This window comes from Opitutus sp. sgz309028 (assembly GCF_059821195.1).
The window spans coordinates 1321998-1379668 of the sequence record NZ_JCAMRR010000002.1; the positions used below are offsets into that span (position 1 = coordinate 1321998).

Below are 57671 nucleotides of genomic sequence, written 5' to 3' on the forward strand. Positions count from 1 at the left end.
TCGAGCTTCGCGGCGTGACGAAGCGCTTCGGCGCGTTTGCCGCCGTCGAGGACGTGAGCCTCGCGGTGCGCGCCGGGGAATTCCTGACTTTGCTGGGACCTTCCGGCTGCGGGAAAACCACACTGCTGCGGCTGATCGCGGGCTTCGAAACACCGGATGCGGGTGGCGTGTTTCTCGGCGGTCATGATGTCACGGATACGCCGCCGTATCGCCGGAACGTGAACCAGGTTTTTCAGAGCTACGCGTTGTTCCCGCATCTCACGGTGCGCGAGAACGTGGCCTTCGGGCTGCGCATGCAGAAGACGCCAGCGGCCGAGCGCGAGCGGCGGGTGAGTGAGGCGATTGCGCTGGTGTCGCTCGACGGTTTCGAGGAGCGGAAACCGCACCAACTTTCCGGCGGCCAGCGGCAGCGCGTGGCGCTCGCCCGCGCGCTCGCGCCGCGGCCGGAGGTGCTGTTGCTCGACGAGCCGCTCTCGGCGCTGGACGCCAAGTTGCGGCAGTCGATGCAGCTCGAGTTGAAGCGCCTACAACGCCAGCTCGGCGTGACGTTCATTTTCGTCACGCACGATCAGGAGGAAGCGCTGACAATGAGCGACCGCATCGCGATCGTGAATCGCGGGCGGATCGAACAGCTCGGGACGGCGCAGGACATCTACCATGCGCCGGCGACCACGTTTGCCGCGGGCTTTGTGGGACAATCGAATCTCTTGCCGGCGGAGCTGCTGGCGCGCGACGAGGCAACCGTGCGCGTGCGCATGGAGGGCGGTCTCGAGTTGCAATTGCCCGCGAGTTGCTGGCCGGCGGCGGCTAAGCGCGTGGTGCTGTCGATCCGGCCCGAGAAGTTGCACGTCTCGAAAACGCCGGTCGTGGCCGAGATCTCGTTTCCCGCGCGCGTGGAGGAGGAAATCTTCAAGGGAGCGGTGGATCACCTGACGTTGATCACCGATTCCGGATCGAAGTTCGAGGCGGTGGTGGCGAACGAAAGCGCCCTGCTGGAAGCGATCCACCGCGGCGATCGCGTCCATTGCGGGCTGCACGCCGACGATCTGGTCGTGCTGCGGGCGGATTGAGCGTGTCAGTCTGCGGAAAGCTCGGCCGCGCGATCCTTGGCGGCGAGCAGCGTGTCGCGAAGGAGTCCGCGGAAATTTCCGGCTTCGAGTTTCTTCAAGCCCGCGAACGTAGTCCCGTTGGGCGAAGTAACCTGATTGCGTAGAATTTCGGGATCAACTCCGCGGTGCGCGAGCAGCTTGGCGGCGCCGAGTGTGGTCTCGAATGCGAGTCGCAGGGCGACATCCGGCGGCAGGCCGCCAGCGATGCCGCCGTCGCGGAGACCGGCGACGAATTCGAAGAAAAAGGCCGGGCCGCTGCCGCTCAGCGCCGTGACGGCGTTCATGTGTTCCTCGCCGATTTCAAGATGGGAACCGCAGGCGCCGAGCAGCGATTCGACCGCGGCGCGATCCGCGTTTTCCAGCGCGCGGAGGGCGCAGTAAGGTGTGATGCCGGCGCCGATCGCCGCGGGCGTGTTCGGCATGGTGCGCACGAGATTGCGGGCGCGGGGAAAAGTTTTCGCGAGGGTGGCGAGCCGTTTCCCCGCCAGGACGGAAATCACGAGCTTGCCCGCCGTAAGGTCCGCGAGTCGCGGGTCGGCGGCGGCGAGGTGCTGCGGTTTGAACGCGACGATCACGACGTCCGCGGCGCCGAGCAGATCCTCCAGCGACGAAGCCAGGCGGATGCCGGTGCGTTGCGCGAGCGTGGCCGCGGTTTGGCCCTGTCCGCCGAGGCACGCGATGCGGGTGCGCGCGGAGGAATCGCGGGCGATCAGGCCATCCACGATGGCGGCGGCCATGTTACCCGTGCCGAGAAAGGCGAGGCGGGAGGTCGTCGATGAAGGAGACATGCGGAAGATCGGGCGGCCTCTTGCCGGCGCGACGCGCGATCAGGCCTCGGTGGCGGGACGGCGCGGCTTGCGCGGCTCGAGTGGATGAACCAGGACGGCGCACGCACCGCCGCCGTCGCGGTCGATCACGCTCGCTTCGCCGCCGAGGTTGCGCAGGGCGTGACGCGCGATGGTGAGACCCATGCCGACGCCGACGGTGTGCTTGGAGCTGATGAACGGCTCGAAAACGTGATCGCGGATTTCGGGGTCGAGTCCGTGGCCGGAATCCTCGACGCGAATCTCGATGAGTTTGCCCTCGTCCGGCTTTTCGACGAGTCGCGTGCGAATCGTGATCGGGCGTGGATCGGTGGGCCGGTTGTCGTAGGCTTCCCAGGCGTTGATCAGCACCTTGGAGAGGACCTCCTCGAAGACTTCGTAGTTCGTGTCGAACACGAGCTCGCCGAGCGGATTGTCGATCGTGACCGGCGCCGTGAGCTTATACTCCGAGCGAAACCGCGCGATGCTGCTTTCGAGCAGCACCTGCAGATTGCCCTTCGAGAGCGGCGGCCGCGATTTCACCACCAGCGAGCTGAGCTGCTTGATGATCGAAACGATGCGGTGCACGGCTTCCTCGACGTGCAGCGCGTTCTTTTTCACCTGCTCGGGCTTGTCATAGTAGGCCTTGATCAGGTCGAGGTAACCGATCACGACGCCGAGGAGATTGTTCAGATTGTGGGCGATGCCCTGCGTAACGGCGCCGATGGTTGCGGCGCGGCGCGCTTCCACGAGGCGGCGCTGCAGGTCGACCATCTCGCGATTGATCGCGACGAAGCGCAGCTGCGTTTGCACCCGCGCGAGGGTTTCGTCGAGGTCGATGGGTTTCGTGATGTAGTCGACGGCGCCGACGCTGAGGCCCTCGATCTTTCCTTCCTTCGACGTGCGGGCGGTGATGAAGATGATCGGAATCGAGCGCGTCTGCTCGTCGGCCTGCAGCCGCTGGCAAACCTCGATGCCGTCCATGTCGGGCATCATCACGTCGAGCAGGATGAGATCGGGCTTCTCCTTCTTGACGTAGTCCAGCGCCTCGAGGCCGTTGTAAGCGGCGGCGACCTGGATGCCCTCGCGCTCCAGCTTTCGTTTCAACAGCTGGACGTTGATGGGCTGATCGTCGACGACCAGGATTGAAGGGGCAGCCATTCGCGCGAGCTAAAGGAATTGAGGATACAGGAGCAAGTGCGGGGAGGAGCCGCGCTCAAGCGCCAGAATTCTGCCGGAAGGCCTTCAACGTGTTCTTCATCAGCATCGCGACTGTCATCGGGCCGACCCCGCCCGGCACGGGCGTGATCTGGCTCGCCAGCGGCGATACGCTCGGGAAGTGAACGTCTCCAGTAAGTCGATACCCGGTCTTTTTGGTGGCGTCGGGCACGCGGTTGATGCCCACGTCGATCACGACGGCGCCGGGCTTGACCATGTCGGCGGTGACGAACTCCGCGCGTCCGATCGCGGCGATGAGCACGTCCGCCTGGCGCGTGATGGCGGGCAGGTCCTTCGTGGCGGAGTGGCAGATGGTGACGGTGCCGTTGGCACCGGTTTTCTTCTGCAGCGCGAGCAGCGCGACGGGTTTGCCGACGATGAGCGAACGACCGAGGACGACGACGTGTCTGCCCTTCAGATCGACGCCACTGCGCGCGAGCAGCTCCATGATTCCGGCGGGCGTGCAGGCGACGAAACCGGTCGGATCCTCCTGCGCGACCTTGCCGAGATTCAGCGTGTTGAAACCATCGACGTCCTTGGTGGCGGACACGCGGCGGAAGACCGCGACCTCGTCGATGTGCTTCGGCAGCGGCGACTGGACGAGGATGCCGTCGACGGTCGTATCGGCGTTGAGGTCGTCGATCAGCTTGAACAGCTCCTCCTGCGAAATGGAAACCGGCGGAAGGATGATGCGGCTCGTGATGCCGATCTCGGCGGCGGTCTTTTCCTTTTTCTTCACGTAGGAAACCGACGCGGGATCCTCGCCGACGCGGACGAGCGCGATGCAGGGTTTGCGGCCGGGGATCGCGGCGACTTCGGTTTTCAGCTCCGCGACGATCGCGGCGGCGATTTGGTTTCCGTCAATCAGGGTCATGGGAAAAGAGAAGGAGCGCGAAACCGACGAGCCGCACGAAGCGAAAATTTGCGCGCCTGTGCCAGCTCGCTCGCGCCGGAGAATCGCGTTTACTTCAGCTGCAAGCTCTCGACCGCGATGACGATGTCCTTGGAGTTCGGAATCGGCCGCGCAACGCCGTAGACCACCACGACGCGGTCGGCGTAGCTCTCGATCTGTTCGGTGAGGAGCAGCTTGCTGATATCGAGGAATGCGTAGCGCTTGCCGGCGTCGTCGTTGAGCGCCCAGTCATACGGACGACGCGGTTTGAACGGGCTGCGGGTGGAGACGAACTTGCCCTGGAACAGGCGCGGCAGCGAAGCGTTGCTGGTTTCGCTCAGATTGACGACGGGGGCCGGCTGGCCGGCGGCGGCGGTGCCATGAGCGGTCGGAGCGACGGGCGCCGGCGCGAGCGGGGCGGGGGATGCCGCGGGTTTGGCCGGATCGGAAACATGCGCGACTTCCGTGGCGCCGACATGGATGTAGCCGGTGAGTTTCTTCTCGAGCCGCACCTGCGTCCAGCGGCCGTGCAGACCGGTGATCTCCGTTTTGTCGCCGGGCTCCATCGTCGCGAGCACGGCCGAATCCGGGTCCGGCGCGGTGTGCAAGGTCGCGCCGGCGCGAACCTCGAGATCCTTGGTCATGTCCTTGTTGTGGACATACGCCTCGAACGGGCCGGGGAGTTCGACCGCGAGCCAGCCGGACGGCGTGGAGGCGAGCGAATCCTGAACGACGGCGGGTTCGGTGCCGGCTTTCAGGAAAGTGATCGCGGGCGAATCGGCGTTCGGCTTCGCGTGCACGGCGGTCGTCGCGGGGAGAGGCGCGGCGAGGAGGCCGGCGGCGGACGCGAGGAATACGAGGAGCGCGAGTTTAGTCTTCATGGAAATTTTCGGGATGGGCGGCGGTCGCCTGCAGTTCCGCGCGCGGAGTTTGCGGCGTGTGAAAAAGACAATCGATCTCGCCGGGTGTCATTTTTTTCATGGCGCGCAGCGGGATGCCTTTCAAGCGGAAGCCTCCGATCTGGTAACGCTTCAGTCGCTTCACCGGATAACCCAACGTGGTGAACAACAGCCGGATCTCGCGTTTCTTGCCGTGGTGCATGTGCACGTCGAGCGACGCGGACTCGTTGCCGGCGGAGGGATTCACGAGAGCGGCCCGTTCCACCTTCAGGCGTTCGCCCTCGAAAACCACACCCTTCACGAGCGCGGGAAGCCGGCGCGCGGGGAACGGCTTTTCGAGAATGACGTGGTAACGTTTCACGACGACGTTGGACGGGTGCATCAAGCGATGCGCGAGATCGCCGTCGGTCGTGAGGATCACCAGTCCCTCGCTGTCCTTGTCGAGGCGGCCGGCGCAGAAAAAGCGCAGCTTCGCGAACTCGCGCGGCAGCACGCTGAAAATGGTTTCGGGATTGTGCGGGTCGTCGTTGGAACAGACCAGGCCGCGCGGCTTGTGCACGGCGAGCGTCACGCGGGGCTGCGCCGTGGTGCGGACGGTCTTGCCGCCGGTGGTGACGCGGTCGACGCCCGGCGTGATTTTCTGACCGAGCGCGGCCGGCTCGCCGTTGACCCAAACCTGCCCCTGCGCAATCAGCGCCTCGGCCGCGCGGCGGGAGCAGATGCCGGCGTCGGCGAGGAATTTTTGCAGGCGGATGGGTTCAGCAGACGACATAAACGAACAGAGTGGGCGGAAATTCCGCGGGCGGCGCAAGCTTGGCGACACGAATGCGGCTTGCCAGTGCCGCTGCGGGGTTTCTTCAATAAAAATCCATGTCCGCGCCTTCTGCCGCTCACCCTTACTCGAAAGATCATCCGTTCCCTGCGAAGGTGACCGAAAACCGGCTGCTCACGAAGCCTGGCTCCGCGAAGGAAACGCGGCATTTCGTCGTGAACGTCGCCGGCAGCGGACTGCACTACAAGGCGGGCGATTCGCTGGGCGTGTTCCCGTCGAATCGCGATTCCGAGGTCGAAGAGATTCTGCAACGGCTCGATGCGACGGGCGACGAACTCGTTTCTCCGGCAATGCTGCGGCTGGCGTCGCCGATCAGCTTGCGCGAAGCGCTGAAGGAGCGTCTCTCCCTCGCGGCGCCGACCGCGAAAATCGTCGGCACGCTGGCGGCGAAAGCGACCGATCCAGGTGAGAAGGCCAAGCTGCTCGGTCTGCTCGCGCCGGAGTCGAAGGATGTGCTGACGGCGTTTCTGCAGGAGCGCGAATACGTGGATTTGTTGACGGAGTTTCCGAGTGCAAAGCTCACGCCGCAGGAATTGGTCGATCATCAACGCAAACTGATGCCGCGGCTCTATTCGATCGCGTCGTCGCCCAAGGTGCATCCGACTGAGATTCATCTCACGATCGCGGTGGTGCGTTACACGACAAACAGTCGCGAACGCGTGGGCGTGTGCTCGAGTTTCCTCGCGGACCGCGTGCAAGTCGGCACCACGGAGACGCCGGTGTTTGTGTCGCATTCGCATTTCGGGCCGCCGGAGGATCTCGCGAAGGACGTCATCATGGTCGGGCCGGGCACGGGCATCGCGCCGTTCCGCGCGTTCGTGCAGGATCGGGTGGCCGCTGGAGCGACGGGACGAAACTGGTTGTTCTTCGGCGACCAGCATCGCGCGACGGATTTCCTCTATGAGGAAGAGTGGGCAGCGCTGCTCGAACAGAGGAAACTCACGCGGTTCGACACGGCCTTCTCGCGCGATCAGGCGCACAAGATCTACGTCCAGGACCGCATGCGCGAGCACGCGAAGGAGCTGTGGGCGTGGATCGAGAAAGGCGCGTATTTTTACGTTTGCGGCGACGCCAAGCGCATGGCGAAGGACGTGGACGTGGCGCTGCACGATGTGATCGCGCAGGAAGGCCGCATGGAAGCGGCCGCCGCGGCGGACTACGTGAAGCAGATGAAGAAAGACAAACGTTACCAGCGCGACGTGTATTGATGACGGATTCGCGGGTAAAATCGGGCGCGCATCGAGTGCGTCCGACTCCGGTGCTCGTTGATTTGCGTCGTTTCGCTCGCGCTCGCCGCGCGTCCGTTTTTCTCCTCGCTACCCACTCCTCACTTCTCGCTACTCTTTCTTCATGCTCACGTTCAACTCTCGCACAGCTCTCGTGACCGGTGCCGGTCGCGGCATTGGAAAAGCGATCGCGGAAACGCTCGCGCGTCACGGCGTGACGGTCATCTGCGTGTCGAAATCCGCCGACTCGTGCGGCGCGACGGCGGCCGCGATCACGGCGGCGGGCGGGAAGGCGAAGGCCCTCGCGGTCGACGTGGCCGACGGCGCGGCGGTCGCGAAAGCCGCGGAAAGCCTGCTTGGGGAATTTCCCGCGATCGACATCCTCGTTAACAACGCGGGCATTACCCGGGACGGTCTGCTGTTTCGCATGAGCGAAGCGGATTGGAACGACGTCATCGCGACGAATCTTTCGAGCTGCTTCCATTGGACGAAAGCGCTCGCGCGGCCGATGACGCGCGCGCGGTGGGGACGCATCGTGAACATCACGTCGGTGAGCGGCATCCTCGGCAACGCCGGCCAGGCCAACTACGCGGCGGCGAAAGCGGGCATGATCGGCCTGACCAAGACCTTGGCGCGCGAATTCGCGAGCCGGAGCATCACGGTGAACGCCGTGGCCCCCGGGTTCATCAAGACCGACATGACCACGGAATTCGTGAACAATCCGGAGATGTCGGCGAAGATTTTGGAGGCCGTTCCGCTCAAACGTTTCGGCGAAGCGGCGGACATCGCGAACATGACGGCCTACCTCTGTTCAGAGGAGGCGAGCTACATCACCGGGCAAGTTTTTGCCGTTGACGGCGGCATGGCGATGTGAAGGCTGCCCCAACGCATTCTGCCGCACTATTTCAATCAACATGGCCGATCAAAAAACCATCGAACAACGCGTCAAAGAGATCATCGTCAACCAGCTCAATGTGAATGAAGAGCAGGTGACGCCGACCGCCTCTTTCCTCGACGATCTCGGCGCCGATTCGCTCGACACGGTCGAGCTCATCATGGCCTTCGAGGAGGAGTTCAAGGATGAGATCAAGGGCGAGATCCCCGAAGCCGACGCCGAGAAGCTCCAGACGGTGGGCCAGGTCATCGATTACATCAAGGGCAAGGCCGGTCAGTCCTGATCATTCCCTTCCGAATTTTTGGCGTTCTGCCTGTTTCCCGCGCGGAAATGTCTGGCAGGGCGCCTTTTTGTTTTTAGGACCTTACGCTCCCCATGGAAACTCCAGCTGTCTCGCGTCGCGTGGTGGTGACCGGCCTCGGTGTCGTGACGTCAATCGGACACGACGTCGAAAGCTTTTGGTCCAGCTTGCTGGCCGGAAAATGCGGCATCGATCGCGTGTCGGTTTTCGATCCCACGGATTTTCCCTGCCAGATCGGCGCGGAAGTAAAAGGTTGGGACGTGACCGCCTTCATGGACCCGAAGGAGGCGCGGCGCAACGATCGCTACACGCACTTCGGTTTCGCCGCGGCGAAGCAGGCGTTCAACGATTCAGGCTTGGATGCGACGAAGGAGGATCTCGACCGTTTCGGCGTCATGATCGGCTCCGGTATCGGCGGAATGTTTACCTACGAGTCGCAGCTCAAGGTTCTCGCCGAGCGCGGTCCGCGCAAGGTCTCGCCGTTTACGATTCCCGCGCTGATCGGCAACATCTGCTCCGGCCTCGTCGCAATCGAATTCGGCGCGCGCGGTCCCAACTACGGTGTCGTGTCCGCCTGCGCGACCGGCACGCACGCGATCGGCGAAGCGGCGCACACGATCCGTCGCGGCGATGCCGACGTGATGATCGCGGGCGGCAGCGAAGCGGCGATTACGCCGTTTGCGTTTGCGACCTTCTCGTCGATGAAGGCGATGAGCACACGCAACGATGCACCGCAGGCCGCGAGCCGGCCGTTCGACAAGGACCGCGACGGCTTCGTGATGGGCGAGGGTGCGGGTATCCTCGTGCTCGAATCGCTCGATCACGCGCAGGCGCGCGGAGCGCGGATTTATTGTGAACTCGCGGGGTATGCGGCGACGTGCGATGCGTATCACATCACGCAGCCGGATCCGGAAGGGAAGGGGCTTTCGATGGCGATGACGCGCGCGCTGGCCAGCGCCGCGGCCGCGCCGGAGAGTATCGACTACATCAACGCTCACGGCACCAGCACGCCTTACAACGACAAGTTCGAAACGCTCGCGATCAAGAAGGTCTTCGGCGAGCACGCGCACCGGGTGCCGGTCAGCTCGACGAAATCGATGACCGGCCACCTGCTCGGCGCGGCCGGAGGCATCGAATCGATCATCGCCGTGAAAACGATCCAGACCGGTCGGATCGCGCCCACGATCAATCTCGAGAATCCGGATCCGGAGTGCGATCTCGACTACGTGCCAAACCAGGCGCGCGAAGCGAAGGTCCGCACCGTGTTGAGCAATAATCTCGGTTTTGGCGGCCAGAATGCCGCGGTCGTTTTTCGGGCGTTGTAACCCAAATATCCATCGGGCACGTTCGGGGCCGTGCAATGGGTTTGGCGGATCGTGGCGTGCTTCCTGATCGGATGCTCGCGTCCGGAGCGTGTCACAGCTCCCGATCCCATCGCAGCGGCACCGACACGTGCGGACGTGTGGCGCGAGATTCAGCCGCGCGCTGCGCGCTACCGGCTTTCCGCCGGATTCGTCTATGCGCTGGTGGCGGCCGAATCCAACTTCGACGCGCGGGCGCAAAACGGCCAGGCGCGAGGTCTGATGCAGCTGACGCCCGCAGCCTGGCAGACCGTTTCCAGCAAACCCTACGAACCCACGGTCTGGGACTGGCGCGAGAACGTGTCCGTGGGGATCGATTATCTTGCGCACACGCGCGGGGTGCTGCACCGGCAGGGGCACTTCTCGCTGCCGCTCCTCGCGGCGGCGTATCATTATGGCTTGGACTACGTGAGCGCCCGGAAATTTGAGCTGCGCCGGATCCCGCCCCCCGATCACGTCGTCTACCGCCGGATCTGGGCGGGTGAGGTCGAGCCGATCGATGTGCCGGTCGCAGACTCCGCGGCGCCGGCGGCCGGAGGGCTCGAGCCGTGAAACCGGATCGAAGTGAAAATGCGGATACGCGGATCCTCAGTCTTGCAGCCATTTCGCCAGGCAGGCGTGCAATTCGTCCTGGCGCACCGGTTTCGTGAGAAAATCGTCCATTCCCGCGGCGGCGCAGGCCTGGCGATCCTCCGCCCGGTCGTTGGCGGTGAGCGCGATGATCGGCAGGCGCTGGCCATCGAGCCGGCCGCGAATGCGCCGCGTAGCCTCGTAACCGTCGACGCCCGGGAGCTGGCAATCCATGAGGATCGCGTTCCACCGGCCGCTTTCGGCGGCGGCGATTCCGGAAAGACCGTCGTCTTTGATCTCACTGCTCACGCCGAGGCGCGAAAGCATGAGCTTGATCACCTGCTGGTTCACGCGGTCGTCCTCCACCACCAACACGCGTCCCCGCAGTGAGCCGGCCTTCACGGTCGGCCGTGCGTGCCGGGAGCTCCGGCGGATTTCGTCGACGGCGACCGGCAAGGTGATCTCGAAAGAAAATTCCGAACCCTGGCCGGGCGCGCTCTCCACGGCGATCGAGCCGCCCATTTGCTGTACCAGGCGCTGGGAGATCGCGAGGCCGAGGCCCGAGCCGCCAAAGCGGCGGCTCATCGAGCTGTCGCCTTGGGAGAACGCCAGAAACAGTTTCTCGCGCGTCGTGGCGTCGATGCCGATCCCGGTGTCGCTCACCTGGAAGCGCAGCGTCACGCTCTGATCGACGCGGCGCACCACGGCGGCGCGGACGCAGACCTTTCCGTTTTCCGTGAACTTGATCGCATTGCCGGTGAGATTCAGCAGGACCTGTTTCAACCGGCCGGGATCTCCGACGAGACGGTCCGGCAGATTCTCGGGGACGTCGACGGCGATCGCGATGTGTTTTTCGTGCGCGCGACCGCGGAGCAGCGCCACGACCTCGTCGATGGCCGCGCGCGGCGAAAACGGGATCGCTTCGAAATCGAGTTTGCCGCTTTCGATTTTCGAGAAGTCCAGAATGTCGTTCAGGAGCCGCATGAGCATGTCGGCCGAGCTGGCGGCGATGGAGAGCTGCTTGCGCTGGTCGGACGTCAGGACGGAGCCGTGCAGCACCTGCAGCATGCCGAGGATGCCATTCATCGGGGTGCGGATCTCGTGACTCATCGTCGCGAGGAAATCGCTCTTCGCCTGGTTCGCGGCGTCGGCGCGTTCCTTGGCCGCGCTGAGCGTGGCAACCAGGTCTTCGTTTTCGAAAATCAGCTGCCAGGAGCGACGCAGGTCCGCATGATGCAGCCGCGTCGTGTGGAGGAGAAACAGGCCGAACGTGACGATCGCCAGCGTCACTACCCAACCGTCATCGATCAGGGCGAAACGAACGGCGATCGGGCTCAGCGTGGCGGCGACGAAGAGAAGAAAGCTCGTCGGCACGGCGGCGAGCGATCGCGCGGCGCCAGCGTTGAGGCCGACCAGAATCATGCAGAGCAGCAGCTGTGACATGAGACCGTCGGCGGCGAAATAGAACCAGCCGGCGAGACCCCAAAGCATCCCGGCGGCCGCGGCGCCGGCAATGAAGCGGCGACGCCACGCTGGCAGTTGGGCGACGGGCGGGGCTCGCCGCACAAAGGCCATGTTAAGCGCCAGTCGGGCCAACGAAAGAGGTAGGATCGCGCCTAGCCAGATCGCGTGCCACCAACCGGGAGCGCGTTCGCCGACACCGAGCACGAGCAGGGGCGCCAGCGCGAAATGCGAAAACAAACCGAACCCCGCCGACCGAAAAAGCTGCCGCGTCATTTCGGCGGAAATTTTTCCGACGAGCGACGGGGAAGCCCCATCAAAGTGGCGTGGGCGGTTCATGCGGCGAAGCAGCGTGGGGAAAACGAGTTCAGTCGCCAAAGCGAATTCCGCAAATCCCGTTTGGCCAAAAAAAAGCCCGCGGACGAAGTCCGCGGGCTAAAAGCTTAACCGGGAGACGAGGCTCAGGCCTTCTCGACGAGGCCGCCCTTGATGGCCTTGACCGAGACGAGCATGCGCTTGGTGCCGCCGTTGGGCAGCTTGACGCGAATGCGCTGCAGGTTAGGGCGGAATTTGCGCTTCGTGATGCTGGTCACGTGCGTGCCGATGCCGCCGCTCTTCTTCGACTGACCCTTGCGGTTGATGATCGAGCCCTTGACGGGGCGGCGACCGGTGATTGCACAGATTCTGGCCATGGTGATTGCGATTTGGTTAAAGGGTCGGGAGTAAAGGTCCGTCGTTCGGCGAAGCAAGGTGAATCTTCGCCACCCGGTGCCCCGTTGCGCTTACTCGCGTCGAGCATGCAGGACCTGAAACTTCTGCCCCAAATGAGTGGGATGAAGCAGCTGGAGCAAGGAGAGTTTGCGCGGGCTGAAGCCGCGGGCGTCTGCGGCGATCGCGGCGGAGATAAACGCTTCGGCGCGGCGAATGAAGAACGATTCCTGCGACTCCACGATGGGCGCGGAGAACCCCGCTCGGGCTAGGGCCGCACTCAGCCAGTCCCAGCAGATATGGCAGGTGAGATCCTGCTCGCCCGGCCGCGCCAGCAGGTCGTTCGATTGCACGTGATTCGCGTAAGCCCGGGCCGTGCCGTGCGGGCAATGTTCGATCAATTCTGACCAGATCTTGCCGTAATCGCAGGCGACGAAAAGCCCCGTCCACGGTTCGGCGGCGAGGCGATCCAGCAGGCTGACCGCCTCGGCGGGATAATCGATCGTGTAACCTTCAACATGCGAAACGGGCAAACTCGCGGGTGGATCCGCGAGATCAAGTTCGGCTTCAAGTAGCGCGTCGGCCTCGACGCGCACACCCAGCTCGCGCCAGGTGCCCGAGCGATACACGAACCGCCGAAAAGGTTGGGCATCGAACAACTCGTTCGAAAACACGACACACGGCCCGTCCAGTTGTAGCGAATCCCCCAGGTGAAGCGTTCGCACGTCGCGAAACGGATGCGCGACGCCTTGCAGGACGTGCCCGCCGGGCTCGGCCCCAATTTCCACGAAGGTGAAGTCTCCGACCGCTGCCGGCGCCAACAGCGATGTGCAGGCGGCCGCGACCAGTTCTCCGAAAACCGGTCCGCTGGTGCTCGCGGTGAAGAAATCGGTGCCCGGCGCATAGCCGACCCGGCCGCGATGCCGGCGATAGTAGCCGAGTTGCGGATGATAGAGCGCGAGATCCATGAAGCGGTCGAAAGGCATCACGCCGGACTCGCCCGCCGCCGCGCGAAAGGCGGCCAGGAATTCCGGTGAAGGACGGGTGGAGGCGTTCATGGAAACGGATGCGGCGACGAACCGATTTACAAACGAAAGCGGATGCGCACAGTCGGCGCGATGTTCAAACGGATTCTCCTCCTCGCCACCGGCGCGATGCTCGGATTCGGGCTCGCGCTCGGCGTCGCCAGGGTCTCGCTGGCGTGGGGATGGTTTCCGAAACGGGATCTGAATCGCGCCGCCGATTACGTGCGCGACGTGCTCGTGATGGTGAACGAGCACTATGTCGACGCCGACAGCGTCGCTTACGATGCGCTCGCCCGCTCGGCGTTGCACGGGATGGTGGAGTCGCTCGATCCGCATTCCGAGTTTCTTGAAAAAGGAGATTACGAGGAGCTCGAGGAGCAGCTCAGCGGGGATTTCAGCGGCATCGGCATCCAGGTGGAAATGAAGGACGGGCACGTCCTGGTCATCGCTCCCATCGCCAACTCGCCGGCGGAGCGGGCGGGCATCCAGCGCGGCGACGAGATCGTCGGCGTCGACAGCAAGGGTATCGAAAAATCGGTGACGATGGACGAGGTGATCGATCGTTTGCGCGGCAAACCCGGCACCCGGGTCGCGGTGGACTTGTATCGCGCGAAAACGAATGCGCGCTTCTCCGTGACCGTGGAGCGCCAGATGATCCAGCTGGAAAGCGTCACCGATGCGAAAATCCTGCCGGGTCATGTCGGCTATCTCCTGATCGCCGAGTTTTCGGAGCACACGGCGCAGGAGTTCGATGAGGCGCTGAACCGATTGCTGAGCGAAGGAATCGAGAGCCTCGTGATCGATTTGCGGGACAATCCCGGCGGGCTGCTGGATGCGGCGGTCGAGGTGGCGGAACCCTTTTTCAACCGCGGCGAGTTGATCGTCTCCACGCGTGGACGGCAGCGCGCAGACACGGAGGAGTTTCGCGCGGAAGGCGCGGGTGAGCCGCTGACGCTGCCGCTCGCGGTTTTGATCAACGCCGGCACCGCCAGCGCGGCGGAGGTGGTCACCGGCGCGCTCAAGGACACGCACCGCGCCGTGGTCGTCGGCGAGCGTTCGTTCGGCAAAGGCTCCGTGCAGTCGGTGTTCCAACTCGCCGCGGGCGAGGGTCTGCGCCTGACCACCGCGCGGTATTACACGCCGGCAGGGACGAGCATCCATGCGACGGGGATAACGCCGAATGTGGAGGTGGTGCTGACCGAGGACGAAGACAGCAAGCTGCGGGTGCAGCGAACGCGGGCGGACATCGCGGATCCCGCGGAGTTTCAGGAGCGTTTCGGTTTTGCGCCGATCGAAGACCGGCAGTTGCACGCGGCGCTGGAAGTGTTGAAAGGGATCCGGCTGCTCGACGAGCGGCGCGAGGTGCTGGCGTCGCGTTGACATGATTCTCGCACTCGAAAGTTCCTGCGACGAGACGGCCGTCGCGCTCTTCGATCCCGCCCGTGGTTTGTGCGGCGAGTGGGTGCACAGCCAGATCGCGCTGCACGAGAAACACGGCGGCGTGGTGCCGGACCTCGCCACGCGCGAGCATCTGCGGAATTTTGCGCCGCTGCTGGAGCTCGCGAAGACGGACGGAGATTTTGCGTCGGTGCGGACCCTCGCGGTGACCAACGGGCCCGGACTTGCCGCGTGTCTCGCGATCGGCGTGGCGGCGGCGAAGGCGCTCGCGCTGGCGTTGCGCGTGCCGCTGGTCGGAGTGAATCACCTGCGCGGACATGTGTGGTCGCCATTCGTGGCGCTGCACGCGGAGGCGCCAGCGGATTTCGACCGGCGGGCCGGTAACCTGCTGCCGCATCTCGGCCTGGTGGTTTCGGGCGGGAACACGCTGCTGCTGGTGTTGGACGAGGCGCGAAAGATCACGGTGCTGTCGACCACACGCGACGATGCGGCCGGCGAGGCCCTCGACAAGGGAGCGAAGCTGCTCGGCCTGAGTTATCCCGGTGGGCCGTTGATCGAGCGGCTGGCGCAGCAGGGAAATCCGGCGGCGTTCGATTTTCCGCGCGGCATCGGCCGTCGCGACGAACTGGATTTCAGTTTCTCCGGCGTGAAGACGAGCCTGCGTTATCTGATCGAAAAAATGAGCGCGGCCGAGGTGGAGGCGCGCCGCGCGGATTTGTGCGCGAGCTACCAGGCCGCGGTGCTCGATGCGCTCGTGCGCAAGACGCGGGCGGCGCTGCGGCAGGGCGCCGGACGTTTTCGCAGCATCGGCCTGTCTGGCGGTGTGGCGAACAACCGCACGTTGCGCGCGGCACTGGAAGCGGAGGCGCTGCGCGCGCGGGTGCCGCTGCTGGCGGCGCAGCCCAAACACACGGGCGACAACGCCGGCATGATCGCCTTCGCGGCCTGGGCGGACACGACGGGCGTCGACCGCGACTCGGGCGTGAACCTGCGGGTCGAGCCGAGCGCCGGCGTCGCGTAGCGCGGCCCCACCTACTTGTAGTCGCGGCGCAGGTTGCTCGGCAGAATCCCGAGTTCCTCGCGGTATTTGGCGACGGTGCGGCGGGCGAGCTTGAGGCCCTTTTCCTGCAGCTTCTTCACGAGCTCCTGGTCGCTGAGCGGCGAGGACTTGTCCTCGAGCGTGATCAGATCGGCCAGCATCTCCTTCACGCTCGTATTGGAAACGGCATTACCGCTGTCGGCCTGGTAGCCGGTCGTGAAGAAAAACTTGAATTCGAAGACGCCGTGCGGGGTCTTCATGTATTTGTTGGCGATGGCGCGGCTGACGGTCGTTTCGTGAACGCCGACGATGTCGGCGATCTGCGTCATCGTGAGCGGTCGCAGGTGGGCGACGCCCTGTTCGAAGAACGGCGTCTGCGCGTTGATGATCTCGCGGGTGATGCGTTCGATGGTGCGCTGGCGCTGCTCGATCGAATCGATGAGAAATTTGCCGGAGCGCATCCGCTCGCGCAGATAGTCGCGTTCCTCCTTCGAGAGCGTGCCCTTCGCGATCAGTTCGCGGTAGGTGCTCGAGATGCGCAGGCGCGGGATGTAGTCGCTGTTGAGGTGGATTTTCCACTCGTCACCCTCTTTCTCGACGACGACGTCGGGCACGACGACGCGGTTGCTGTCTTCGGCGAAGCGGCGGCCGGGCGCGGGATCGAGCTTGCCGATTTCCTCGATCGCAGCCTGGACGTCGTCCGGGGCGGCGCCGAGTTTGCGCGAGAGTTCGGGAATGCGACGGCGCGACAAAAGCTCGAAGTGGTCCTTGAGCATGCGGGCGGCGAGCGTGTCGCCCCGGCCCTTGGTCTGCAGCTGGGCGAGGAGACACTCGGCGAGATTCTGGCTGCCGATGCCGGGCGGATCGAAGGTGTGCAGGACCTCGAGCGCCTCGAGGACCGTCTCGTAAGGGAGGTTGGCCTGGAGGGCGATGTCGGAGGGCGATTGCGCGAGAAAGCCGCGGTCGTCGAGGTTTCCGATGAGCTGCTGCAACGCCTCGAGGACGGGCGGCGCGAGGTCGTTCAGGACGACCTGCTGCATCAGGTGTTCCTGCAGCGAAGTTTCGCTGACGAGCGAGTCGAAGAAGTGCTGGCGCTTTTCGGCGTCCTCGGCGGTGTAGGGCTGCGCGCCGCCGGCGTTGGCCAGGTGATCGCGCCAGTCCTCATCGAGTTTGCCGAGGATTTCGAACTGCTTCGTGAAATCCAGCTCCTCGCGGGTTGAGTGGTCGTCGCCGGACGAGGCGCCGTGCTCGTCACCGCCGTCGTTGCCATCGACGTCGACCGGCGCGGATTCCGCGTCCGGCTTCTCGCCGCTTTCGCCCTCGAGCGGAAGCTCCTCGAGGGTGGGGTTGGCTTGTAGTTCCTCCTGAATTACAGAACGCAGATCGAGCGCGGCCACCTGCAGAATCTTGAGAGACTGGCGAAGTTGCGGCGCGAGGACGAGTGACTGCGTCTGACGTTGGCGGAGGTCGTGGCTAAAGGAAGGCCCGCTCATGAAGGAGATAATCGGTGTGGGTCGTGTTTATCATCCCAGGGGCGGAGAGACGAGAGCTGGATGGGTGGGAGGAGAAAAAGAAGTGGGCTGGACGCGCCCGAAAAGATCCCGGAGATAAACGCCGAGTTTCTCATTCGTCGGGCCGTAACGGTCGCTGTAAAGATAAACCTCCAGATCGTGCAAAATCTCGAACGCGGTCTGGTAACGCTGGTCGCGATCGCGCTGCAGGGCCCGCTGGATGATCGCCTCGAGTTTGGCGTCGATCTCCGGCCGCAGATCGGCGAAGCGCGGAATCGGCATCGTGAGGATGTTGCGGCGCGACTGCACGCGATCGGGCGAACGGAAGAGGTTGCGGCCGAGCAGAAGCTCGGTGAGCACGATGCCGAGGGGAAACAAGTCGGCGCGCGCGTCGGTGACGGCGTAGCTGGCCTGCTCGGGAGAGAGGTATTCGTCTTTGCCTGCGATCACCTTGCCCTCCTCGTTGTACATGAGGTCGAGAGCCTTCGCGATGCCGAAGTCGGTCAGCTTCACGTCGCCCTCGAAAGCCATGAGGATGTTTTTCGGCCCGATGTCGCGATGGACGATGTTAAGATGACGGCCCTCGCGATCGCGTTTCTCGTGCGCGTAGGTGAGGCCGCGCGCGACGCGCGAGACGATGAAAGCCGCGAGATCGACGGGGATGGCGCGCCGGAGCTCGCGATGGCGATCGATGAACTGCTCCAGGTTCACCCCGCGCACGAACTCCATGACCATGAAATATTGCCCCCCGGTCTGGCCGAGATGATAGGTCTGGACGATGTTCGTGTGAATGAGATCGGCCACGAGCCGCGCCTCGCCGATGAAGTTTTTCTGGAATTCCTCGATGGCCGAATACTCTTCGCGAATGAGTTTCACGGCGACCACCTTGCGGAAGCGGCCGGCGCCAAGCTGCTCCGCCTCGTAAACGACGCCCATCCCGCCGTCCGCCACCTTGCGGATCATCTCGTAATGAATCTCGTTAAAGACGTGTTTGATCGCGGCCACCGTGCGGCGAGAAAACAGTCCGTCCTCGACAGTGGCAAGTGCACTTTCGATTTTCGGCCCGAAAACTGCTGCAGGCAGCTCGCCGCACGTTTGACAGCGGGTCCGACGATTCTAGTTTGCGCCGTATGATCACCCTTTCCCCGCGCGCTGCGAATCAAGTGCGGACCATGCACGCCGAGCTCCCGGATCCGAACAAACGCCTGCGCGTTTTCGTCGAGTCGGGCGGTTGCTCCGGATTCCAATACGGGATGTCGTTCGACGATCCGAAGCCCGACGACACGGAACTCGAGAGTGAAGGCGTGGCGATTCTGATCGATCCGGCGAGCCTCGCGTATCTCAACGGCACCAGCATCGATTTCGACGACGGGCTTCACGGCAAGGGATTCGAAATCAAGAATCCCAACGCAGCCAGCACCTGCGGCTGCGGCAAATCGTTCAACTAAAGCGCCGGCCGCCTCCCGCAGGCACCTTGGTTTACTTCGTGGCCTCGTGCAGGGCTACGATGCCGAGGCTCAGCCGCCGGGCGTGCACCGCGCTGAAGCCCGCGGCCCGAATCTCGGCCGCCAAATCGGCGGGACCCGGAAAGAGTTCGATTGTCTCGTTGAGATAGCGGTAAGCCGCGCGATCTCCGGTCAACCAGCCGGCGAGCGACGGCAGGACTCGCCGCAAATAGAACAAATAGAAAGGGCGAAAACCGCGCACCGGCTGGGAAAATTCCAGCACGAACAAGCGCCCGCCGGAGCGCAGGACGCGGTGCATTTCGGTGAGCGAGCGGTGACGATCGGCCATATTGCGCAGCCCGAACGAAATCGTCACGGCATCCACGCTCTCGGCGGCGAGCGGCAGCGCGAGTCCGTCGCCTTGGCGAAATTCGATCCGGCTTACGCCGGCCCGCGACTGCTGCTTCTTCACCGCTTCGTCCAGCATCGGCTGACAGAAGTCCATGCCGACGATGCGCGTCTCGACGGGCAGGTGACGCGCCAGCGCAAACGCGACATCGCCGCTGCCGGTCGCGAGGTCGAGGACGTCCCTCGGCTTGGCGCGATTCACCGCGCGCACCAAGTGTCGCCGCCAGCGGCGATCGATGCCTCCACTCAGGAGCCGATTTGCAAGGTCATAGCGCCCCGCGATCCGGGCGAACATGGAGTTGACGGAAACAGAGTCGGGCATCGGTGGTTCTTAAGTCGCGGTCGGGAATACCCCTAATTGCGGAAAAAGAAAGAGTAGGGGTTGACGCAATTGCAGGCGTGAAAATAGTTTAGGCGCAAACGATCGGCTCACTTAAAAAAGGAAAACATCTATGTCCTCGAATCTGACGAAACGCGAGATTGTCCTGGAAATCTATAAGAAGACGGGATTTCCGCAAAAACAGGTGGTCGAGTCGGTGCAGCTCACCCTCGACATCATTCAAAAGGCTCTAGCTGAAGGGCGTAATGTCGAGTTGCGTAATTTTGGCGTCCTTGAAGTTCAGGTTCGGAAGGCGCGCATCGGCCGCAATCCCAACAAGCCGGAAGCCGAAGTGGTGATTCCCCAGCGCGCCGTGGTGAAGTTTAAATCCGGCAAGATCCTCAAGCAGCAGCTCAAGAAGTTGGATCTGGGCAAGCTGTAAGGAGGGAGAGAGGCGGGCGCGCGTGGCGCTGACCCGCCCGAGAGTTCGCCGGAACGCGGCGCCATAAATTTTGCATCGCGCTGCCTCCGGCGGATTCACCATTTTGGGGAGATGGCTACGTTTCAGTCACTCCCTGGATTCCGCGAGTTCTATCCTGAAAGTCTCGCTCGCCGGAATCACATGTTCCGACTTTGGCGGCAAACCGCGACGGTTTTCGGATTTGCAGAATACGATGCGCCGGTGTTGGAGCCGCTCGATTTGTATCGGGCCAAGTCGGGAGACGAAATTGAAGCGCAGCTGTTCAGCTTCGTGGATAAGGGCGGACGCGAGGTAGCGCTGCGCCCCGAGATGACGCCGACCGTCTGCCGCATGGTGGGTGCCAAAGCCAACGCGTTGAAGCGACCGATCAAGTGGTTCAGCGTGGCCGAGTATTACCGCTACGAGCGGGCGCAAAAAGGACGCGAGCGGGCATTTTTTCAGTTCAACGCCGACCTTTTCGGCGAACCTGGCCCGGAGGCGGAGATCGAGCTGATCGCGCTGCTGGTGCAATGCCTGCGGGCCTTCGGACTTGGCGAAGAAGATTTTTTTGTGCGCCTGAGCGATCGGAATCTGTGGTTCTTCTATCTTGAGGCGCTCGGGCTGGATGACGTGCGGATCCGCGCGATGCTCTCGGCCATCGACAAGTTCGAGAAGCTCGGCGAGGACGCCTTCAAAAGCTACACCGAGCAGTTCGGACCGCTCGACGAAGGGATCAAGGCGAAGGTCCTGGCGTTTCTCGAAATCAAAACGCTGGCCGGCCTCGAGCAAACGCTCGGCTCGATCGCCGGAGAGAAACTGGCGGCGCGGCTCGCCGACTGGCGCAAGCTCCTCGGCGGACTCGAAGCGATGGGCTTGGGGCGCTTTGTCGAAGTTGATCTGGGCGTCGTGCGCGGCCTGGCGTATTACACGGGTTTCGTGTTCGAAGCTTTCGATCGCAAGGGCGAGCTGCGGGCGATCGCGGGTGGCGGACGTTACAACGATCTGGTCGCCAAGCTCGGCGGTCCGGACCTGCCGGCGGTCGGTTTTGCGATCGGCGATGTGACGCTGGGCCTGCTGCTCGAGGCGCGCGGCCTCATGCCGCAACTCGTGCAGGCGAGCGACATCTATTGCGTGGTGGGCGGCGAGGCGGAGCGGAAAGCGGCGTTTGCGGACATCAACGCGCTGCGCGCGGCGGGTTTCCGCACGGAGTATCCGTTGAAGGACGTGGCGTTCGGAAAACAGTTCAAGCTGGCGGCCGATTCCGGCGCGAAGCTGGCGCTGATCTACGGCGCGGACGAACTCGCGAAAAGCACCGTCAAGATTCGCGACCTGGCGAATCGCTCCGAAATGGAAGTGCCCCACGACCAGGTGCTCGCGACGGTGCGGGATTTCTTCGCCGGCGAATGAGCTTGGTCAGCGGCCCCCGAGATTTCGGGGGCCGAACGCGTGCGGCAGCAGCGACGAAAGCGGCGCCTCGATGCGATCGTCGCTTTCGCAGACGCTGATCACGAGAGCGTCGGGGCCGAATTCGTTGATCACCTGACGACAGGCGCCGCAGGGCGACGTCGCGGTGTCGGTCGGCGTGAAGACGGCGACGGCGCGCACCGATTTTTCGCCGGCGGCGATGGCGGAAAAGATCGCCGTGCGCTCGGCGCAATTGCACAGGCCGTAGGAGGCGTTCTCGACATTGCAACCGGCATAGACGCGGCCGGAGCTCGCGAGAATGGCCGCGCCGACGGGGAATTCCGAATACGGCGCATAAGCGGCCCGCGCCGCCCGGCGGGCCGCTTTTTCCAGCCGGCGGCGAACGATCTGCGGAAGCGGTTTCATGCCGGGAGTGTTGTTCGCCGGTGCGGCCAGGCGCAACCGGCAATGAACCGCTTCAGCGCGGCCGGACTCCCATCCGGCTTTAAACCAAATTGGTATATTTTCATGTAAATAAACCAAAATGGTTTACTGGTTGAAAAGTTAACCGGAGCGGTTTACATCCGTTTACATGCAAGTCATCGCAGTCATCGGCGATATCGTCACGTCGAAGCGGGTCCCCGACCGTGCCGTCTTTCAGCGGCGTCTGGCGCGGGTCCTCGAGCGTGCCAGCCGGCAGGCGACGGGGCTGGCCTCGCCGTATACGATCACGCTGGGGGATGAGTTCCAGTCGGTTTATCGTTCGGCCGACAGCCTGTTGGCCGACGTGGTGACGATCATGGGGGAAATCCATCCGGTGCGGGCCCGTTTTGCCTTTGGCGTGGGCGAACTTACCACGCGGATCAATCCCCGCCAGGCGCTCGGCATGGATGGACCGGCGTTTCATCAGGCGCGGGAGACGCTGCTGGCGTTGAAGGCGGACGGCCGGCTCTGGCGTATTGGCGCGGCGGATGCGGCGCCGTGGAAGCTGGCGAATCATGTGCTGAATCTGCTTTCGCACCAGATCGAGGGCTGGACGCGGAACCGCCTGCTGCTCCTGGCGGAGCTGTTGCAGGGCCGGTCGGTGAGGGAGGTGGAGAACGTCGCGATTTCCCGCGTGGCGCTTTACAAGAACATCCGTGCCGCGGCGCTCGACGAAGTGACGGGAATTTGCCATGAGCTCACGGCGGCGCTGAATCAGGCCCTGCGGACGTCATGACCACCGAGTTTATTTTTTTCGCCGATCTGGTGCTCTTGCTGCGGTTGCGGCTGCTGATGGCGGACAGCGTGGTGAGCTGGCGCGCGTGGTTGGGCAAGGGGCTGGTGGAGATCCTCGCGCTGCTGCTGTTCACGCCGCATGCGTTTCTTTTGGGCGCGGCGCTGACGTGCATCGCGCTGAATCTGGGCGCCGGATTTTGGGATCGCCACGCGAACGGGCGAAACGGCGGGCGGCTCATTTTCGGGCTTTTGCAGGTCGTGCTGCTGAGCCTCTGGTTTTCGCCGGCGGGCGGAGTTCATTTCCGGCCGGCGCTGGGGGAATGGGGCCAGTGGATCGAGGGCTGGAGCGCGCTCGGCGCGGAGGCGACGCGGGCCGGAGGTCGCACCGGCTTGCTGCTGCTGCTTGGCGCGTTGCTGGCGGCGAACGAAGCGAATCTCGTTGTGCGGTGGCTGCTGGTGCGGCTGCAGATCAAGCCGGGATCGACGGGCGTGATGACGGGGATCGATGCCGGCGAATTCAATCGCGGCCGGATCATCGGGCTGCTGGAACGCGTGCTGATTTACGCCTTCGTCCTCAGCGGCCAGTATGGCGCGATCGGCTTCACGCTCGCAGCAAAAGGCTTCACGCGTTTCAAGGAACTCGAGAAACGCAGCTTCGCCGAATACGTCCTCGTGGGCACGCTGCTGTCGTCGAGCCTCGCCATGGCGATCGGATGGTGGATCGGATCGCGCCTCTGAGACGCGGCGGTCGTCTCCAAGTTCTCACTACATCGGGTCGGGTCCCGACGGAGCCGCGGTTTATTCGGCGAACAGCTGCGCGCCTTCGAGGGCCAGCAGACGGAGCTTTGTCTGCACGCCGCCCGGTCCGGAAAACCCGGTCATCTTGCCGCTGGCGGAAACGATGCGATGGCAGGGAATGAGGAGCGGCCAGCGGTTCGCGCCGAGCGCGGCGCCGACCGCGCGGCTGGCGGCGGGGGGATGTCCGATCGCGGCCGCGATCTCGCCGTAACTGCGGGTCTGTCCGGGCTTGACCAGGAGCGTGGCGCGCAGCACGGCGGCGTTGAACGTCGGCAGCGTGTCGAAATCGTAGTTGAGATCGGAGAAGTCCTGGAGGTCGCCGCCGAGATGACGGCGGACGCGTGCGATCACCGCGAGGATCGCGGGGGGCGGCGACAGCTCGTCGTCCGCGCCGGGGGCCGCGTCGGGTAGATCGAAACCGGACACGCGCTCGTCCTGCCAGCGGACGGCGCAGCGCCCGAGGGCGGTCTCGAACGTCGTGCGGTGCATACGAGATTGCATCGTGCGACGGTTGGTTGTGCTGTCGAAGCGAATCAATGCCCAATCGTTTCTACAACGACTTCGACGTCGAAACCTACGAAGAGGCTCGGCGGGCCGATTACCGGAGTCCGTTTCAGATCGACCGCGATCGCATCATCCACGCGCATGCGTTCCGCAAGCTGCAGTCGAAGACGCAGGTGTTTCTCTCGGGCGAATACGATTTCTATCGGACGCGGCTGACGCATTCGATGGAGGTGGCGCAGATCGGACGGTCCATCTGTCATTTTCTGCAGACGCGAGGAGGCCCGCTGACGCCGGACTTCTACATCGACAGCGATCTGGTCGAGGCGGTTTGTCTGGCCCACGATCTGGGGCATCCGCCGTTTGGTCATTCGGGCGAGCGCACGTTGCAGGAGTTGATGCTGAAGTGGGGCGGCTTTGAGGGAAACGCGCAGACGCTGCACCTGCTGACCGAGACGATGGTGCAAAACGAAACCAGCGTGCGGGGCATTCAGCCGACGCGCGCGCTGCTCGACGGGGTGCTGAAATACAAGAAGCTCTTCTCCGAGTTTCCGCGTCCGCCGCAGAATCATTTTCTCTACGACGGGCAGAAGGAGGTGCGGACGTTTGTTTTCGGCGGCGTGAAAATTCCGCGCGAATTGCAGACGGGCGAAAAGCTGAACGCGTTCAAGAGCATCGAGTGTCAGATCATGGATTGGGCGGACGACGCGGCGTATTCGCTCAACGACATCGTCGATGGCGTGAAGGCCGGATTTCTCACTCGCGAGCGGATCGAAGTCTGGGCGGCGGACGAGCCGATCGATGCTCCGCGGCAGCAGTTGCTCGACGCCTTGTTCGACGCGATTCGCGGCGACCGGCTGGAGGGTGTCTTCTCGCAGAAGATCGGGGCGTTCATACGCGCCTGCCGCCTGCGCGAATGGAAAAATTTCATGGCGCCGCGGACGAATCGCTATCGTTTCGAGCTCGTCGTATCGGACGAAGTGCAGAACGAGGCGCAGTTCTTCAAGAAGATGGCCAACGACATCATCTTCGAGAGTCCGCAGCTGCAGCAGATCGAGCACAAGGCCCGTCGCGTGCTCTTCGACCTGTGGGATTCGGCGTGGAGCAACTACGTCGACAAGGGCGTGAGGGTGATCCACATCCTGCCGACGCGCGTCGAAAAACTCATCGACGCCGAAGCGACGCGTGCCGGCAAAGCCCGCCAGATCTGCGATTACCTCGCGGGTTTGACCGACGGCATGATCGTGCGGACCTACCGCCGGTTGTTCGATCCGGTGTTCGGTTCGCTGCGGGATCTGAGCTGAGTTCGCTGGCGGTGCGGGAGGCGAGGAACACTGCCGGACGAATCATCATTGACCCCATCCTGATTAGTAAATGCTTCCCATTGGCAATTGACGTGCCTGAAGTGAGGGACGATTTTGCAGATACGCTGCGAACCGCGTTGGTGACGATTCCAGTGGTTTCCCATGACCCGTCCATGCCTCGCAAAACGAACTCTTCTCCTCGCGCTGAACCTTGTGTTCCTCGCACTCGCACCGCTGGGAATGGTGGGCGCGACGTTCAGCATCATCCCCAATTCCGTGACGGTGGCGGCTGTGCCTGGTATGAATCATGTGCCGATCAACCTGCCGATCGCTTATAGTCCGATCAGTTACGATCTGGCTGCACTGAATTGCTCCTCCGACGCTGCCTGGGTTGTGCCTACGGTGGATGCTGCAGCCAAGGCGCTCAGACTGAGCTTTACTACAAGCACGCTTATCACGCGCAAGAACACAGCGACGATCACCGTAACGGATGGCGCGACCTCGGCAGTCGTTTACGTCACGGCTACTGTTTCGCCGCTAAACATTGTCGCGCTCAAAGCGGATCCGACACGTTCTCGCGTTTATGGCCTGCAGCAGGCTGACTCCGGCGTGGGGAGCGTTGTGCTATATGATCCTGTTTCGGCGGCGTGTATCGGGAATATCACCGTAGGCATAAAGCCGACTGACGTGGAGGTAAGGAGCGACGGAAGCGAACTGCTGGTGCTGTGCAACCTCGAGCGGAAGATCTATGCGATCGATCCTCAACAACTCACCGTTCGGGAGGCGATCGCGCTGCCGGGCTACACCGATTCCGGTTATGATGCCGCCCAAAACACAGGCCACGTCGCGTACGGCCCGGCCAATACGATCTATTACGTCGATGGGAGGTGGGCACCGGTGCTGCGCGTGTTCGATCGCAGCACGGGTACGGTTTTGCAGACTGTTGCTCAAGCCGGTAGCGACAGCTTTGGGTTTGGCGACATTGCTGTCACTCGCGATCAATCGCAGCTTTTCGGATGGGCTCAATATGGCTGGGGGGCTGGTTCGTTGGCGTCGTTCGCGGTTCGCTATGGGATTGCTGACGACGGAAAATTGACGCTGATCGAGGAGACCTCGCCTTCCTATCCCACGGGCATGCTGCGGGACCCCCTCGACACACCGGTCCTGATTAGCGGCGACGGAAAGGTGGCCGTCATCAAACAATATGTGTTTCCCGGTGACAGCATGGCCGGCCCCATGCACGTTGCGCCTTCGCCAATCTATTCGATCAGCGCTGGGGGCGAAATTTTGAATACGGCTGATGCCATTTACGAGCTTTCGACGGGAAACAAACTATTGGGCTTACCGGTGAGGAGCACGGTCCAGGCGGTCACGTTCGACTATTCCAGGTTGGTGTATTTCGATGCAGCTTCCCGTTCGATCGATTCGTTGAATCTGGCAGAGGTGATTAGTGGAACTGTGCTCGGGCGTGACCGGAGTCCCTCCGAAGCCGCCATTGTGGTTGCGCCTGCCAAGCTGCAGTGGTCCCCGACCCCCGGCGTAAACCGCTATAAAGTCTATTTGGGCACCTCGAAGTCGGCGGTGAGTAGTGCGACCGATGACTCTGTGTTCTATTTAGGAGAGACGACTTTGCCGTCCATCGCGCTGTCCACCCAGCTCGTTGCCGGCACAACCTACTACTGGAAGGTCGATGCGGTGACAGCCAATGGCGTGGCGGCCGGAACGGTCTTCAGCTTTTCGGTGTCCAGCATTGGCAGCGATGTGTCTGCCATCGAAGCGGCAACCGTCGAGGCTCATCGCAACTACGCCGTTCCCATCGCACTTTCATCGGGCACCGCGGGTGAACCCTGGACGGCCTCGTCACCCGATCCGTGGATATCTTTGTCGGCGGCGTCGGGCGTTACGCCCGCCTCTCTCAGTGTATCGCTCGACGCGACGAAGCTGGGTGTGGGTGTGAATACGGGCGCGATCCGGATCGGTACGCGCGACGGAAGTTTTTCGATTCCGGTAAAACTGCGGGTCGATCCGCTGAATTTGACGGTGATAAAGTCGCGGCCTGGCTCGACCAAAGCCTACGCCATCAGCGAAGACACTTCCGGTTCGACACAGTCGCGCGCTTATCTGCTGGAGATTGACGCATTGAAGAAGGCGGTAAGCCGTGTGGTTGCCGTGGGCAGTTCGGCCACTGATCTCGCCGTTCACACCGGCGACAAGCGCGTCTATGTCACCAATTGGCAAGGCGGTGCGGTGCTCGCGGTCGATCAGGCGACGATGACGCTCAAGCGCACCTACAGTTTTGTCCCGGGGCAGGATAATTATGGCAAAGGCGACGCCTACCGGATTTCACCCGGTGCCCCAGGACGACTTATTGTCGAGTCCGAGAATCAATCGGTCAACGTGTCGTTATACGATACCGCGATTGGAGAAATCGTCGCGACCACCAATCAGCGGGAGGGCGGAGGCGGCAGCGATCCTACCGGACGCTACTACTATCACGGAGACAATAACTCAAGCGGTGCAAGGCTGCATAAATTCGATTTGGTCGGCGATGTTTTCAATCACCGGTCAGATGTCGCAGTCAACGGGATTGGCTATTATGGATCCCGGACCGTTGTGGTATCGGAGGATGGCAGTCGGATTTACTGGAACGGTGCAGTTTTGGATAGCACCCTGAATGTCAGATGGCTCATCGGCGACGAGATTTTCAGCACATCGCAGGACGGCCGTTTCGCCTTCTCTAAAACCCGAGTTTACGACGTCGAAAACCGGGAGCTGCTTGGCGATATGCCGGTGAGCACGACAGTGAGCGCGTATAATTCGGCTACCGGCCGGATTATTGCCCAGAACGGACATACAGTCGGATTCTATAATCTCGTCGGGATGGGGCTATTTGGGCTGGAGATGTCGCCTTCCGACCGGGCTATTGTGCTCGCGCCCTCGCAACTTCGGTGGACGGCGTTGCCGGACGTTACAGCCTATGACGTCTACTTCGGAACCTCCCTCGACGCGGTGACAAACGCTGTACGCGCGTCGCCGGAATACAAGGGCCAGACCGCGTCGCCCCAGTGGTCTTCCGCAGCCACGCTGGCTTCAGGCACGACTTACTATTGGCGAGTCGATCCATTGACACCGGATGGTCCAGCGAAGGGGGATGTGGCCCGCTTCACGGTTGCGAGCATCGCGCCGAGCGTTCCGGCAATCGTTGCAGCGACCGTGCAAGCGGATCCGACGTGTCGAGTCTCGGTCGATCTGTCTTCAGCCGCCCCAGGTTTGGCCTGGACCGCGACTTCTTCGAAACCGTGGATCACCTTGAGCAAGAGCAGCGGAACGACGCCGGCGACGCTGACACTGTCGCTCGATGCCACGGCCTTGGAGGCGGGAGTGCATGAGGCGGCTCTCACGGTAAACGTGGCGGGAGGAGGATTCACGATGCCCGTGAATCTGCTCGTAGATCCGTTGAATCTCACGGTGATCCGATCCGATCCTCTGTCCTTCCGACTTTACGCTGTAAGCGAAGTAGCCGGCGATAACGGCGGCTTGGGTCGGGCATACTTGCTTCAAATCGACGCGAACGAGCAGAAGATTACCAAGGTGGCGAGCGCAGGGGCATCGGTGACGGATTTGGCAATACACAACCCGGACGCGCGTATTTATCTGACAAACTGGAAGCTGGGATCGCTGCTCGCGTTCGATCGCGACACGCTGTCGTTAGTCCGCACGTATCCGTTTCAGCCATTTTCACGTGTTGGCTATGCACAGGGGGATGCTTATCGGATCTCGCCTGCAGCAAAGGGACGCTTGGTGGTCGAGGAAGCGGACCAATGGATCAAGGTTTCGCTATTTGATACGATTGCCGGAAATTTTATAACGACGACTTCCCTGCACGCGGGTGGAGGAGGAACCGACCCGACGGGCCGCTACTACTATCACGGAGACGCAGGTATTTCGAATGCGTCGTTGCATAAGTTTGATATGACGGGAGATGTGTTTACTGCCGGTCCCGCAGCTCGGCCTGACGGTATAGTGAACTATTATGGGTCCCCCGCCGTCGTCGTCTCTGAGGATGGGAAGCGCGTTTTCTGGAGCGGCGTGGTTTTCAAGCCAGATTTGACCACGGAGTGGTCAAACGGCGATCTGATATATTCAGCGTCAGGCGACGGCCGGTTCGGTTTCGGTGCCGCGAAAATTTACGATGTAACCCAGAAGGCGGCGGTGTTGGGCATGCCGGCTAACACGTCGGTGAGTGCGTTTAATACCCAGGCTGGCAAACTCGTGGTCCAGAGAGGCAGCCGGATCGGGTTTTATAAAGTAGATCCGGCCATGTCTTTGCCGACGCCGGTCCTCACGGGAAAGGTCGAAGACTTTTCTCATGTCTCGCTGGCGTGGGCTATCGATTCGCTTCAGCTCGGATTTACCCTTCAGATGCGGCGCCAAGGCGACTCAGCCTGGGCGAATGTCGATGGACCGCTGGGCGGGGATGTTCGCGATCACATTGTCTCTGCGCTGCGTCCCGGAACCACGTATGAGTTCCGCATCAAAGCCGACGGCGCGATCACGAGTTCGCCTTGGAGTGCAACGGCGACGGTTGGCACGCTAGCGCTTCCCACTTTGACGGCCAATATCAGATCGGGCGATGGAGTCGGCGTTGGAAACACGGTGTCATTAACGGCAGGTGGAACTGGATCGGGAGGCGCGGTTGCCTGGTGGCGTAATGACACCAGCTTGTGGATGGTGTCGAGCGGGACGCTGTCCATTTCAGATTTCCAGCCGGTTGATGCGGGTCTCTACTACACTGCTGTTGCGCTCGGCCTTTCGGGGGCCGAGAGCGAACCTTTAATCGTGGGTGCGGCAACGACTTTGAAAGTGGCGGGGAATGGCAGCGAGGTCGGGGCCGATATCGTGCACCCGAACAAGAATATCTACGATCAGATACTCCTCGAAGGAGCCGGCGCTGCAATTACCGCAGATCCAGGCCAGGTGACGCGGATGTCCTACATCGACCTCAACGACGATATCGTCCAGGTTGAGTTTAGCGGACCTGGAACCTTGTCGTTGACTCTTAGTAGCGTCGGCGGGCCGGCAGCGCCGTTGAAGTATAATCAACCGGTCAATTACATGCGGGGGCATGCGAGCATCGTGATTACGGGGGCTGACGAGCACACCAACGTGTCTGTATTTACTGTCGGGCGAAAAACCGCAGTGAATATGGATCTCTTCAAAGACAATGTAACCTACGATGGCGTCGCGGACCTCGCCTTTATCGCTATCGCCAGCAAAAACGGGAAGTTTGGCGGCGTGCGGACCGCGAACGCGCGCTACTACGCAACGGCCGGCTTCACCGGCATCTATGCCCCTGGAGTCGAGTTCGTCGGACCGGTTTACCTCGGTGAATTGACCGCGTTTTACTCGGCAGTGGCTGGGGTGCGGCTTGGCGCCGCCACCGACGTGCAAATCACCGGTGGCTCGTTGGATCAAAGAGCCCCGGCGAGTGGGCGACCTGTGCAAGTGAGCGGAATCGACCAGCTGAAATTCAGCAACGGTGCTGATTCCAACGGCAATGCTATCCCTGCGCAGCAGAATCAGGCAGTGCTTGAGCAGGACGGCCGTGACGTCACTGCCGTCATCGTTGCGAACCCCATCCGGTAGGACGAGGCTGTCTGGCGGGGCGAAGGAGCCGCCGTCGAACTTGTCGGCTCCTAACGCTTCGCGAGATGCCCGGCGGCGACGACTTCGTTCAACATCTGCTCGGCGTAGGTCCAGAGCTCGGTGCAGCCGTCGGCGATGTGACGGTTGCGCGCGACGACGCGGTCGTGTGTGACGCCGTGGCGATTCCAAGCCGCGCCTTGCGTGAGGCAGTTGAGCAGCATCGGTTGGAAGCGGTCGACGGCGGTTGCGAACTTCGCCTCGGGCGTCTGCTTTTCCTCAAACTCGTCCCACAGCGCGCGAAATTCCTGCGCCTGATCCGCGGGTAACAGCCCGAAAATCCGGTCGGCGGCGCGCGCCTCGCGTTCGTGCTGGCCGGCCATCGCAGCCGTGTCGTAGGCGAAGGTGTCGCCGGCGTCGATCTCCACCAGGTCGTGCACGATGACCATTTTCAAGACGCGCAACACATCGAGCGGCGGCTGATTCGCGTGCTCGGCGAGCACGATCACGCAGAGGCAAAGGTGCCACGAATGCTCGGCGTCGTTTTCGGCGCGACGGCTCGTGGGGTTGAGCGTCTGCCGGAAAATCTCCTTCAGCCGGTCGCATTCGGCGATGAACGCGATCTGCTGCTTCAGCCGGGCGGCGGCGAGGGAAAGCGAACTCACGGCTGCAGCGCCGGCGCGACCAGCTTCGTCCACAATTCGTAGCCGGAGCGGTTCATGTGGAGCATGTCGCCGAGGAAAAGCTCGGGGCGCGGCTCTCCTTTTTCATTAAGCATGGGCGTGTAGATGTCGACGAAGCGCAAAAGCGGATCCTCGGCGCATTGCCGGGCGATGAGCTCGTTGGTGCGGACCATCGCATCGCGGATTTTCCAGCGCGACGGGCTGGGCTTCACGGCGATATAGACGATGCGGGTCTGCGGTCGCGCGGCGTGGATCTTTTCGCGAAAGGCCTTGAAGTCGGCCGCGACGGTTTCCGGCGACTTGCCGGCCCAGAGGTCGTTGTCGCCGGCGTAGAGGACGACGATGCGCGGCTGGTAGGGGAGCACGATGCGATCCGCGTAATAAACGCTGTCGGCCAGCTCGGAGCCGCCAAAGCCGCGGTTGATCACCTGCCGGCCGGGAAAATCCTCCGCGAGCGTTTTCCAGCCGACGATGGACGAGCTGCCGACAAACACCACGCCGTCGTGGGGCGGCGGATCCTGCCGATCCTTCGCAGTGAACGCGTCGATGGTTTTGGTCCATTGCTCGGGCGCCGCGTGGACGAGGCCGCCGAGCGTCAGCAAAAGGAAGAGTGCGATCCGGGGCAGGTGGTGGGGTCGAAGAATCATGGTTAAGAGAAAACAGTCGGGCGTCTGCAGCACAATGGCGTTGTTGCGCGATACGGCGACGCACTTCGGGGCCGCGCTTCGTCATAGCCAAAACGTTTTCCTTGCTACGCTTCCCGGCCAAGATTTCCTTCGGAAGCTTTTTCCCTCATGAAAGTCCTCGTCGCCGACAAGATATCACCCAAGGGAGTAGCCTATCTGCGCCAGCAGCCGGGCTTTGAAGTGGTTGAGGCCTACGGCTCCTCTCCGGAGAAGGTGCTCGAGCTGGTCAAGGACGTGCACGCGATCGCGGTGCGTTCGGAGACGAAGATCACCGCAGCCGTCCTCGCCGCCGCGCCGAATTTGAAGGTGGTGGGTCGCGCCGGCGTGGGCGTCGACAACGTCGACGTCGAGGCCGCCACGGAGCGCGGTGTGATCGTGATGAACACGCCCTCGGGCAACACGATCGCGACCGCGGAGCTGACGTTTACGCACCTGCTGTGCGGCGCGCGTCCGGTGCCGCAGGCCGCGGCTTCCATGAAAGCCGGCCAGTGGGACCGCAAGAGCTTCTCCGGCATCGAACTTTTCCGGAAAACCCTCGGCATCGTGGGCCTCGGCCGCATCGGTTCGGAGGTCGCGAAACGCGCGCAGGCGTTCGGCATGCGCACGCTCGCCTACGATCCGTATCTCGCCCCGAGCCGCGCGAAGGCGATGCAGATCGAATCGGTGTCGCTCGACGAATTGCTCAAGCAGTCGGACTACATCACGGTCCACATGCCGCTGACCGACGACACGCACTACATGATCGACGAAGCCGCGCTGGAGAAGTGCAAGAAGGGCGTCCGGCTCTTCAACTGCGCGCGCGGCGGCATCATCAAGGAAGCGGCGCTGATCGCGGCGCTGAAGTCCGGCAAGGTGGCGGCGGCGGGTCTGGACGTCTTCGAGGACGAGCCGCTGGCGAAGGACAGCGAGCTGCGTTCGCTGCCGAATGTCGTGCTCACGCCGCACCTCGGCGCGTCAACCGCCGAAGCGCAGGAATCGGTCGGCATCGAAATCGCCGAGCAGATCGCCGACGTGCTGAACGGCGGCGTGATCCGCAATGCCGTCAACGTGCCCTCGCTCGACGCGGCGACCGTCAAGGTGCTCGGGCCCTATCTCGATCTCGGCGCGAAACTCGGCACGCTCGTCCAGCAGATCGCTCCCGCGCAGATCGCGTCGCTCAAGATCACCTATTGGGGCAAGGTCACCGAACTCGACGGCAACGCCATCACCCGCAGCATTGAGCGCGGCTACCTCCGCCGGATCAGCGGCGAAGAAGTGAACTTTGTGAACGCGCCCGTCCTCCTCGAGCGCCTGGGCGTCAAGGCCGAGGCCGTGAAGTCGGCGGGCGATTCCGGCTACACCGAATTGATCCAGGTTGAAGCGACCGCTCCGGATGGCGCGGTGTTTTCCGCGGCCGGGACTTTGATCGGCAAGGGCAACCAGCCGCGCATCGTGGGCATCAACGGCCGCGAGGTTGAAGTTGCCGCCGAGGGCAAGCTGCTCGTGCTCGAGAATCTCGATCAACCGGGCATGGTCGGCGAAGTCGGCAGCATCCTGGGCAAGGACAAGGTCAACATTGCCGACATGTCGTTGAGCCGGCTGACGCCGGGCGGCACCGCTTACATGGTTGTGCGCGTCGACACCGAGCCGAGCGAAGCGGCGCGCAAAGTCATCAAGGGGCATTCCGCCATCAAGCAGGCGAAGTTCGTCCAGCTATGAGTTTCGCGGGAGTTTGCCTGCCGGCGATCCGACGCTGACTTCGCGCCGGCACGCTCCCGCTTCTTCCATGCTTCTCTCCGTTCTCCTCGCTCTCGTCCTCGGATACCTGCTCGGTTCGCTGCCGTTCGGGTATCTGGTCGCGCGGGCGAAGGGCGTGAACATCTTCGAGGTTGGGAGCAAAAATCCGGGCGCGACGAACGTCCGCCGCGTGCTCGGCAAGGGGCCGGGCAACCTCGTGTTTGCGTTGGACGCGCTCAAGGGCGCGGTGGCCACCGGCTGGCCGCTGCTGCACATCGACTGGAGCGGTGCGGACGGAGCTCTGAGCATCGCGTTCTCAAGCGGTCCGGAAGCGAGCAACGCCCTCTCGGTCGCCGGCCTGATCGGTGCGCTCGTGGGCCACAGCTACTCGTGCTTCACCGGATTTCGCGGCGGCAAAGGTGTGGCCACGTCGCTCGGCGGGCTGTTGATCGTGCTGCCGCTCGCCACGCTGATCGCGGGCGGGCTGTGGCTCGTGACCTTTTTTGCCAGCCGCTATGTCTCGCTTGCCTCGATTGTCGCGGCCGTGGCGCTCGTGTTGGCCACGGTTTTCCTCCAGTCGCCGGGCCTGCTCGTCAGCCTGGCCGGAATCGTGGCCGCGTTCGTAGTCCTCCGTCACCGCACCAACATCGTCCGGCTGCTGAACGGCACGGAAAACAAATTCGTGAAGAAGTCCGCCGCTCCCAAATCATGAACGCACCCACGGTCATTCGCATCGGCATCTGTGGCTTCGGCACCGTTGGTCAAGGGGTGTGGAAGCATTTCGAGCGCTCGCGCGCCGAGCTCGAGTCGCGCCTCGGCGTCCGTCTGGAACTCGCCCGCGCCGCGGCGCGCGACCTGAAGAAGAAGCGCGCCGTCAAGGTGCCGGCGAGCAAGCTCACCGACGATCCCATCTCGATTGCGTCGGACCCGACGATCGACATCGTGTGCGAACTGATTGGTGGCACGGATACGGCGCGCGACGTGACGCTCGCTGCGCTTGCGATGGGCAAGGTCGTCGTTTCCGCGAACAAGGCGCTGATCTGCAAGCATGGCGCGGAGATCTTTGAAATGGCGCGGCGCCACGGCGGGCATTTCCTGTTCGAAGCGAGCGTCGCCGGGGGCATTCCGATCATCAAGGCGCTCCGCGAGGGCCTCATCGCCAATCGTTTCCCGCTCATTTTCGGCATCCTTAACGGCACCTGTAACTACATCCTGACGCAGATGGCCGAGTTCGATACGCCTTATGCCGAGGTCCTCGCGGAGGCGAAGCGTCTGGGCTATGCGGAGGCTGACGAGGCCCTGGACGTGCAGGGCTGGGATGCCGCCCACAAGGCCGCGGTGCTCACCTATCTCGCGCATGGCGTCTGGGTCCCGACCGAGCAGATGATCGTCGAGGGCATCGACCGGCTCACGCCCGCCGATTTCCAGCACGCGAAGGCGCTCGGTTACGGCATCAAGCTGCTCGCGATCATCTCGCGCGATTTTGCCCACAACGAGCTTAGCGTGCGCGTGCATCCGACCTTGCTCCCGAAGAGCCATGTCGTGGCCAACGTCAACGGCGTCTTCAACGCCGTGTCCGTGGAAGGCGACGTCGTCGGCACCACGCTTTACCTCGGTCGCGGGGCGGGGCAGGACGCGACTTCGAGCGCCGTGATCAGCGATATCGCGGACGCCGTCGCCTTGCTGAGAAACGATCGGCGGGCATTCGTCACGGCGCGACGCGAGGCCGCGCCCGCGCGTCCGGGACAGGCGTGCCGCCTGGCTCCGCCGGAGCGCATTCACGGCCGGTATTACCTGCGGCTCACCGTCAAGGATCGTCCCGGCGTGCTCGCGCGCATCGCGTCGGTCACGGCCGACCAGCATGTGAGCATCGCGAGCGTGATCCAGGGACCGGCGGAGCGTCCGGATGCCGCCTCGCTCGTGCTCACCACCCACGACAGCAACGAACTCGCGATTCAGCGCACGCTCGCCCGGCTGAAGAAATTATCCGTGGTGCTCGAGGCGCCGCTGTTGCTCCGCATCGGCGATTTCGAACGCTAGCGCACTCGCGCCGAGCGTCGACGCCGGGGAGGGGAGAGAATTGCCCGCCCCGCCGAGACACTCGACTGCCGCTCCTTCACTCTTCATCTCTCATCTCAACTTCCAGATGGCACGCATCGTCCAAAAATACGGCGGCACCTCGGTCGGTGACGTCGATCGCATCAAAAATGTCGCGGCGCGGATCAAGGCCGTGCGCGACCAGGGCAACGAGCTCGTGGTGGTGGTATCCGCCCGCGCTGGCGTGACCAACGAGCTCATCGCGCGGGCCAAAGCCATCAGCGCGACGCCGAGCGAGCGCGAGATGGACCAGCTCCTCGCCGTCGGCGAACAGGAGACGATCGCGCTCACCGCGATGGCGCTCCACGGACTCGGCGTCCAGGCCGTCAGCTACACCGGCGCGCAGGCCGGCATCTTCACCGACGAGGTGCACACCAAGGCGAAGATCAAGAAAATCAACGCCAAGGCCCTCGAGAAGGACCTCTCCGCGGGCAAGGTTATCATCGTCGCCGGTTTTCAGGGGATGAACGAGGAAGGCCAGGTGACGACCCTCGGCCGCGGCGGCTCCGACCTCACCGCCATCGCGCTCGCCGCCGCCATCAAGGCCGACAAGTGCGAGATCTACACCGACGTCGACGGCGTTTACACGGCCGATCCCCGCATCGTGAAGGACGCCAGGAAGCTCACCGAAATCAGCTACGACGAGATGCTCGAGCTCGCGTCGCTCGGCAGCAAGGTCATGCAGTCGCGCTCGGTCGAGTTCGCCGCCAAATACAACGTCGTTTTCGAAGTCCGCTCCTCTTTTAACAACAACCCAGGAACAATCGTGAAACAGGAAGTCGCCTACATGGAAAAGGTCGTCGTGCGCGGCGTCGCCGTCGACAAGGACCAGGCCAAGGTTCTCGTGAGCAACATCGTCGACAAGCCCGGCTCGGCCGCGACCGTGTTCAAGGCGCTCGCCAACGCCCACATCAACGTCGACATGATCGTGCAGAACGTCGGCCGCCAGGGCATCGCGAATCTGACCTTCACCGTGCCGCAGACGGAAACCGCCAAGGCGCTGAAGGCACTCGAGCCCGTGCTCCGGGAGATCGGCGGCGACGTCCGCGTGGAGGAAAACATCGCGAAGCTGTCCGTGGTCGGCGTCGGCATGCGCACGCACAGCGGCGTCGCGGCGATGCTTTTCGAGACGCTGGCACAAGCCGGCATCAATCTCGAGCTGATCAGCACCTCGGAAATCAAGATCTCGGTCGTCATCGCGAAGGACAAGGCCGACGAAGCCGCCCGCCTCGCGCACACGGCGTTCGGGCTCGACCAGCTGTAAGGCGGCAGCCGGCGGCGAAGGCAAAACCCACGGCGCGCGGCGCGCGCCACCCTTGCACAACGTGATGCGATTCCTCTCGACCCGCGGCCAGACCCAGCCGGTGCGTTTTTCCGAGGCCGTGGCCACCGGTTTGGCGCCCGACGGCGGGCTGTTCCTGCCGGAAACGCTGCCGGACCTTTCGCGCGAGCTGCCGCGTTTCGAGGGCCTGGCGTATCCGGATCTTTGCTACGAGTTCCTGCGCATCTTCGCCACCGACATCGAGCCGGCGGTGCTGCGCGGGATCGTGACGAAATCCTACACGACTTTCTCGCATCCGGAAATCGCGCCGCTCCGGCAGCTCGGGCCGAAACTTCACGTGCTCGAGCTCTGGCACGGGCCGACGCTCGCGTTCAAGGACTTCGCGCTCCAGGTCCTCGGCAATCTTTACGAGCACCAGTGCGCCGTGCGGCGCGAATCGATCAATGTCCTCGGCGCCACGTCCGGCGACACGGGCGCGGCGGCGATCCACGGCCTGCTCGGCAAGCCGGGCACGGCCATCTTCATCCTTTATCCGGACGGCCGCGTCTCGCCGCTGCAGGAGCGGCAGATGGCGTGCACGGGCGCCGACAACGTCTTCGCGCTCGCGATCGACGGCACGTTCGACGACGCGCAGTCGGCGTTGAAGGAGATTTTCGGCGATCAGAAGTTCCGGCTGCAGCACCGTCTGTCGGCCGTGAATTCCATCAATCTGGCGCGCGTGCTCGCCCAGTGCGTGTATTATCTCCACGCGTGGCTGCGACTGCCGGCAACCGACCGTGACAACGTCGAGTTCGTCGTCCCGACGGGAAATTTTGGCAACGTGCTCGCCGGCTGGCTGCTCCAGCAGATGCGCGTGCCGATCCGCGGGTTCAAGGTCGCCACCAACCAGAACGACATCCTCTACCGGCTGTTCACGACCGGCGAATACCGCGTCAGCGACGTGCATCCCAGCCTGGCGCCGTCGATGGACATCCAAGTCGCGTCGAATTTCGAGCGCTTCCTCTATTACAGCCTCGGTGCGGACGCCACGCGCGTGCGCGAAGTGATGCAGACCTTCAAGGCCACCGGGGATTACCGTTTCGAGAATTTCGATCGCGGCACGTTTTCCGCATCGCGCTCCACCGATGCGGAGATCCCCGGCATCATCCAGCGCGTGTATCGCGAGTTTGGTTACGTGGTCGATCCGCACACGGCCTGCGCGTTCCAGGAGCACAATCCGGAGCGCGTCAACGTGGTGCTGTCGACGGCGAGTCCGGCGAAATTCCCGGAAACCATCTGCGGCGCGATCGGCTTCGAGCCTACGCATCCGAGTCTCGAGGTGCTGAAATCGCGCGAGGTCGTGAAGCACCGTTTGCCCGCCACCGCGGAGGCCATCCGCGCCTTCGTCGACCGCCACGCCGTCTAGCGCGGCGGCACGACGGCGTCAGCGCCGCGCGTCCGGATCCGGCTTGAAGCCGATCGCGTCCAGGGCGGGTTTGATCTCCGGGTTCGCCATGAAGTTCTTCCAGACGAGCCCGGTGCGGTGGTTTTCGATCATCACCGTGATCGGAGCCTGGTTCAGCGCCATGTAGACTTCCTCGAACCAGTTTTGCGTCCGGTTGAAGCCGTCGAAGAAGCCGTAGGTTCCGAACACCTTCGGTCCGAGTTCGCGATAGAAATGACGCAGCGCCGCCGTGGACTCCTTCGGCGTGTAGGGCATCGACGCGAGCGAGGCCATGATGCTGATCGTGCCGTTGTCGTCGCGCGGATACGGCTTGCCGCCACCGGCGTTGATGCCGACGGACAGGCCCCAGCAGTCCTTGCTGTAACCGACGAAGTTCCGCGGGTTCTCGACGCAGTAACGGTGGTTGATGAGCGTGATCGCGCGGTTGTTCTCGAAATAGTTCGTGTAACGGTCGCGCAATCCCCGCGGATCGAAGCCCATGTAGGAGAAGTGAACGAAGAACAGGTCCGAGCCCGTGCCTTCGCCGACATCGAGTTTGATTCCGTAATACGTGTTGCCGTTGACGTAGCGATCACCGTCCGTCGTGCGGCTCCAGCCGTGGCGATACTGCAGATGACGCTCCGACGTGCCCGCCCAGCCGGTGTGATAGAGCTCCGCTGGCACGGGATGCGTGGGCGAGGCGATCGCGAGGAGATAGATGATCATCGCCTCGTTCCAGCCGATCAGCGGGTGACTGATGTGAAAGCCGGCATCCGGCGACCAGTGCCAGTAAAGCACGTCGCTGTCGGGAGATTTTCGATACCAGTCCCATTCGATCTCCCGCCAGAACTTCGTGGCCTTCTCGCGGATCTCGCGCTCGGTGGGATTATCGCGGTCGAAATACTGCCGCGCGGCGAGCAGCCCCTGCATCATGAACGCCGTTTCCACGAGATCGCCGCCGTTGTCGTATTTGCCGAAGAAGGGGACCGCTTTGGCGGTTTCGCCGTTCAGGAAATGCGGCCATACGCCGTGGAAGCGGTCCGCGCGTTCGAGGAAACGGACGATCTTCAGCAGGCGTTCGGCGATTTGTTCGCGCGGTGCGAATTCCCGCTCGGCGCCGACGATCAGCGCCATCACGCCAAAGCCGCTGCCGCCGAGCGCGAGGAGGTTTGGATCGCCGGGCAGAACCTCGGGCGCGAGCCCCGCCTTCGGATGGCCCGCCTCCCAATAATAGCGGAAGCACGCCTCCTGGACCATGGTCATCAACTCGTCGTCGTTCAGCTCGCGCGTGGTCGCGGCAGCCGTGACGTTCGATGGCGCGGATTCGTTGCCGGCGAGGTCGAGCGCGGTGACGCGATACTGCGCCCGTTTTCCCGGTTCACCGGTGAAATGCATGTAGCGCGTGCGCGAGCCCTGCTGCGTGCCGACCGGCTCGAAGGTCTTCCCGTCCCACGATCGATAGATGCGATAAGCGAGCAGATCGTCGGCTTCGCTGGCCTGCCAGCTGATGTCGAAGTGCCGCTCGAACGCGCGCGCCGTGGCTTGCGTTGGCGGAGGCGGCGGCGTGCGGTCGCCGGGCGCGGCGTCGCGAATCTGGATGTCGTCGATGATCAGCGTGTGTTCCCGGTTGTCGTCCATCCCCTGCATGAACGAAAGACTGACAAAATCGGGTTTGCTGAATTTGGGGTCGTCGGTGCCGTTGTAGTTCGGCGAGTGGAAGGTGGCGAACGGGAGCGTGACGAGCGTCCACTGGCCTGCGGGGATTTTTTCGCCGTCGCGCACGAGCGTGATCGCAGGCGTCCCGTTCTTGTCCTTGTCCTGGAGGAAGACGCGCGGCGAATTGGCCTCGGTGATCTCCGAGTCGGCGTAGCACCAGAGAGTCAGCGAATCGCCTTCGAACCGGAAGGGGCGCGCGTAGCGCTGCGTAATCTCGATGGTCATGCGCCAGTCTCCGCCGGGGGCGGAGCGCCATTTGAGCCGGAGCGCGTTCGGCGGACTGACGAAACGCGTGGGATCCACCGGCATCTTGCCGTCGCTCGTCTCCAGTGTGCTGGGCGCAATGAGGTAGCTGGCGCTCGTGTCGTAGCCGCCGTCCGGCAGGCTGTTGTCAAAAATTACATGCCGGTCGTAAAGCTGGATGGTCTGGGCGCACGCGAGCGTGGTCACGCAGCAGAGGGCGAGGAGGCGGAGCGTTTTCATGGGGCGGAAAGGGCGATGGGTGGCGCTAGATTTCGATTTCGTCGCTGATGCGCGCGGACAACGAACGACCGCTGGCCTGCCAGCGATGACCGCGGAGCCGGAGCGGGCGATGGGTTTCGTCTACTGCGAAATGGAGCACCTTTTCCGGGCCGTAAGTGACGAACCGCACGCGCAGGCTTCCGAAACCGCGCGCCAGAAATCGCGCTCGCACTTCCAGCGAACCGTCGCCGCGTCGACGCGCGCTGAACGTCACGGACGTCCGTTCGCCGCGCTGGTAGCCGAAGCTGAGGCCGTCGTCGGCGTGATACGTGAATTCGTGCGCCGAACGATCCCGCTGCAACGCCGGCGGCGGAACAAAGAGATGCAATTCGATGCGTCGGAGGTCGGTCGCGTTATCCTCGGGCATTCCCGGTTGGAGGGGAATCATCGCGCCGGCGCGCGCGAACAGCGGCGTCGATGCCGCGTCGGTGCGGACGCGCAGCGTGCGACCGCCGCGGTGCCAGCGGCCGTCGGTCAACGAAAACCAGGCGGCGCCCGCCGGAAGCACGAGCGTGCGAGCCTGGCGGTGCTCCTCGACCACCGGTGCCTGCAGGAGCGATGGACCGACGAGGAACTGGTCGGAGATCTTTCCCAGCGGCTGCGCGCGTCGGTCGGAGAAATCGTGAAACAACGGACGCAGGATGGCCTCGCCGGTCTGCTCCTGCGCGACGAACAGCTGATAAAGATACGGGAGAAATTTATAACGCAGCCGGAGATAGCGCACCAGGATGGCTTCTGCGTGTTTTCCGAACGTCCACGGCTCCTGCCGGCGCACGCCGGTCGCGCTGTGATTGCGGAAAAACGGAAACAGGAACTGGAGCTTGTGCCATGCGATCGCCAATTCGCGCGTGGCGTCCAAACCGAAACCGCACACATCCGGCCCGCAGAACGGGAACCCCGACAGCGCGAGTCCGAGGCTTACCGGAATGGCCATCCGCAGGTGGTGCCAGTTGGACAGATTGTCGCCGGTCCAGACGGCGGTGTGGCGCGCCGCGGAGATCCACGCGCTACGCGAAATCAGAAACGGACGCTCGTCCGGGCGGGCGGCGAGCAGGCCGGCGCGCGTCGCCTCCGCCATGCCGGATGCGTATTGATTATGATAGGACGCGTGCGGCTGCCGGCCGCGATCGAACAGCATGTCGTCGTTCTCCGCGGCACCCGTCGACGGATCGTTCATGTCGACCCACACGGCTGACATCCCGTCGCGCGCGAACGTCTCCACGCGTCGCGCCCACCACTCGCGCACCTCCGTCAAACTGAAATCCGGAAAATGCGTGGCCCCCGGCCAGACGAAGCCGACATACGGGCGACCGGTGCGATTCTGGCAGAAAACCCCTTTCGCGAGACCGTCCTCGTAGGCGTCGTAGCCCGGCTCGACCTTCACGCCGGGATCCAGGATCGGGACGACGCGGCGGCGGCGTTCGCGTAAAAGCTCGAGGACACGCCGGGTGTTGGCGGGATCGCCCCAATGCTCGGGGGCGAGCGTGAACACCTTCAGCCGGTCCATATGATCGATGTCGAGCCATAGGCCGTCGCAGGGAATCTTGCGCCGCCGCAACTCCCGATCGAGCGCGGCCAGGTCGCGCGGGCCGGCGTAGCCCCAGCGGCTCTGGTGGTATCCAAGCGCCCACAACGGCGGCAGCGGCGTCCGGCCGACGAGCGTCTGGAATTTGCGCATGAGCTCCGCCAGCGAAGGACCGACGATTGCATAAACGTCCGGTTCGCCATCGGGCGCACCGAGATAGAACGAGCGTCGATCGAGATCCGTGCGGTTGCGGACGTCGTAAACGAAGTTCGAGGCGAGCTCCATGAACACCTCGCCGGGGTGATGCACGAGGAGTCCGACGAACGTGTTGCCCCGTTTCACGATCAGCCACGGGAGGGAGACATACATCGGATTCGGATGGCCGAGCCGAACTTCGTCCCACGAGAAATCCGCGATCAGATCGGTGTTCCAAAACTTCACCCGTTGTCCGCTTTTCTCCAACCCGCGATTGTGTTCGCCGAGACCGTAGAACTCGAAGCTGCGCTCGTGCCGAAACTGCAGCAGCCACTTCGAACCGCAGCGACCGAAGGTTGCGCCCGGCACGCTCGTGAGCAGCACCCGGCCGCGGCGGTCCGCGATCGTCAGCGTGCCGTCGTCTGCACACGCGAGCGTGTGCTGGGAGCTCCCGGCGATCTCGTGTTCCAGGCGGGCCTGACTGGGATTGCGCCATGGTTGTCGCGTGCGCAGCCGAAATACGTCGCCGCCGAGCGAATCGATGACGAAATCGTCCTGGCGCGCGGCGAAAACGAAGTTCGTCGGATGCGGAATCTTGTTGAAATACGCGAGCATGGCGACGGCCGGCGGCGGGATCAGTCCACCACGCGGAAGCGGGCGGTTTCGGATCCGGCAAACACGATGATCTCGCCGGCTTCGAGAATCTGCTGGCCGTTCGCATCGGGAAACGCGAGGTCACGCGACGGATCGATGTCGAAACGAAACATGCGGCTTTCGCCGGGTTGCAGTTCGGCGCGCTCGAAATGTTTCAGCTCCTTCAGCGGACGTGTGATGCTTGCGACCGGATCGCGGATGAACCAAAAAACGGTTTCGGCGCCTGCGCGCGGGCCGGTGTTGGTGACCGTGACCTCAGCCACGATGCGCTCCGTGCTTTTCACGTCGGAACGGTCCAGCCGGATCGGACTGTAAGCGAACGTCGTGTAGCTGAGTCCGTGGCCGAACTCGTAGAGCGGCACCGTCGGAATGTCGCGGTAGGCGCCTTCGTCGCCGAGTCGCGCGCGGGGTCGCATGTTATGGTAAATCGGAATCTGTCCGCTGGTGAGCGGCCACGTGACTGCGAGGCGCCCGGAGGGATTCGCTTGTCCGAGCAAAACGGCGGCAATCGCGGCGCCGGCGCGGGAACCGCCCTGCCACGCGGCGACGATGGCGTTCATCCTCGGCTCCAGTTTCTGCAATTCGAGCGGACGCCCGGAAACGAGAACCAGCACGATCGGCTTGCCCGTTTCGGCCAAGGCGAGCGCGAGTTCTTCCTGTTGCCCCGCCAGGCGGAGGGTGGAGCGCGAGGCGTTCTCCCCGCTCATCCACGCCTCCTCGCCGAGGCAAAGCAGCACGACATCGGAGTCGCGCGCGGCGCGCAGGGCGGCGGAGAAGTCGACCGGTTCGGATTCGGCGCTCGAGCAGCCGCGTTCGACGCGCAAGGTGACGCCGCGAGGAAGTTGCTCGCGCAACGCCGCCGCGATCGACGGCGTCTCTTCGGGCCGGCCTTGCTGGGCCCAGCTGCCGAGAAGCGCCGCCTGGTTTTCGGCGAGCGGGCCGATGAGCGCGATACGCGTAACCTTTGGCCGACGGTCATCGGACAACAGCGGCAGAAGGCCGTCGTTTTTGAGCAACACGATCGATTGGGTCGCCAGTTCCTCGGCAACTGCGAGCTGCTCCGAATTGGGCGCGGCATCGGTGAGCGCGGAACGCTCGGTGTAGGGTTTCTCGAACAACCCGAGTTCGAATTTCACGCGCAAAATCCGGCGCACGGCTTCGTCGACGGTCGCGAGTGAAACGCGGCCGGAGGCGACGAGCGTGTCGAGGTGTTTGGCATAAAGCCCGTCCGCCATGTCGAGATCGACGCCGGCATTGATCGCCTTCTGCACGGCCTCGGTTTCGTCGCCGGCGAAGCCCTGGTGCATCAACTGCAGCACGGCGTTCCAGTCGGAGACGACGAGTCCGTCGAAGCCCCAGCGTTCGCGCAAAATGGTCGTGAGCGTGTAGCGGTTGGCGCTGGTGGGCACGCCGCTGAGATCGTTGAAGGCACTCATGACGGTGCGCGCTCCGGCCCGCACGCCGGCTTCGAACGAGGGTAGATGTTTCTCCCACAAAGTCTGCGGCGAGATCTCGGTATAGCTGTAATCGCGGCCGCCTTCGGACGCGCCGTACCCGACGTAGTGTTTCAGGCAGGCCGCGACCGAGCGCGGCGAGTCGAGACGTTCGCCCTGATAGCCTCGCACGGAAGCTTCCGCGAAAACGCCGGAGGCGTAGGGCGATTCGCCGAACGTTTCCGCAATGCGTCCCCAGCGCGCGTTGACACAATGATCCACCATCGGCGCGAACGTCCAATCGACGCCTTGGGCGCGCGCTTCCGCCGCGGCGAGCGCGGCGCCGCGTTGCACCAGACTCGGATTCCATGAGCAGGCTTGAGCGAGCGGAATCGGCAGGATCGCGCGGTAACCGTGAATGACGTCGGCGCCAAAGAGGATCGGGATGCCGAGACGCGATTGCTCGACCGCCCGGTGCTGCACCGCCTGGCGGATCTCAAAGATCGAGGGGCCGCCAATGATGTAGGAGCCGTAGGTCGGACGAAATGCTTCGGCCCGGGCGGCGAAGTTGTTGGGATTGGTGTCGCCGACGTTCCCTTGATGGAGCTGATCGAATTTTTCCGCGCGCGTCATCCGCGAGAGCAGGTCGGTGACGCGCTCCTCGATCGGGAGGTCGGCGCGGCGGTAAGGCAGGGATTCGGCAGGCATGGTCAGAGGCAGGGCGAACAAAGCGAGAGCGGTGCGAACGGACGAAAGCGTCGACCGCGGCCAAGTCGTATTTGAAAAACGGAGACTCACAGGTCGATTTCGAGGATGTTGCTGGGTGCCGTGAGCAGCGGCTCCAACTCGCTGCGGCTGAGCCGCGAGCCGCCCGAGCGATACGGATTCGTTTCGCGCCGATCGGCGGGAAGCGACCGGCCATTCAGCCGCAGCGATCGAGGAGCGAAGTTGCCCTCGCGCACGCGATAGCGGAGCTCGATGCGACGTCCCCAGAGCGTGGTGCGCGCGGAGAGGCCGTCGAGCGAGCGCGGCAGGACGGGATCGAGGACAATTCCGTCGAAATGCTCCCGCACACCGAGGAGGCAGGCGCGAACCTTGTGCAGGAAAAGTCCGGGGCCGCTGGAGTAGAGCCGCCAGCCCCCGCGCACAGCGACGGAGCCGGTGCGGAGTTCGGACCAGCGTTTCTCGGCCTCATAGCGGTCGGCGAAATCGGCATCGGAGCTGGAGAAGTAAACGTTGCTCTGCCGCGGCGCGGCGTTGGGCACGACGGCGCCGAGTCCGACGGGGTTCACGATTTGCAGGGCCGCAAACAAACCGTCGGCGTCGCCCACCTTGGCGAGCGCTTCCGCGTAGCGGAGATGCGCATGCACGTATTGCAGTCCGATCTCGCGGCCAACATTCGCGGCGGTTTCGGCGCGTTTGAAAATGCGCTCGATGCCGCCCGCGTAAGTTGAAGGCTCGCTCATGAGGCGAACGCCATCGGGATAACGCAGCTCCTGCGCGATGATCTCGAGATGGCGCCGCGCTTCCTCCGGAGTGAACAGCTCCGCGAGAATCGAGCGCGTCATCGGCAGCAGGCGATAGCGAATGTGCGTGACGGCGTCCTGTGGATGCAGCAGCGGACGCGTGCGGCCGTCGGTTTCCGTGATCAGGAACCCTGCGACGACGCCTCCCGGCATGAGTTGGGCGGCAAAATCCCGTCGCATGCGCGCGAGAAGATCCGTGAGGCGGCCGGTGAGTTGAGAGTCGCCGGCTCGGCGCGAAACCTCAGCGAGCTGACGGCAGGTGTGATACGCCAGCGCGACGGTCCACGCACTGATCATGCGCGTGCGCATCGCGGGATCGGCGGGCTGGAGCGTGTCGTCCCAATCCCCGTCGCCGTAATTGACCAGCGCGGTGCCGGCGACAAACCGCGACTCGGCTTGGGCCAGGACGCGTTCGCAATGCGCGAGAATCGATTCCTGCGGTCCGGTGGTTTCGAAGCGCTGGGGATCGGTGTAGCCGACGCGGGCCTGCAAAAAGGCGAAATCGTTGGTCGCTTCGACGTAATCGCACAGCGCCTTGACCGGCCAGAAACAGACATCGCCGTGGCTGTGCGCCTGCTGGATGAAGCGATACGGGGGAAACATGAACCACTGCGGCCAGCCGCCATCGGTCGGATATTGCTGCGCGAAAACCGCCTCGAGAATTCGACGCACGACGCCGAACTCGCCGGCCGCGAGCAGCCATTCGACAGAGCCCTGACAAACGTCGCGCACGCCCCACGCGGCGCCGCCATATTGCTCGAGGCCGTGCGGCGCGGAGAAGTGAATCGAGGCGTTGTGGGCAAACCACGGCAGGACGTCGTCGAGGCGCGACATCGCCGCATTCGCGATGCCGTGCAGGTGAACCGGGGCGGCCAGAGCGGCGGCCGCTGGCAGTGCCATCGCGGCTCGGGCTTGGGCGAACGCGGACGGCAGCGCGTCCGGGCCCGACTCCGTTCCGACCATGATCACGGCGCATCGCTTCACGGGTTTCGTTCGGAGCACCGCGTAAGGACCGCCGCGCTCGACGCCGTCGGGATAGAGCAGCCCATCGCCCCCGATCTCGCCTAGCGTAGTGGGATCCGCGATACCAAGCGCGAAAGCGACTCCGGGCTGATGCTGTCCGACCAGAGAGGCCGGAGCTGGCGACGCGAAGATCGTGCCGGTTGACGGTGAAATTTGGAGCACGGCGGGGTGTTCGAACTCGGAGGCACCGAGGACGATTTCGTGGGAAACGAGAAACTCGACCGGCCCGCCGGAGTTCACCTCCAGTTCCAGGAACGCGGCGGGTTCGCCACGGGCGCACCAGGCGCGAGCCACGATCACATCAGCGCCCAACCGGTAGATCCAGCGGGCTTCGGCCGGCGTCATGGCGAAGGCCGATGGGATGCCGAGCTGATGCCAAGCCTCGCCGCGGCGGATGAAGACGCGCTGTCCGCTGGCGCGGGTGACGTTGAGCGCGTTGCGGACGACGGAGAGCAGGCGCGCGAAGTTCGGGTGTCCGAGATAGGCTTGCGCGGAAAAGATGCCGGCGGCGTAGCAAGTGAACCCAAAGTGATGGGGATCGAACCACAGCGAGTCGCCGCTGCGCAAAATGTGACCGTGCGGCCGCGCGACCTGGGCTTCCTTGGTTCGCGCCACCACATGCGTGGCTTCGCCGTGAAAGAACGACAACAGTTGTCCGTCGGTGGAAACCTCCTCGTGACGACGCTGGCCCGGGAACCAGGCGGACCAATCGGCATCGGTCGGCGTTTCTCCGTGAATCCACGACGCCGAGCTGAACAGCGAGCGCGCCGCCGGCGCGACCGCTGGCGAGAGTGTCATATAATGTATGACACTCTCGGGGTTGCCTTGGGCGAAGGGGCGGAGGTCGTGCAGGAGGGCGAGGTCGCCGGCGGAGGAGGCGGCCGGATGGTCTTCGAGGAAACGGGCGAAGAAAACGATTTCGCCGGAGGCGCCGGGCGCGAGTGCGAGGACGCGACTTTGCAGGCCGGCGAGGGCGAACTCGTATTGAAGACGTTGAGACGGAAGCGATGGCAGGCGGACGGCGGCGGGTTCGTTCGTCAGCCGGTGATCCTGACCGAAAAACTGCCAGCCATCCGTGCAAAACGCTTCGGCGCCCGTCGCACAGGCGAAGCCGGCCCAGGGGTGGCGGCCATGCGCCTGCGGCTGGTTCTGACGGGCCAGCACGGTCCAGCCGAGGGTGTCGTCGCGCAGCGGCAGGAGGTCGATGTATTGCGAGGTGTAGGCTTCGTTGTTGCGGACGGCGCCTTCGTCGGCGAGGCCGAGGTCTTGCGCGTGCAAGGCGTCGAATTGCACCGCTTGGTCGGACTCGTTGTGCAGGCGGATCCGCCAGCTCCAGGCGGGAGCGTCCGGGTGGAGCGCGAGCGTCGTTTCGCAGTGGATACGCGGAAGCGGCGCGCAGGCCCAGATGGCGCCCGCAATGGAAACCGAGAACGGCTCGCCGGCGGCGACGAGGGATTTCCAGCCCAGCACGTGGCCAGAGGCGTCGCGCCAGCGTAGCAGGAGCCGGAAGAGGCCGTTTTCGGCGGGGCCGGGCAGGAGCTGGTTGATCAGCGTCGAACCGTGGCGCCAGGCAAACGGCACCCCGTGAGGAAGCATTTGCAGCGCGAGCCCCGAGGCGTTGCGCAGGTCGGCGAGGCCGAACTGCGCGGCGCTGCGAAGGGCGACGTGACGGGAATCGGAATGCGAAGACGAGGCGGAGGAGGCATTCATGACGAGGCTGCGAAAAACGCAGTAGCGCTGGCCGGCGGGGCGCGTGTGCCGCCGCCGGCGAGAGAGAACACCGTCAGGTTGAGCTGCCGGTGGTGAGTTCCTTCCGTTAGAAGGTGAAACGAGCGCTCAGGCGGAAGGTGCGCGGCGTTTGATAGTAGTAGGCGTCGCGGATGTGGCGGCCGCTTTGGTCGGCATAGCCCCAGTGGTAGCCGGTGACGATGGGGTTGTCGTAGTCGAAGATGTTGTCGACGTTCAGCGCGAAACGCGCACGGACGTTGCCGAAGTGCGTTTCGTAGGCGATCACCGCATCGAAGGTGCGGGAGGAGTCGCCGTAATGATCCATGCCGTTGTAAGTGGCCTGATACGATTTGCCGGTGAACGAACCGCCGCCGCCGACGGACCAGCCCTTGAGCGCGTCGTGGAGGAACGTGTAGTTCACGAAGAAGCTCGCGGTGTAGTCGACCGAACCCTGTTCGGGGGCGCCGGCGACGGACTGCGCGAGCTTGTCCTGGACGGAGGCGAGGGCGTTTTGCAGGTCGGACTTCTTCTGCGGGTCGGTCGTCGCCGTGATGGCGTTCTGCCACGTGGCGAGATTCTCGGCGACATGCGCGCGCACCGCGGGGTAGAAGTCGACGACCTCGGTGTCGGGCAGGGCATAGCTGGCCTGCACGCGGAGGTTCGACAGCGGGTTGGCGGTGAGCTCGAACTCGTAGCCGGTGACCTTCAGCGAGGTGGTGTCGGAGTAGGCGACGCCGCCGAAGCCGCTGTCCTGCGGATTGCCCACGGCGACGTTGTACCGTTGCCAGAGGCCGCGGATGTCGACGGGATTTTCCACGTTGCGGCCGGACGACTTCGTATCGTAGCGGCTCAGGGTCGCGTAGTATTTGCCGTCGCCGGTGGAGATGCGGAAACCGTAATCGACGCCCTTGCCTTCCTCGGGATCCGGGCGGCTGCCGTTAAGATACGGCTGCGAGCCGGCGTTCGGCGGCTGCTGATTTTCCGAGTAGTTGGCGAAGACGCCGAGCCAGCCGAAGTAGTAGACGGCGCCGGCCGAATAGGTGGTGCCGCTCTTGCTTTCGTTGGCGATGTCGTCCGTGAGATTCGGTCCGCGCCGCAGGGAGACGACGCGTTCGTCGTAACTGTCGTGACGCGCGCCGAGGAGCACACTGAGCCGGTCGTCGAACAAGCGGCTGTGGGAAACGAACGCGTAGTCGGTGAGCTCGAAGCGGTCGTCGAAGTCGAACCAGTAGCCGTCCAGTTTCGGCATGTAGGCGATGGGAAGACCGTTGATCGAGGACGGGATGTTCATCAGCTGATTCGGCTTATCGAGGTAAAGACGGCCCCAGACCATCCGTTGCACCCAGTCGCCGGGCGCGGCGATCGGGGTGTTGACCTGTCCGAGATACTGGCGGGCGGAGATCTTGAGGATCTTCTGCGCGGCCGAGACGGAAAACAGCTGCTTCCATGGCGAGCCGAAGAGCGTGCCGTCGTAGTTGTAGTTGATCTGGGCGCGGCCCTCGGTGACGTCGCGGCCCTGGGTTTGCTTGCTCAGGAAGAAATCGGCGAACGGCTTGCCGAAGTTGGGATTCGCCGTGCCGTCGGGCAGTTGCTTGTTGATGTCGATCGCGGCGCCGCCCGTGCCTTCGTAGTCCTTCGCGACCTGCCAGTCGCTGTAGCGATAGAACCCCAGCTGGGCGTCCAGATGCTCGTTGAAGCGATGATCGAGGAACGCGGTGACATCGCCGAACTTGATGTCGGAAACGCCATGGCCATACGTCCAGTCCTGGCTCGGGCGGAGCGGGATGTTGGCGGTCGACGAGTAGGTGGTTTCCCAAGGCAGTTTGATCTGATCGGGATACCAGCCCCGATAAGGAGCCCAGTTGAGCGCGGAGCCGACGTCGGCCAGCGCACTGCTGGACGCGTAGCCGCCGGCCCATGGCATCAGGGTCTTGCCCTCGAGCGTCGGAATGTAGACCCAGAACGGATTCAGCCAGTCGCCCCAGGCGCCGGCGTTTTGGATCGGAATGGTGCGCGCGCTGCCGCCGGTGGGTGCGGCGCCCCAGGTTTGCGAAGCAGTGGTGCCATCCCAGCCGGAGATCTTGTCGCCAATATTCGAAGAGATGAGGGTTTTGCGGATCTTCGATCCCTCGACCTCGAGGCGAAAGCTCGTGTTGTCGGTGAACTTGTAGAGCAACGCCACGTCGATGGCGCGGCGGTTGGTCTTGTCGTTCTCGCGCCAGCCGCGGTTTTCGTCGTAGAGGCCGTTGATGCGCACGGCGAACTTGTCGTTCACGGCGATGTTGTAGTCGGCTTCGAAGCGCCGGCTGCCATTGTCGTCGACGATCACCGCCGGGCTGATGAAGCTGCGGTCAAGACGCGGCACCTTGGTGTAGGTGGTCAACGTGCCGCCGACGGTGCCGATGCCGAAGAGGATGGAGTTCGGACCGCGGGTGAACTCGATGCGTTCGACATTATACGCGTCGGCGTCCTGGTAGAACGAAAAGTAGTTTTTCGTTGGCCCGGGACCGCCTTGCTGGCCGGCGCCGGCACCGCGGTAGTTGAACGACCAGGCGTGGAAGGCCTGGCCGCCGAAACCCTTGCCGGCGAGCGGATCGGTAGGCACGACGTTGGGGCTCCATTGCAGTGCTTCGCGAACGTTCTGGATGCCGAGGTCGTCGAGGAAAGTCCGGGTGAGCGACGACATCGACGCGGGGGTGAGTTTGATGGGGGTGTTCGTCCGGCCGCCCGCGAGGGCGTCGACGGCGATGTAGCCGCGGTCGCGGTCGGTGTTGACGGTAAAGGTCTGCAGGACGACGGGCTGCTCCTGGGAAGTATCCGTCGTGTCCGGCGCGGGGGTGGTTTGCGCGGGCAGGGAGGCCGCGAGGCCTGGCGCGAGCGCGAGGGCTAGCGCGAATCTGCGGGGTATCTTCGTTTTCATAGCTTGTGTTGTTTTGCTTTTCCCGTGTGGGGGAAAGGGGGGACGGTTCAGGATTTGCCGCCGGTGGTGGCGATGCCCTGAACGAAGCTGCGCTGGGCCGCGATAAAGAGGGCAATGATCGGGAGGATGATCAGGGTGCTGGCCGCCATCAGGTAGTGCCAATCCGTGAGGGCGCTTTTCTGCTGCATCGACTTCAGGCCGAGCGCCAAGGTGAAGTCGCGCTGATCGGTGAGGTAAATCAAAGGCCCGAGGAAATCGTTCCACGTGCCGAGAAACGTAAAGAGACCGACCACAACGAGCGCCGGACGGCACAGCGGGAGAATGATCTGCCAGAAGATCCGGAATTCGCTGCAGCCGTCGATCCGGGCCGCCTCCGATAGCTCGCGGGGGATCGTGCGAAAGAATTGCCGGAGGAGGAATACGTTGAACGCGCTCGCGAAGAACGCCGTGACCCACAGCGGACGCAGCGTGCCGATCCAGCCGAGGGCGCGGAACATCGAATAGAGCGGCACCATCGTGACGGCGAAGGGGATCATCATCGTCCCCAGCAGCACGAGGAACAGCGACTCGCGTCCGCGCCACTCGAGGCGCGAGAAGCCGTAGGCCACGAGGGAGCTGGAGAGCACCATGCCAATGACGTTGAGGACGCAGAGCACGACGGTATTGCCGAAGTAGCGCCAGAAATCGCCCATCGCACGCATGGCCTGCCCGAAGTTTTCCCAGCGCGGCGCGATCCGGCTCTGGATCGCCGCGTCGCGCACGAGGGTGCGGCGACCGGTGGCGGCATCCGCCACCTCGCGCCAGGGATCGTCCGGTGACGCGGGGATCACGGCGTGCGTATCCACATTTACCTGACGACCGTTGCTGGTGGTCCACACGCCGTCGCGCACGTCGGATTGCGGCAGCACGATCGGCGCGGTGGCGCCGGCCGGTGTGGCCCAGACGCTCGCGTTCGCGATGGTGCCGCCGAGCTTCACCTCGCGGCGGGTGTCGTTCTCCACGACGTAGTAGCGGCGCGGCAGCCACAGCGGCGGCTGCACGGTGGTCTGCTCGGCGGGCTTGAGCGCGGTGGACAGCATCCAGAGCAGCGGCAGCAGGAACACCGCGGCGCCGGCGCAGAGCGCGAGATAGGTCAGAAGTTTCGGAAGCGGGCGCATGTCATTCTCCGCTGTAGTGCACGAAGCCCCGCGTGCTGCGCGACGCGAGCCACGTCAGGCCCAACGTGAGCAAAAAAAGCACCCAAGCCATCGCGCAGGCGTAGCCCATCTGCCGGAATTCGAAGGCGTTTTCGTAAAGATAAACCGCGTAGAACTCGGCCGAGCGATCGGGGCCGCCATTCGTGAACATGACGAACACCGTGGCAAAGGTCTGCAGCGCGCCGATCACACCGACGATGAAGTTGAAGTAGATCACGGGCGAGATCGCGGGAATCACGACATGCCACAGGCGGCGCCACGCGGAGGCGCCGTCGATGATCGCGGCCTCGAGCAGGGCGCGCGGCACGCCCTGCAGCGCGGCGAGGAGGATCACGACGGTGTTGCCGCAGCCCCAGATCGCGACGAGCGCGAGCCCCGGCTTGGTCCAGTTCGGGTCGTCGAGCCACTGCGGCGGCCGGTCGACGCCGAGCCAGAGCAGAGCCTGGTTCAGCAGGCCGTTGCGTGTATTCAAAATCCAAAGCCACACCGCGCCCGCGGCGACGGCCGGCACGAGCGACGGGAGATAGTAGATCGCGCGGAACAGTCCGCGGCCCGCGACCGGGCGGTTCAGCAGCACCGCCAGCGCGAGCGAAAAACAGAGTCCGAGCGGCAGCGAAATCGCGCCGAAAATCAGGGTGTTGTTGAGCGACTTCCAGTAGACGTCGTCGGTCAGCATGTCCTTGTAGTTGAGCCAGCCGACCCAGATCGGACGGGACAGCACGTCGTAGTCGCAGAACGAATAATACAGCGACGCGACGATCGGGTAGATCGTGAAAACCCCGAACCCGACCAGCCAGGGCGAGATGAAGGCGAGGCCGGTCAGCAGGCGTTTGCGTTCACCAGCGCTCATGTTCCCTCCATTCGGCGAGGCGTTCGTCCTTCACGATGTCCCAGCGGCGCATGACGCGGTCCCAGCGCCACTGCACGCGTTTCTGCACCTCGGCGAGCGCGGCTTCCGGCGTCTTCAACAGGAAACGCACGCTCATGGATGCCACGGCCATCTCGATATCGTAGTCGCGCCAGATCGAGAGCCGCGGCACCCAGCGGACGTTGGGGCTGCGCGCAAGGTCGGAGAAGAATCCGATCGCGGGATTCGGATGGGTTTTCACGAACTCCGCCGAGACTTTGCGCAGGGCCGTGAACTTCTGCTGCAGCCGCGCGAGCTTTTCGGCGACCTCCTGCCGCTGCGTATACAGCAGAAACTCGAAAGCCTCGTGCGGATGCTTCGCCCCGCGCGGGATCACGAGCATATCGCTGATCACGAGGGTCATGGGCGCCTCATCCGCCACGCCCGGCGCGGCGGGAAACGGCGCCACGCCCCATTCGAGTCCCGGCGCGTATTTCGCGATGAAGTTGGGCAGCCACGGGCCCTGCATCACCATGGCCGCCTTGCCGGCGAGAAACGGACTTTGGGCAGAAACCGACTGGCCGAAGCTCGCGCCGAAATCCTTCAGCTGATCGACGCCGTAGACGGTCATGTTGTCACGAAACCATCGATACGCGGCGAGATTGCCGGGATCGTTGGCCAGGATGCGGCGGTCGCCGTCCCAATACTTTGCGCCGAACCAGTAGCCCCAGCAGGACACGTTCATGCCTCCGACATCGTTGGGCTGGTGGCCGACCTGCACGATGGTGTAGCGGCCGCGGCTGCGCTCGGCGGGGGTGAGATCCTCGAACGAAATGCGCACCCGCCGGTCGTTGCGCTGGAGTTCGACGCGTGTGAGCCGGCGGCTCATCGCTTCCAACTCGGCGAGCGTCCGCGGCGGCTGGTCGGGATCGAGGCCGGCTTCGCGAAACAGGCGCTTGTTATAGTAGAGCGCCACGCAACCCGGCGTGCTCGGCAGGCCCCACGTGAAGCCGCGGTGTCGACCGAGTTCCCAATAAGCGGGCACGTAGTGTTCCGCGGCGAGTCCGGCGCGGGCGAGTTGCTGATCGAGCGGAAGCAGCGCGCCTTTGTCGGCGAAATCGGGAATGTTGTATTCCCAAAGCCCGGCGAGATCAGGAGGATTGCCGCCCGACGCCGCGAGCATGAGTTTCACGTCGATCGGGCTGATCGTGAGAAAACGCACCTCGATGCGATCCTGCGAGCGGTTGAAATCGTCGATGATCGCCTGCATCGCCTCGGCTTCGAAGCCGCCCCATTTTTCCCAATAATCGACGACCACCCGCGCTGGCGCCGCGGTCAGCGCTGCACCGCACGCCAGCAAGCCGGAAAGGACGATGACGATTCGGGGCAGCATCGAAAGGGCGGGGCTATTCCAGTCGCAGGATGCCGAGACTATAACGCTCGTCGCGGCGTTCCACGAACCGCCAGTTCAGCTTTAGGGAAGGTTCCCATTCGTAACGGGCGTCGGTCGCGATGGCGGCGGAGACACGAAACTCGAGGCCCGGCTTCGGCGTGAGGGCGAGGGTCGACCATGGCAGGGAGACCTCGATGGTGTAGCCGTGTTCGTTGCGCTCGATGCTGGCGGGGATCGGCCGGTTGTGCGTCCAGTCGATCGCCTGGCCGGTCGAACGGAAGATGAACTGGAAATCGTCGGGCCCGCGCCAGACGAGGCCGTTCGAGTCGGGATCGACGAGCAGTTCGACGAATTCCTTGCGCTCGGCCGGGCGGGTGTAGCCGGGCGGCGTATCGACCGCGACCGCGTGGAAATGCAGGGCCTCGTTGTCCCAGGTGAACGCGAAGCGCAGCTCCAGCATGGGATCGTCAGGCCGGACGTCGCCCGGCGAATCCTTGAACTCGAGCCCGGTCACGCGCACCCACTGCCACTGTTCGCGCGGGCGATTGGCGGCGACGGCGACCGCGCGGCGCTCGGGCGGTTCGACGAACGGGCCGGCGAGTTCCTGCCGCCAGAGGATGGAGGTGTTCTGGCCGAACGCCGCCTGGGCAAATTCCGGCAGCCGCGCCCGGGCGGCCAGCACGAGCGGGTCCTGCTGGAACCAGCCCGTGAGGCATTCCGGAACCAGCAAGTTGGCGGTGGCCAGCAGCAGTGTAGCACGTTCTCGGATACTGCTGCGCGCGAGCCAGTCGGCGGGGGGCGGCGTGGCGGCGAAGGCTTTCAAAAGTTCCTTGGGAAGATGACGCACGAGCAGCGCGGCGGTGAGGACATCGGGCGGCGTCGTGGCGGGGGAGGTCGAGGGCTCGACGGCTTTGGCGTAGGCGAGTTGCGCGGCCGAGCCGCCCGTGACGATCCCGGCCTCGTCGAGCCAGAGCCCCGGGGTGAGCTGATCGGCGGGATCGGCGGGCGAGAGCGCGAAGACGGGACCGACCTTCTCGGGAGTTCGCACGAGACGTTTCCAGGCAGCGCCATCGTCCTTGCCGGCGGCGAGTTTGAGGAAGGCGGCCAGGCGCGAGGCGGAGCCCAGCTTGGTCGAGCTGAGGGAGAGGTTGTCCCATTTGATCGCCTCCAGTTTCGGCGCCACCTCGGCCGAGAGGCTAGGGAACGCGTTGCGGAGCGTGATGAGCGCGGCGGCGTATTCGGCGGCGGCGACATCGTTGTCGGGCGGTTCCGCGGCGGCGAGGAGCGCGCGGGTTTGTTTCGCGGCGGCGCCGCCGTCGATCAGGCCAAGCGCGTGAGCGGCCGCGACGGCGGTGAGGCGCAGGCCGGCGGAGTCCGCGGTCAGGGGCGCGGACGCGAAGGAATTCCACGCGTCGGCCGCGAGCGAGCGCATCCGGTCGCGTTCGGACCAGGACAGGTTTTTGCTTTTGGAAACGAAGCCCGCTTTTCCGAGGGCGCGTTGCACTTCCGGCGCGCGCATGAAAAGCGCCCAGATCAAGCCGGTGCGGGCGTTTTCCGCCTGAAGGATCGAAATGCCTTGGTCGATGCCGATGACGTCGGGATTGATCCAGCCGGTTTCGGGATTGAAGGCGTCGACGAAGCCGTAGCGTTTCCAGATCCGATCGCCGTAAACGGTGCGAAGATGGCGCAGCACGGTCATCGTCTCGAAAGGCGCAAACGGCAACGAACCGGCGGTCGCGCAAGGCACGATGGTGCCGTCGAGGGAATTGAACTCCGAGGTGCGTGGCGGACCGCCCCAAGCTTTGTAGCCCGTTGCCGAATCGGACGCGGTGAGACCCCAAAGGCGTTCGCTCCAGCTGGGAAACTCGTCGCGGAGATCGATGCAGAACTGACGCTGCGCGAGCGTTGCCAGGACGGAGTTGTGATAGTAGTCGGCGTAGGCGTCGCGGAGATCGCGGAAATCCACATACGCGTGCGCGAACTGATGGATGAAAAGCGGCGGGCCCTGGATGAAGTGGTAGCCGGCGTAGGTGCCGGTGGGCTTGCGGAGCCACGCCTGCCAGTAGCTGCGATCGAGCGCATGTTCGGGCGCCCCGAGCCCGAGAATGCTCATGGTCGTGTGCTCGGAATAGCCCGTCCATCGGAAGCGCGAAAACCCCGCTTCGTCGTGCCAGCCCATCGCGACGGTTTCGCCACCGTTGAGAAACCACGTCCAATCCACCTCGTGATAAAGCTGGTCCACGAGCCGGGTGATTTCGGGATCCTGGAAGTATTCGCGCGCGACGATCGCGCCCGCGAGAAAAAGGCCGGTATCGATCGACGAGAGCTCGCAATTCCATGCGCGCTCGCCGGTGTCCA

44 protein-coding genes (2 of these 44 cut by a window edge) are annotated in these 57671 nt (G+C 63.8%); 20 read left to right on the top strand and 24 right to left on the bottom strand.

What is annotated here, in order from left to right:
- Positions 1 to 1070, top strand: the 3' portion of a protein-coding gene (locus AC6RV7_RS11195; protein WP_500094201.1) for an ABC transporter ATP-binding protein. Its footprint begins 13 nt before the window's first position; 1070 of the gene's 1083 nt are visible here — the last part of the coding sequence; its start codon lies off the left edge, out of view; the stop codon is at positions 1068 to 1070.
- Positions 1071 to 1075: 5 nt separating this feature from the next.
- On the opposite strand, the gene proC is transcribed toward AC6RV7_RS11195, so the two are convergent.
- From proC to AC6RV7_RS11220, 5 genes are all read right to left on the bottom strand, one after another.
- Positions 1076 to 1897: a pyrroline-5-carboxylate reductase gene (gene proC, locus AC6RV7_RS11200; protein ID WP_500094062.1), complete on the bottom strand. Its 822-nt coding sequence runs from the start codon at positions 1895 to 1897 to the stop codon at positions 1076 to 1078.
- Positions 1898 to 1936: 39 nt separating this feature from the next.
- Complete coding sequence (locus AC6RV7_RS11205) at positions 1937 to 3073, bottom strand: hybrid sensor histidine kinase/response regulator (protein ID WP_500094063.1); 1137 nt, start codon at positions 3071 to 3073, stop codon at positions 1937 to 1939.
- Between the two features lie 55 nt (positions 3074 to 3128).
- A complete protein-coding gene (folD, locus tag AC6RV7_RS11210; protein ID WP_500094064.1) occupies positions 3129 to 4004 on the bottom strand; it encodes a bifunctional methylenetetrahydrofolate dehydrogenase/methenyltetrahydrofolate cyclohydrolase FolD in 876 nt (291 codons plus the stop codon).
- Positions 4005 to 4093: 89 nt separating this feature from the next.
- Positions 4094 to 4903: an SH3 domain-containing protein gene (locus AC6RV7_RS11215; protein ID WP_500094065.1), complete on the bottom strand. Its 810-nt coding sequence runs from the start codon at positions 4901 to 4903 to the stop codon at positions 4094 to 4096.
- Positions 4893 to 5693, bottom strand: coding sequence for a pseudouridine synthase (locus AC6RV7_RS11220; RefSeq protein ID WP_500094066.1), 801 nt, complete (start codon positions 5691 to 5693; stop codon positions 4893 to 4895). Before AC6RV7_RS11220 ends, AC6RV7_RS11215 begins: the two co-directional genes overlap by 11 nt.
- A 98-nt stretch (positions 5694 to 5791) precedes the next feature.
- Between AC6RV7_RS11220 and AC6RV7_RS11225 the strand changes: the two genes are divergently transcribed.
- The 5 genes from AC6RV7_RS11225 to AC6RV7_RS11245 all read left to right on the top strand — a co-directional run bounded on the left by AC6RV7_RS11225 (position 5792) and on the right by AC6RV7_RS11245 (position 10088).
- On the top strand, positions 5792 to 6961 hold the full coding sequence (locus AC6RV7_RS11225; RefSeq protein ID WP_500094067.1) for a sulfite reductase subunit alpha: 1170 nt from the start codon (positions 5792 to 5794) through the stop codon (positions 6959 to 6961).
- Between the two features lie 142 nt (positions 6962 to 7103).
- Positions 7104 to 7853: a 3-oxoacyl-[acyl-carrier-protein] reductase gene (fabG, locus tag AC6RV7_RS11230; protein WP_500094068.1), complete on the top strand. Its 750-nt coding sequence runs from the start codon at positions 7104 to 7106 to the stop codon at positions 7851 to 7853.
- Positions 7854 to 7893: 40 nt separating this feature from the next.
- Positions 7894 to 8157, top strand: a complete 264-nt coding sequence (gene acpP / locus AC6RV7_RS11235; protein WP_500094069.1) for an acyl carrier protein — start codon at positions 7894 to 7896, stop codon at positions 8155 to 8157.
- A 92-nt stretch (positions 8158 to 8249) separates the two neighbouring features.
- Positions 8250 to 9500 carry a beta-ketoacyl-ACP synthase II gene (gene fabF, locus AC6RV7_RS11240; RefSeq protein ID WP_500094070.1) on the top strand — a complete coding sequence of 417 codons (1251 nt, stop codon included), beginning with the start codon at positions 8250 to 8252 and terminating at the stop codon, positions 9498 to 9500.
- A 30-nt stretch (positions 9501 to 9530) separates the two neighbouring features.
- Positions 9531 to 10088 (top strand): lytic transglycosylase domain-containing protein, encoded by a 558-nt coding sequence (locus AC6RV7_RS11245; RefSeq protein WP_500094071.1) that lies wholly within the window; start codon positions 9531 to 9533, stop codon positions 10086 to 10088.
- A gap of 36 nt (positions 10089 to 10124) precedes the next feature.
- Here AC6RV7_RS11245 and AC6RV7_RS11250 read toward each other — a convergent pair whose 3' ends face one another.
- From AC6RV7_RS11250 to AC6RV7_RS11260, 3 genes are all read right to left on the bottom strand, one after another.
- Positions 10125 to 11843 (bottom strand): ATP-binding protein, encoded by a 1719-nt coding sequence (locus AC6RV7_RS11250; protein ID WP_500094072.1) that lies wholly within the window; start codon positions 11841 to 11843, stop codon positions 10125 to 10127.
- Positions 11844 to 12028: 185 nt separating this feature from the next.
- Positions 12029 to 12259 (bottom strand): 50S ribosomal protein L28, encoded by a 231-nt coding sequence (rpmB, locus tag AC6RV7_RS11255; protein ID WP_500094073.1) that lies wholly within the window; start codon positions 12257 to 12259, stop codon positions 12029 to 12031.
- A gap of 90 nt (positions 12260 to 12349) precedes the next feature.
- A complete protein-coding gene (locus AC6RV7_RS11260) occupies positions 12350 to 13333 on the bottom strand; it encodes an SAM-dependent methyltransferase (protein WP_500094074.1) in 984 nt (327 codons plus the stop codon).
- A 42-nt stretch (positions 13334 to 13375) separates the two neighbouring features.
- Here AC6RV7_RS11260 and AC6RV7_RS11265 point away from each other — a divergent pair, with 42 nt between their 5' ends.
- The gene (locus tag AC6RV7_RS11265; RefSeq protein WP_500094075.1) at positions 13376 to 14680 is read left to right on the top strand and encodes a S41 family peptidase; all 1305 of its coding nucleotides are present in this window, start codon (positions 13376 to 13378) and stop codon (positions 14678 to 14680) included.
- Between the two features lies 1 nt (position 14681).
- Positions 14682 to 15719, top strand: coding sequence for a tRNA (adenosine(37)-N6)-threonylcarbamoyltransferase complex transferase subunit TsaD (gene tsaD, locus AC6RV7_RS11270; RefSeq protein ID WP_500094076.1), 1038 nt, complete (start codon positions 14682 to 14684; stop codon positions 15717 to 15719).
- An 11-nt stretch (positions 15720 to 15730) separates the two neighbouring features.
- Here tsaD and rpoN read toward each other — a convergent pair whose 3' ends face one another.
- Both rpoN and AC6RV7_RS11280 read right to left on the bottom strand, forming a co-directional pair.
- Entirely contained in the window at positions 15731 to 17230 is a 1500-nt protein-coding gene (gene rpoN / locus AC6RV7_RS11275) for an RNA polymerase factor sigma-54 (protein ID WP_500094077.1), read from the bottom strand.
- A 30-nt stretch (positions 17231 to 17260) separates the two neighbouring features.
- Positions 17261 to 18253, bottom strand: coding sequence for a serine/threonine protein kinase (locus tag AC6RV7_RS11280; protein ID WP_500094078.1), 993 nt, complete (start codon positions 18251 to 18253; stop codon positions 17261 to 17263).
- A 125-nt stretch (positions 18254 to 18378) separates the two neighbouring features.
- On the opposite strand from AC6RV7_RS11280, the gene erpA reads away from it, so the two are divergent.
- Entirely contained in the window at positions 18379 to 18696 is a 318-nt protein-coding gene (gene erpA, locus AC6RV7_RS11285; protein ID WP_500094079.1) for an iron-sulfur cluster insertion protein ErpA, read from the top strand.
- A 31-nt stretch (positions 18697 to 18727) separates the two neighbouring features.
- Here erpA and ubiE read toward each other — a convergent pair whose 3' ends face one another.
- Positions 18728 to 19423 (bottom strand): bifunctional demethylmenaquinone methyltransferase/2-methoxy-6-polyprenyl-1,4-benzoquinol methylase UbiE, encoded by a 696-nt coding sequence (gene ubiE / locus AC6RV7_RS11290; protein WP_500094080.1) that lies wholly within the window; start codon positions 19421 to 19423, stop codon positions 18728 to 18730.
- A 130-nt stretch (positions 19424 to 19553) separates the two neighbouring features.
- On the opposite strand from ubiE, the gene AC6RV7_RS11295 reads away from it, so the two are divergent.
- Together AC6RV7_RS11295 and hisS are read left to right on the top strand one after the other, a co-directional pair.
- Positions 19554 to 19862 carry an HU family DNA-binding protein gene (locus AC6RV7_RS11295; protein WP_500094081.1) on the top strand — a complete coding sequence of 103 codons (309 nt, stop codon included), beginning with the start codon at positions 19554 to 19556 and terminating at the stop codon, positions 19860 to 19862.
- 111 nt (positions 19863 to 19973) lie between these two features.
- On the top strand, positions 19974 to 21287 hold the full coding sequence (hisS, locus tag AC6RV7_RS11300; RefSeq protein ID WP_500094082.1) for a histidine--tRNA ligase: 1314 nt from the start codon (positions 19974 to 19976) through the stop codon (positions 21285 to 21287).
- 6 nt (positions 21288 to 21293) lie between these two features.
- Here the strand turns inward: hisS and AC6RV7_RS11305 are convergent, their stop codons facing one another.
- Positions 21294 to 21710: a cytidine deaminase gene (locus tag AC6RV7_RS11305; RefSeq protein WP_500094083.1), complete on the bottom strand. Its 417-nt coding sequence runs from the start codon at positions 21708 to 21710 to the stop codon at positions 21294 to 21296.
- A gap of 166 nt (positions 21711 to 21876) precedes the next feature.
- On the opposite strand from AC6RV7_RS11305, the gene AC6RV7_RS11310 reads away from it, so the two are divergent.
- Both AC6RV7_RS11310 and AC6RV7_RS11315 read left to right on the top strand, forming a co-directional pair.
- Entirely contained in the window at positions 21877 to 22503 is a 627-nt protein-coding gene (locus AC6RV7_RS11310; RefSeq protein WP_500094084.1) for a SatD family protein, read from the top strand.
- Positions 22500 to 23240: a hypothetical protein gene (locus AC6RV7_RS11315; protein ID WP_500094085.1), complete on the top strand. Its 741-nt coding sequence runs from the start codon at positions 22500 to 22502 to the stop codon at positions 23238 to 23240. The genes AC6RV7_RS11310 and AC6RV7_RS11315 overlap by 4 nt, the downstream gene beginning before the upstream one ends.
- A gap of 60 nt (positions 23241 to 23300) precedes the next feature.
- On the opposite strand, the gene AC6RV7_RS11320 is transcribed toward AC6RV7_RS11315, so the two are convergent.
- Complete coding sequence (locus AC6RV7_RS11320; protein WP_500094086.1) at positions 23301 to 23801, bottom strand: methylated-DNA--[protein]-cysteine S-methyltransferase; 501 nt, start codon at positions 23799 to 23801, stop codon at positions 23301 to 23303.
- Between the two features lie 35 nt (positions 23802 to 23836).
- Between AC6RV7_RS11320 and dgt the strand changes: the two genes are divergently transcribed.
- Positions 23837 to 25105: a dGTP triphosphohydrolase gene (gene dgt, locus AC6RV7_RS11325; protein WP_500094087.1), complete on the top strand. Its 1269-nt coding sequence runs from the start codon at positions 23837 to 23839 to the stop codon at positions 25103 to 25105.
- 162 nt (positions 25106 to 25267) lie between these two features.
- On the top strand, positions 25268 to 30751 hold the full coding sequence (locus AC6RV7_RS11330) for a BACON domain-containing protein (RefSeq protein WP_500094088.1): 5484 nt from the start codon (positions 25268 to 25270) through the stop codon (positions 30749 to 30751).
- 50 nt (positions 30752 to 30801) lie between these two features.
- Here AC6RV7_RS11330 and AC6RV7_RS11335 read toward each other — a convergent pair whose 3' ends face one another.
- Entirely contained in the window at positions 30802 to 31413 is a 612-nt protein-coding gene (locus tag AC6RV7_RS11335) for an HD domain-containing protein (RefSeq protein WP_500094089.1), read from the bottom strand.
- Positions 31410 to 32078: an SGNH/GDSL hydrolase family protein gene (locus AC6RV7_RS11340; protein ID WP_500094090.1), complete on the bottom strand. Its 669-nt coding sequence runs from the start codon at positions 32076 to 32078 to the stop codon at positions 31410 to 31412. The genes AC6RV7_RS11335 and AC6RV7_RS11340 overlap by 4 nt, the downstream gene beginning before the upstream one ends.
- Positions 32079 to 32225: 147 nt before the next feature.
- Between AC6RV7_RS11340 and serA the strand changes: the two genes are divergently transcribed.
- The 5 genes from serA (at position 32226) to thrC (ending at position 38617) form a co-directional block, all read left to right on the top strand.
- A complete protein-coding gene (serA, locus tag AC6RV7_RS11345) occupies positions 32226 to 33815 on the top strand; it encodes a phosphoglycerate dehydrogenase (RefSeq protein ID WP_500094091.1) in 1590 nt (529 codons plus the stop codon).
- A gap of 67 nt (positions 33816 to 33882) precedes the next feature.
- On the top strand, positions 33883 to 34545 hold the full coding sequence (plsY, locus tag AC6RV7_RS11350) for a glycerol-3-phosphate 1-O-acyltransferase PlsY (RefSeq protein ID WP_500094092.1): 663 nt from the start codon (positions 33883 to 33885) through the stop codon (positions 34543 to 34545).
- Positions 34542 to 35873 (top strand): homoserine dehydrogenase, encoded by a 1332-nt coding sequence (locus tag AC6RV7_RS11355; RefSeq protein ID WP_500094093.1) that lies wholly within the window; start codon positions 34542 to 34544, stop codon positions 35871 to 35873. Before plsY ends, AC6RV7_RS11355 begins: the two co-directional genes overlap by 4 nt.
- 106 nt (positions 35874 to 35979) lie before the next feature.
- Positions 35980 to 37194, top strand: a complete 1215-nt coding sequence (locus tag AC6RV7_RS11360; RefSeq protein WP_500094094.1) for an aspartate kinase — start codon at positions 35980 to 35982, stop codon at positions 37192 to 37194.
- A gap of 64 nt (positions 37195 to 37258) precedes the next feature.
- Positions 37259 to 38617: a threonine synthase gene (gene thrC / locus AC6RV7_RS11365; protein ID WP_500094202.1), complete on the top strand. Its 1359-nt coding sequence runs from the start codon at positions 37259 to 37261 to the stop codon at positions 38615 to 38617.
- 18 nt (positions 38618 to 38635) lie between these two features.
- On the opposite strand, the gene AC6RV7_RS11370 is transcribed toward thrC, so the two are convergent.
- From AC6RV7_RS11370 to AC6RV7_RS11410, 9 genes are all read right to left on the bottom strand, one after another.
- Entirely contained in the window at positions 38636 to 40834 is a 2199-nt protein-coding gene (locus AC6RV7_RS11370) for a glucoamylase family protein (protein WP_500094095.1), read from the bottom strand.
- A 25-nt stretch (positions 40835 to 40859) separates the two neighbouring features.
- Positions 40860 to 43208: a glycoside hydrolase family 31 protein gene (locus tag AC6RV7_RS11375; protein WP_500094096.1), complete on the bottom strand. Its 2349-nt coding sequence runs from the start codon at positions 43206 to 43208 to the stop codon at positions 40860 to 40862.
- A gap of 20 nt (positions 43209 to 43228) precedes the next feature.
- Positions 43229 to 45388, bottom strand: a complete 2160-nt coding sequence (locus AC6RV7_RS11380) for a glycoside hydrolase family 3 N-terminal domain-containing protein (protein ID WP_500094097.1) — start codon at positions 45386 to 45388, stop codon at positions 43229 to 43231.
- An 86-nt stretch (positions 45389 to 45474) separates the two neighbouring features.
- Positions 45475 to 48939, bottom strand: a complete 3465-nt coding sequence (locus AC6RV7_RS11385; RefSeq protein ID WP_500094098.1) for a GH36-type glycosyl hydrolase domain-containing protein — start codon at positions 48937 to 48939, stop codon at positions 45475 to 45477.
- Between the two features lie 106 nt (positions 48940 to 49045).
- Positions 49046 to 51877 carry a TonB-dependent siderophore receptor gene (locus AC6RV7_RS11390; protein ID WP_500094099.1) on the bottom strand — a complete coding sequence of 944 codons (2832 nt, stop codon included), beginning with the start codon at positions 51875 to 51877 and terminating at the stop codon, positions 49046 to 49048.
- 47 nt (positions 51878 to 51924) lie between these two features.
- Positions 51925 to 53034 (bottom strand): carbohydrate ABC transporter permease, encoded by a 1110-nt coding sequence (locus AC6RV7_RS11395; RefSeq protein WP_500094100.1) that lies wholly within the window; start codon positions 53032 to 53034, stop codon positions 51925 to 51927.
- Between the two features lies 1 nt (position 53035).
- On the bottom strand, positions 53036 to 53923 hold the full coding sequence (locus AC6RV7_RS11400) for a carbohydrate ABC transporter permease (protein WP_500094101.1): 888 nt from the start codon (positions 53921 to 53923) through the stop codon (positions 53036 to 53038).
- Entirely contained in the window at positions 53910 to 55313 is a 1404-nt protein-coding gene (locus AC6RV7_RS11405) for an ABC transporter substrate-binding protein (RefSeq protein ID WP_500094102.1), read from the bottom strand. The genes AC6RV7_RS11400 and AC6RV7_RS11405 overlap by 14 nt, the downstream gene beginning before the upstream one ends.
- Positions 55314 to 55326: 13 nt before the next feature.
- Positions 55327 to 57671, bottom strand: the 3' portion of a protein-coding gene (locus AC6RV7_RS11410) for a glucoamylase family protein (protein ID WP_500094103.1). 406 nt of this gene lie beyond the right edge of the window; the window shows 2345 of its 2751 coding nt (coding positions 407-2751); the start codon falls outside the window, past its right edge; it ends in the stop codon at positions 55327 to 55329.

Bases quoted from the DNA above. Each gene is read 5' to 3' on its own strand.
- proC (WP_500094062.1), bottom strand. From the start codon at position 1,897: ATGTCTCCTTCATCGACGACCTCCCGCCTCGCCTTTCTCGGCACGGGT.
- AC6RV7_RS11205 (WP_500094063.1), bottom strand. From the start codon at position 3,073: ATGGCTGCCCCTTCAATCCTGGTCGTCGACGATCAGCCCATCAACGTC.
- folD (WP_500094064.1), bottom strand. From the start codon at position 4,004: ATGACCCTGATTGACGGAAACCAAATCGCCGCCGCGATCGTCGCGGAG.
- AC6RV7_RS11215 (WP_500094065.1), bottom strand. From the start codon at position 4,903: ATGAAGACTAAACTCGCGCTCCTCGTATTCCTCGCGTCCGCCGCCGGC.
- AC6RV7_RS11220 (WP_500094066.1), bottom strand. From the start codon at position 5,693: ATGTCGTCTGCTGAACCCATCCGCCTGCAAAAATTCCTCGCCGACGCC.
- AC6RV7_RS11225 (WP_500094067.1), top strand. From the start codon at position 5,792: ATGTCCGCGCCTTCTGCCGCTCACCCTTACTCGAAAGATCATCCGTTC.
- fabG (WP_500094068.1), top strand. From the start codon at position 7,104: ATGCTCACGTTCAACTCTCGCACAGCTCTCGTGACCGGTGCCGGTCGC.
- acpP (WP_500094069.1), top strand. From the start codon at position 7,894: ATGGCCGATCAAAAAACCATCGAACAACGCGTCAAAGAGATCATCGTC.
- fabF (WP_500094070.1), top strand. From the start codon at position 8,250: ATGGAAACTCCAGCTGTCTCGCGTCGCGTGGTGGTGACCGGCCTCGGT.
- AC6RV7_RS11250 (WP_500094072.1), bottom strand. From the start codon at position 11,843: ATGACGCGGCAGCTTTTTCGGTCGGCGGGGTTCGGTTTGTTTTCGCAT.
- rpmB (WP_500094073.1), bottom strand. From the start codon at position 12,259: ATGGCCAGAATCTGTGCAATCACCGGTCGCCGCCCCGTCAAGGGCTCG.
- AC6RV7_RS11260 (WP_500094074.1), bottom strand. From the start codon at position 13,333: ATGAACGCCTCCACCCGTCCTTCACCGGAATTCCTGGCCGCCTTTCGC.
- AC6RV7_RS11265 (WP_500094075.1), top strand. From the start codon at position 13,376: ATGCGCACAGTCGGCGCGATGTTCAAACGGATTCTCCTCCTCGCCACC.
- tsaD (WP_500094076.1), top strand. From the start codon at position 14,682: ATGATTCTCGCACTCGAAAGTTCCTGCGACGAGACGGCCGTCGCGCTC.
- rpoN (WP_500094077.1), bottom strand. From the start codon at position 17,230: ATGAGCGGGCCTTCCTTTAGCCACGACCTCCGCCAACGTCAGACGCAG.
- erpA (WP_500094079.1), top strand. From the start codon at position 18,379: ATGATCACCCTTTCCCCGCGCGCTGCGAATCAAGTGCGGACCATGCAC.
- ubiE (WP_500094080.1), bottom strand. From the start codon at position 19,423: ATGCCCGACTCTGTTTCCGTCAACTCCATGTTCGCCCGGATCGCGGGG.
- AC6RV7_RS11295 (WP_500094081.1), top strand. From the start codon at position 19,554: ATGTCCTCGAATCTGACGAAACGCGAGATTGTCCTGGAAATCTATAAG.
- hisS (WP_500094082.1), top strand. From the start codon at position 19,974: ATGGCTACGTTTCAGTCACTCCCTGGATTCCGCGAGTTCTATCCTGAA.
- AC6RV7_RS11305 (WP_500094083.1), bottom strand. From the start codon at position 21,710: ATGAAACCGCTTCCGCAGATCGTTCGCCGCCGGCTGGAAAAAGCGGCC.
- AC6RV7_RS11310 (WP_500094084.1), top strand. From the start codon at position 21,877: ATGCAAGTCATCGCAGTCATCGGCGATATCGTCACGTCGAAGCGGGTC.
- AC6RV7_RS11315 (WP_500094085.1), top strand. From the start codon at position 22,500: ATGACCACCGAGTTTATTTTTTTCGCCGATCTGGTGCTCTTGCTGCGG.
- AC6RV7_RS11320 (WP_500094086.1), bottom strand. From the start codon at position 23,801: ATGCAATCTCGTATGCACCGCACGACGTTCGAGACCGCCCTCGGGCGC.
- dgt (WP_500094087.1), top strand. From the start codon at position 23,837: ATGCCCAATCGTTTCTACAACGACTTCGACGTCGAAACCTACGAAGAG.
- AC6RV7_RS11330 (WP_500094088.1), top strand. From the start codon at position 25,268: ATGACCCGTCCATGCCTCGCAAAACGAACTCTTCTCCTCGCGCTGAAC.
- AC6RV7_RS11340 (WP_500094090.1), bottom strand. From the start codon at position 32,078: ATGATTCTTCGACCCCACCACCTGCCCCGGATCGCACTCTTCCTTTTG.
- serA (WP_500094091.1), top strand. From the start codon at position 32,226: ATGAAAGTCCTCGTCGCCGACAAGATATCACCCAAGGGAGTAGCCTAT.
- plsY (WP_500094092.1), top strand. From the start codon at position 33,883: ATGCTTCTCTCCGTTCTCCTCGCTCTCGTCCTCGGATACCTGCTCGGT.
- AC6RV7_RS11355 (WP_500094093.1), top strand. From the start codon at position 34,542: ATGAACGCACCCACGGTCATTCGCATCGGCATCTGTGGCTTCGGCACC.
- AC6RV7_RS11360 (WP_500094094.1), top strand. From the start codon at position 35,980: ATGGCACGCATCGTCCAAAAATACGGCGGCACCTCGGTCGGTGACGTC.
- thrC (WP_500094202.1), top strand. From the start codon at position 37,259: ATGCGATTCCTCTCGACCCGCGGCCAGACCCAGCCGGTGCGTTTTTCC.
- AC6RV7_RS11370 (WP_500094095.1), bottom strand. From the start codon at position 40,834: ATGAAAACGCTCCGCCTCCTCGCCCTCTGCTGCGTGACCACGCTCGCG.
- AC6RV7_RS11375 (WP_500094096.1), bottom strand. From the start codon at position 43,208: ATGCTCGCGTATTTCAACAAGATTCCGCATCCGACGAACTTCGTTTTC.
- AC6RV7_RS11380 (WP_500094097.1), bottom strand. From the start codon at position 45,388: ATGCCTGCCGAATCCCTGCCTTACCGCCGCGCCGACCTCCCGATCGAG.
- AC6RV7_RS11385 (WP_500094098.1), bottom strand. From the start codon at position 48,939: ATGAATGCCTCCTCCGCCTCGTCTTCGCATTCCGATTCCCGTCACGTC.
- AC6RV7_RS11390 (WP_500094099.1), bottom strand. From the start codon at position 51,877: ATGAAAACGAAGATACCCCGCAGATTCGCGCTAGCCCTCGCGCTCGCG.
- AC6RV7_RS11395 (WP_500094100.1), bottom strand. From the start codon at position 53,034: ATGCGCCCGCTTCCGAAACTTCTGACCTATCTCGCGCTCTGCGCCGGC.
- AC6RV7_RS11400 (WP_500094101.1), bottom strand. From the start codon at position 53,923: ATGAGCGCTGGTGAACGCAAACGCCTGCTGACCGGCCTCGCCTTCATC.
- AC6RV7_RS11405 (WP_500094102.1), bottom strand. From the start codon at position 55,313: ATGCTGCCCCGAATCGTCATCGTCCTTTCCGGCTTGCTGGCGTGCGGT.